Below are 44,724 nucleotides of genomic sequence, written 5' to 3'. Positions count from 1 at the left end.
ATCAGGCGGTTAGAGGTTCGACTCCTCTAGGGTGCATTAACAATTTAATTCGGGAAGTAGCTCAGCTTGGTAGAGTACTTGGTTTGGGACCAAGGTGTCGCAGGTTCGAATCCTGTCTTCCCGATTGGTCAACATTTTGATTGAGGCAGATGCCTTTTTTTATTTTTAAATAAAAAGTAATTATGTTCTTAAATCATCATTTATCTGTAAAATTACATTACATTTCCTTATATGTTTTGTTTCGTTTCCATTTCAAAAACTAATAATCTGGTGAAGAATTATCCTAATGATAGTTCTTTTTTTTTATTTTTGGTATTCTAGACATATGAAAAGAATCAGAATTGATGTTGTTGTTGTTCCTTTAAGTGGACATTTGTATCCAACAATGAATTTATTAGTACCTTTACTGAATAATCCTCAGTATGAGATTCGTTTATTCACAGGTCCTCAGAAAAAAGAAGTTGCTGAAGTTGCTGGTTTCACTGTTGTTCCTATACTAGAGAATCACATCGAAGAGTTTGAACGCGCAGCAAATAATGATCAGCAATTAGGAGTTTTGTCAGCCTATCATCAACTTTCTGAAAGTATTGATTTAATTAATTTAGTTTCGGATCAATTATTAGAAGAGTGGAGTAAAAATCGACCAGATATTGTTATTGCTGATTTTATTACTTTATCTGGTGGTTTGGTGGCTAATCAACTTGGAATTCCCTGGATAACTACTATGGCTACACAATTTGTTTTAGAAACTACTGATGGGCCTCCTTGTTTTATTGGTGGCATGGGGAGTCCAAAGAATTTTTGGCAGGCTACAATACAATTTTTGGGGAGAAAAGCAACTCGTATAGTGAAACGTATTGTATCTTTTTCATTCCGTGATCGTTTAAAGAGATATAAATTCAAAGTATATAACCAACTCGGTCAGGAGACAATTTATTCTCCTTATTCCATTCTCGCTATTGGCATGAAAGAATTAGAACTTAAAAAGGAATTTCCAGAGCATTTTCGTTGGGTGGGCCCATCAGGAGCTTCAGTTGAGGCAGGAGAGGATTATCCTTTAGATTTGTCTTCTTTTATGGAGCGAAAGAAAGTTTTGATGACTTGCGGTACACAACTAGCTTGGGCAAAAGAAAATCTTATTTATCAAGCTAAGCAACTTGCAAAAGCTCATCCTGATTGTCACTTTTTTGTAACTCGTGGTGTAGGTGGAGAGGCCTTCCAATGTGAAAAACTCATGGAGAATCTGTCCCTTGTTTCTTATCTCCCTTATAAGGAGTATATCCCTCAGATGGATTATGTCATTCATCATGGTGGAGCTGGAATTTTTTATCAATGCATTATTTATGGTAAGCCAGCTTTGATATTACCTCATGATTATGATCAATTTGATTATGCCGTTCGTGGGGTTGAGGCCGGTATTGCTTTTACAGCTAAAAGAGATAATAGCGAGGCCATTGGACAAGCCTTTGAGAAACTGTTAGCTATAGAAAATTGGCCAGAATTAGAGACTTTGCGCAAGGCAGCACAGTCTTATCATCCGACGGAAATTTTGGAGAGTGAAATTCATCGTCTGCTAGCGGATAAGGAGAAAGACAAATGAAAACAGTTTTAGTAACTGGAGCAACAGGTTTCTTGGGTAAATATGTAGTAGAAGAATTAGTAGATCATGGTTATCTAGTGCGAGCTTTTGGCAGAAATAGAAAAGTTAGTTACTCCTTAGAGAATTCTTCAGTCAGTTTTTTTAAAGGGGATTTGACCAAAGCTGAGGATGTGGCAGAAGCTTGTAAGGGAATGGATATGGTCGTTCATGCGGGAGCTCTGTCAACAGTTTGGGGCCCGTGGGAAGATTTTTATCAGGCCAATGTTTTAGGGACTAAACATGTTCTTGAAGCTTGTCGTCAAGCTGGAATTCAGCGCTTAGTCTATGTATCCTCGCCAAGTATTTATGCTGCTCCCAAGGAGCAGTTGGCTATCAAAGAAAGTGATGCTCCAGAGGAAAACAATCTCAATAACTATATCCGTAGTAAATTAGCTTCGGAGAAACTCTTTAAAGATTATCCAGATGTTCCTAGTATCATCTTGAGACCTCGTGGACTTTTTGGGATTGGGGATACCAGTATTTTGCCACGGGTGATCAACCTTAGTCAAAAAATAGGAATTCCTTTGATTGGAGATGGGCGTCAGCTCATGGACATGACTTGTGTGGAAAATGTAGCTTTGGCAATTCGTTTGGCTTTGGAAGCTCCAGAAGCAAAAGGTGATATCTATAACATCACTAATGGCGAACCAAGAGCTTTTAGGGATTTGCTGGAGGAAAGTTTGACAGGTTTGGGTTACCCAATCAAATATAGAAAAATTCCAGCAACTCTATTATCGGGAATTGCCAGTAGTTTAGAGTTTCTTTATAAGACTCTGAATCTTAAAGGGGAGCCAGCCCTGACACGCTATACCTATTACCTGCTTCGCTATAGTCAGACTCTTGATATTAGTAAGGCTGAGAAGGACTTAGGTTATCATCCGAAAATTAGTATTTCAGAAGGGATTGAACAATATGTCCAAGATTATCGAAAGCATTGAGTATTTCCCAGCGGGATATTGTACGAGTTATGCTGGTTTGCTTTTTAAGGGTGTCAAGAATAGAAAGATGACTTTCCCTGCAGGAGTGTTCCTTATCAAGCACAGGGATAAGGGCTATCTGCTCTATGATACTGGCTATCACTACGATATTAAGACGAAACTTCGTTATGCTTTTTACCGTTTGGGGACGCCAGTTCAAATGACGGAGGAGGATCAGATTTCACATTTGCTGGAAGCTAAAGGAATAAAGCCAGAAGACATTAACTATGTCTTGCTATCTCATTTACATCCAGATCATCTAGGAGGGGCTAGCTTCTTTCCGAATGTAAACTTTATCCTGACCCAGGAAGTCTATGATGTTTACAAGAAACCAAAACTAAAAGATTTAATTTTTAAAGAATTTTTGCCGAGTGACTTCGAGGAAAGATTGACAGTCATCAAGGCAAATCAGCAAAATGCTAACTTTAAGTATCGCCCTACCTATGATTTGTTTGGAGATGGTAGTATCTTAGTTGCTTCTATTGATGGGCATGCTAAGGGCCAAGCCTGTCTCTTTATTCCAGACTATGATCTCTTTATCGCAGCAGATCTTTGTTGGGGAATAGACCTCTTACCTTACACCAAACAGATGCATCTGATTCCTTCCTTGGTGCAAGATAGTAAGGCTGACTATATCAAAGGAACAGAGCTACTGGAAGAGGTATTAAAAGATGGTATAGAAGTGCTAGTCAGCCATGACCCTGTAGAAAGGATTGAGCGGATCTTGTATGAAAAAAATAACCTTTCTTAAAACTTTTTTCCAAACTCGTTGGCTTCATAACTTTAGATCTCGAGAAGCATTAGAAAACTATCAGAAAAAGCAGCTGGCTGCCTATATGGACTTTCTCAAGCGTGAGTCCCCTTATTTTAAAAATAGTGTACCTAGTGACTTTGACCATATGGATAAGGCTTTTATGATGACGCATTTCAATGATCTTAATACTCAAGGTGTAGATCGAGACGAGGCCTTGGCTTTGGCTATCGAAAGTGAAAAGACCAGGAATTTTACAGAGCTTAAGGGAGAAATAGCTGTTGGGTTGTCTTCTGGAACATCTGGACACCGGGGACTCTTTATCACAACTGAAAAAGAGAGAAGTATGTGGGCAGCAGCAATCCTAGCCAAGATGTTGCCCAAGGGCCAACTTTTTGGGCACCGCATAGCCTTTTTCCTCAGAGCGGATAATGAGCTCTATCAGACCATCAATACGGCACTTATTCGTTTAGAGTACTTTGATATTTTCAAGAATACAGATGAGCACATAGAGCGTCTCAATAGTTATCAACCGACCATTGTGGTAGCGCCTGCTTCTATGTTGATTGAATTGAGCAAGCGTCTAAAAGATGGGGAGTTAGTCATACACCCACAAAAAATCGTTTCGGTGGCTGAAATTTTGGAAGATAGTGATAAAGAGCGAATTTTGAGCGCTTTTGAGTTGCCGATTATCGACCAAGTCTACCAGGCAACCGAAGGTTTCTTAGCTTGTACGTGCTCGGATGGGAATCTTCATCTCAATGAAGACATCATTTTTGTGGAAAAACACTACTTGGATGACCGACGTTTTTATCCAGTCATTACTGATTTTAAGCGGAGCAGTCAGCCTGTTTATCGCTACCAGCTCAACGATATCTTGGTTGAGAATCCTGAACCTTGTCCATGTGGAACTCATTACACAAGGATTGACAAGGTCGAAGGGCGTTCTGACGATATCTTCTATTTTGATGGACAAGATGGAGGTCAGGTAACGATTTATCCTGACTTTATCAGACGTTGCATTCTCTTTGTGGAGAATGTTGGAGATTACCAAGTCAAGCAACACTCTGAGAAGTTAGTGGAAGTTTGTTTGAGTCGAAGGGATGAGCAAGTTGAAACAGCAATCACAGAGCAGTTCCGACTCTTGGCGCAACAAAAAGAGTTTAAAGAACCTGAAATACAATTTTCAGATTATCACTGGGATACAAGTCGTAAGCTCAAACGTATCCAACGTTTATGAAAGGACAAAAAATTATGACAGAAGTAAAAAGACATGTAGAAATTGCAGGTTATGGAGTCTGCCTTCCAAAAAATACGATTCAATTTAAAGACCAAACCCGTCATCGTGTGGTTGAAAATGAAGAAACGCAACTAGATTTGGCAGAAGCAGCTATCCAAGCTGCACTTGAAAATGCAAATTTGAGTATGAAAGACATTGATTGCCTGGTATCAGCTAGTGCGGTTGGTGTTCAGCCGATTCCTTGTACGGCAGCTTTGATTCATGAACGTGTGGCAAAAGGGCTCTCTATCCCAGCTATGGATATCAATACGACTTGTACAAGTTTTATCTCTGCTTTATCAACTATGTCACATTTGATTGAAGCTGGGGAATACCGTCGTGTTTTGATTGTATCCAGTGAAGTTGGTAGCTTGGGTCTCAATCCAAAGCAAAAAGAAAGTTATGAACTCTTTAGTGATGGAGCAGCTGCCTTTATTTTCCAATCAAGTGATAAGGATAAAGGAGTGATAGCAAGCCTTCAACGTACTTGGTCAGAGGGAGCTCACGATACAGAGATTCGTGGAGGCTTAACTTCTTATCAGCCAAAAGAGTACTCTGAAGAGACCAAGACAAATTTTATGTTTGATATGAAAGGCAAGAAAATTCTCTTGCTTTCTGCTCGTGTCATCCCAGAAATGTTCCAAGAATTCCAAGAGAAATCTGGTATTTCTAAAGATGCTGTAGACTATATTATTCCCCACCAAGCTAGTCGCGCCCTTCCTTTGGTCATGGGAAAACTGGGTGTAGACGAAGACAAGTACCTTAATCTCGTTACGGATTATGGAAATATGGTTTCCGTTGCGGTACCTTTTGGTTTGGCCTATGCACTCGATCATGGCTATGTAAAAGAAGGAGATACCATCTTCTTGATGGGAACTGCAGCTGGTATGACGGTCAATATGTTGGCTTTGAAATTGTAAAATAATAGCAGGCACAGATAAGTGACCTGCTTTTTAAATTAATTTTAAACGTAGAACTATCGGCCTATACAGAAAAAGCTTGATAAGTTTTATGAAACTAAGTATACTAGAAGGTAACAAGCGTTTTCAGACGTTGAATCATGGAGTAGACTTAGAAATTGAGAGGGAAATATGGGAATCAGAAAATTTCGCTTATTAATGTCCAAGTATGGCTTTAGTATTGCGATTATACTTATAGAATTAGTTCTTATTTTCGGAATTATTCTTTACATGAGCCAGATTGCTCCGATTATTTGGGTGACTCTTGTATTTTTGATTAGCGTAGCAACCGTTATAGCGATTGTCAATCGTTCGATGTCACCTGAAAGCAAAGTGACTTGGTTAATTGTGACCTTTGTACCCGTGTTTGGTCCACTGCTTTATCTCATGTTCGGTGAGAGAAGACTATCAAAAAAAGAACTGAAACAACTCCAGGAATTGAATTCTATTGCATTTCATGAGAATAATGGGCGCCAACTCCATTTGCAACTACAGGAGACAGACAAACCAGCTTACGGAATTATCAATGCCTTGCTACATATGGATAGTAATGCAGAGGTTTATGACCAGACAGATTCACAATTTTTCGCAAGCGGTGAGGAAATGTGGCAACAGATGCTGGAGGATCTTAAAAGAGCAGAAAAATTTATTTTTCTAGAATACTACATTGTCGACGAAGGTTTGATGTGGGATAGCATACTCGAAGTTCTGGAAGAAAAGGCAGCTCAGGGAGTCGAAGTCAAGATGCTCTATGACGACATCGGTTGTATGGTGACTTTGCCTGGGGATTATACTCTTCATTTGCGTTCTAAAGGAATTGATGCTCATAAATTTAATAAGGTGATTCCTCGTATGACAGTGGCCTATAATAACCGTGACCACCGGAAAATATTAGTGATTGATGGACAAATTTCCTATACTGGAGGAATCAACCTTGCAGATGAATACATCAATCGTATTGAACGTTTTGGACACTGGAAAGATAGTGGGATTCGGATCGATGGTCCGGCGACTAAAGCATTTACCAGACTATTTCTCATGAACTGGTACATCAACCGTGGGGAAATAAGTGACTTTGATCAGTATCATTTGGAAAATCAGACACGATTTGGTAGCGGTCTTTGTATCCCTTACGGCAGTGGACCTAAGCCAATCTATAAAACTAAGGTAGGGAAGATCGTTTATCAAAATTTGATTAACCAAGCAGAAGATTTTGTCTATATCACAACGCCTTATCTCATTATCGATTATGATTTGACAGAGGATATAAAAAATGCGGCTATGCGAGGCGTAGACGTTAGAATAGTCACGCCCCATATACCGGATAAAAAACTCATTCAACTTGTAACACGGGGAGCTTATCCAGATCTTTTATCTGCGGGTGTTCGCATTTTTGAATACACACCTGGTTTTATCCATAGTAAGCAAATGATTGTTGATGATCGATTTGCGGCTGTCGGCACTATTAACTTGGATTATCGTAGCTTGGTTCATCACTATGAAAATGCAGTACTACTCTACAAAACAGAGTCAATAGCAGATATTCGCAAAGATTTTGAAGGAATTTTTGAACAATCTCAAGAAATCTTCTCGGATACCATAAATCCTACATGGTATCAAATGATGATTAAAGAAGTAACACAGTTATTTGCACCTATGCTTTAATTGAAAGAGACGGTTTGCCGTCTCTTTTTCTGTAAGCAGTTTCCTTGACATCTTATTTTTTTTGCGTTATCATATTCCATATAATATATGGGAGTCTGTGTACAGTCTGAGAGGAAGTGTTAAACTTCGACCGCACCTGATCTGGGTAATGCCAGCGTAGGGAACGATACTTGGCCTAATTTTGCACCTTTTTCATATATGAAAGAGGTTTTTCTTTTTTTCAAAGAAAAACTGTAACTTAGAAGGAGGTTTTAATGAAAGCAAGCATTGCTTTACAAGTCCTACCCCTGTCACAAGGGATTGACCGCATAGCTGTTATTGATCAAGTCATTGCTTATCTGCAAGCTCAAGGAGTGACTATGGTAGTGACACCCTTTGAAACGGTCTTAGAGGGAGACTTTGATCAACTCATGCGCATTCTCAAAGAAGCATTAGAAGTGGCAGGTCAAGGGGCAGACAATGTTTTTGCCAATGTGAAAATAAATGTAGGAGAGATTTTAAGCATCGATGAGAAACTTGAAAAATATAATGAGACGGCACATTAGTCTGCTAGGATTTTTGGGTGTCTTATCTCTTTGGCAGGTAGCGGGTTTGTTAAAACTCCTACCAAAGTTTATCTTGCCGACACCACTTGAAATCCTTCAGTCTTTTGTTCGTGACAGAGAATTTCTCTGGTACCACAGCTGGGCAACCTTGAGAGTAGCCTTGTTAGGTTTGGTCTTGGGTGTCTTGATTGCCTGTATCATGGCTATCCTTATGGATAGTCTGAGTTGGCTCAATGACCTGATTTACCCCATGATGGTGGTTGTCCAGACCATACCGACTATTGCCATAGCCCCTATCCTAGTTTTATGGTTGGGTTATGGAATCTTGCCTAAGATTGTCTTGATTATCTTGACGACAACCTTCCCTATCATCGTCAGTATTTTAGATGGTTTTAGGCATTGTGACAAGGATATGCTGACCTTATTTAGTCTGATGCGAGCCAATCCTTGGCAAATCCTGTGGCATTTTAAAATCCCTGTCAGCCTGCCTTACTTTTATGCAGGGCTTAGGGTCAGTGTTTCCTACGCCTTTATCACAACAGTGGTATCTGAGTGGTTGGGAGGCTTTGAAGGACTAGGTGTTTACATGATTCAGTCTAAAAAATTGTTTCAGTATGATACCATGTTTGCCATTATTATTTTGGTATCGCTTATCAGCCTGCTGGGTATGAAATTAGTTGATATCAGTGAAAAATATGTGATTAAATGGAAAAGTACTTAAAATAGAGTGTTTTGAAAAAAGAAAAGAGGAAATAAAAATGAAGAAAACATGGAAGGTATTTTTAACGATTGTAACAGCTCTTCTAGCTGTCGTGCTTGTGGCTTGCGGCCAAGGAACTGCTTCTAAGGACAACCAAGAGGTAGAACTCAAAAAAATTGACTTTATCTTAGACTGGACACCAAATACAAACCACACTGGACTTTATGTAGCCAAAGAAAAAGGATATTTCAAGGAAGCTGGAGTGGATGTTGACTTGAAATTGCCACCAGAAGAAAGCTCATCAGACTTAGTGATTAATGGCAAGGCCCCGTTTGCTATCTATTTCCAAGACTACATGGCTAAGAAATTAGAAAAAGGGGCAGGCATTACTGCCGTTGCAGCTATCGTTGAACACAATACATCAGGGATCATCTCTCGTAAGTCTGACAATATCAACAGTCCAAAAGACTTGGTTGGTAAGAAATACGGAACCTGGAATGACCCAACTGAGCTTGCGATGTTGAAAACCTTGGTAGAATCTCAAGGTGGAGACTTTGAGAAGGTTGAAAAAGTACCAAACAACGATTCAAACTCGATCACACCAATTGCCAATGGTGTTTTTGACGCTGCATGGATTTACTACGGTTGGGATGGAATTCTTGCTAAATCGCAAGGTGTCGATGCTAACTTCATGTATTTGAAAGACTATGTAAAAGAGTTTGACTACTACTCACCAGTGATCATCGCAAACAACGACTATCTAAAAGACAACAAAGAAGAAGCTCGTAAAGTCATCCAAGCCATCAAAAAAGGTTACCAATACGCTATGGAGCACCCAGAAGAAGCTGCAGATATCCTGATCAAAAATGCCCCAGAACTCAAAGATAAACGTGACTTTGTCATCGAATCTCAAAAATACTTGTCAAAAGAATATGCTAGCGACAAGGATAAATGGGGACAATTTGACGCTGATCGCTGGAATGCCTTCTACAAATGGGATAAAGAAAATGGGATCCTCAAGGAAGACTTGACTGATAAAGGCTTCACTAATGAATTTGTAAAATAATGACAGAAATTAGATTAGAACACGTAAGCTATGCCTACGACAATGAAAAGATTTTAGAGGATATTAATCTGCAGGTGACTTCAGGTGAAGTGGTCTCTATCCTAGGACCTAGTGGTGTAGGTAAGACCACCCTCTTTAACTTGATTGCAGGGATTTTGGAAGTCCAGTCTGGGCGAATCATTCTTGATGGAGAGGAAAATCCCAAGGGGCGCGTGAGCTATATGCTACAAAAAGACTTGCTCTTGGAGCATAAGACGGTCCTTGGGAATATCATCCTGCCCCTCTTGATTCAAAAGGTGGATAAGGCAGAAGCTATTGCTCGCGCAGATGAAATCCTTGCGACTTTTCAGTTAACGGCTGTACGAGACAAGTATCCTCATGAGCTCAGTGGCGGGATGCGTCAGCGTGTTGCTTTACTCCGTACCTACCTTTTCGGGCACAAGCTCTTTCTTCTAGACGAGGCCTTTAGCGCTTTGGATGAGATGACTAAGATGGAACTTCATGCCTGGTATCTTGATATTCATAAACAGCTAGGCCTGACGACGCTCATCATTACGCATAGTATCGAGGAGGCCCTCAATCTCAGTAATCGCATCTATATCTTGAAAAATCGCCCTGGTCAGATTGTTTCTGAAGTCAAACTTGATTGGTCTGAAGGCGAAGACAAGGAAGTTCAAAAAATTGCCTACAAACGCCAGATTTTAGCGGAGTTGGGCTTAAATAATTAGAAATGAAGAGAGTTGGTGAAGTTTATACTTTGCCAGCTCTCTTTTGCCTTTTAAAAAAGGGAAACTAACTTGCGAGAAGGAACTAAAAGGGCTATAATGAAGAAAAATGAAACATGGTTTAAAAATGGGATTTGATAAAGATTTTATAGAAAAGGTTTTTTCTGACGGAAAAGATAGAGTGAATAGAGCTATTTTTGTAAAACCGGAAGAACTTATTGAAATATCCGATGAAGAGCTAAGTTATTTTGGCGAGGGTATTTTTTATTGTTTACCTCGTAATCAGTATGTAATGGATAATAAAGATAAAATTAGACAAAAATATAAATTATCTAAAGAAATGCCTAAAATAAATGGCATTCCTTTACCAACTTTTTTAAAAATGAGATCATGGGATAGAATTAGAAAGACCAAGCCAACCTTAAAAGAAATCATCAGGATGATTGAGAAATGATGATTCAGTGCTGGTGAAGTGTTGTCTTATAATTAGAAAGAGGAGTTGTTATGAGATACAGTCAACAAGTATTAGACATGATAAAAAGAGGTGTAAGTGGCAATGTTGATGATTACTATGACTTTTTTCTTGAGCTCACTGCTAAATTAGGCGAAGATGAGGCTTTTGCTGACGGTTTGATAACAGAGAATGAACCTCTTTTTGATGTTATTAATGATGAACCAATGTATTATTTCTATGTCGAAGAAGATACAGAGAACAGAGAATTGTGCCAAAATTTTTTAAAGACTTACTATGAAAAAGCAAAACAACTAGTAAATAACTAAATTTGGGCCTATCTTGTTCTTTGAGTTTATAAGTGGAATGGTATTGTATGAAAAAAGATGAAATTAAAAATATTTAGACACAGATTTGGAATTCAATGTTAATGGGCAAGGTACTTACTTTAAATCAAGTATTTGTGTAGTAGGTAATTATATGAGAAATAGAATCATTGCTGTTTACAGAATTGCAAATCGTTTGGTCTCTATTACAGTTGAAAATCCAGACTTTTCTGAATTAAGAGTTAATCAATTTGTAAAAATTGGAGACAAAGAGTATAGGATAAATAGTCTCCCTTTTGTGGATTCAACCCCACCAAAATCTTTTTTTGAAATGGATACATTTGCAATTGACTACACAGAGGATGAATTGATGAATAAAGTGGCAGTATTTACGCTATCGGATAGTCAATCATAGTGTGTTACACAGAAACTATAGCAATCAATCCGTTCAATGTGTCAAAATGTATTATAAATCTAAAAAATGAAGACGGTGGCTTGAAAGAATCAGGGCAAGTTGTGTGGTACTAAATGACTTGAGCGACTTTAGAATATAGGAAAAAAGCAATGCTTAAACTAATTAAAATTTTTAATTCTAGTATTTTAGGATATTGGTATATTCCTGAAAACCGTGACCCAGGTATGATTGAGATTGATGAGCAAACTGGTGAAGTTACAGTTGCTATCGAGTCAAATTATGATAAAGAACTTGGGGCACCCTATTATGCAAACAAGGCTCGTGGAGCGGTGAAGCAGATGTGGGATAGAGGAGAATTACCAAGCGAGAAATCATTTACCTGGTGGTAATTTTAAGAGATAACAAAAAGTGATTAAATAATGTTAAATAATGAATTAAATGACTACAGCAAACAAGCCCCATTCGATGAAATAGATGAAATAGATGAACCCATTTTTTCGGAATCTAATCTTGAAGGGTACAGTGATTTTTACAAAGATAGTGAAGAGTCAAAAGTTTGGTGGATTTATAGAATAGGTGTTATAGGAGAGTTTCTGTTCAGCTTTGATAAGAAAAAAATTTATAACCTTTTTCTTGATTATCCTCACAATATGACTGAAGAAGAAGTTAGAATTTTTGATAGAGAAAATCCTTACTGGAGAGATTTTTTCTCGGATAGAAAGTTGTAAACTATTTGTTTAGATTAGGGATTTTTATTTTGCTTTCAAGGCCCTTTTAGGGCTCTTTTTTGTAGACTTTTTAGGAACTTTCAAGAAAAACTAAGGCGATTTAATGCCTAATTGTTTTTAAAGAAACTCAGTATTTTCAAGGCTTGAGCCCTAAAAATTTGACTTATAGAGTCTTAAATGATAGTATAGTCAAAGATGGTCAAAGTTTAAGAAGGAGGTAGCAAGCTATGAAATTTAAAAATACATCGGATCATATTGAAGCCTATATCAAGGCAATTTTAGAACAATCTGGTATCGTAGAATTGCAACGAAGCCAGCTAGCGGATACCTTTCAAGTGGTACCTAGCCAGATTAACTATGTGATAAAAACTCGTTTTACAGAGAGTAGAGGGTATCTAGTTGAGAGTAAGCGAGGAGGTGGGGGCTATATTCGGATTGGCCGAATTGAATTCTCCAACCACCATGAAATGCTCCGCGATTTATTGTATTCAGTAGGTGAAGAAGTCAGCCAAGTCATCTTTGAAGATGTTTTAAAACTTTTACTTGAACAAGAACTCATGACTCGTCAGGAGATGAATCTGTTAGTTGCAACGGCCTCAGACCGTATTTTAGGCGAGGAAGCAAATCTAATCCGTGCTAATATGCTTAAGCAGTTACTACAAGAGGTAGATAGAAAAGGAAAATAAAATTACATGAAGTATTCAAAAGCATTGAGAGAATGTATAGACAGTGCCTTTCTAATGGCGAGTCGCTTTGGAGCAGACTACCTGGAGTCTTGGCACCTACTGATTGCTATGGCTAATCATAGCTACAGTGTTGCTGGAGCAACTTTGAACGAGTTTCCATATGAAATTGATCGTTTAGAGGAAGTGGCTGTAGAATTGACAGAAGCTAACTATAGCCACAAGGAAGATTATCAGGAACTCCCTTTTTCTTATCGTTTAAACGTCTTGATGTTGGAGGCGGAACATGTTGCCTCCGTTGTGCATGCAAAAGCATTGGGGACTGAGCACCTTCTCTACGCAATCTTGCATGACGGTAATGCTTTAGCTACTCGCATTTTGGAAAAAGCAGGATTTTCTTATGAAGACCAGAAAGACCAAGTCAAAATTGCTGGACTTCGTCGTAGCCTTGAAGCACGTGCTGGTTGGACAAAGGAAGATTTAAAGGCTCTACGTCAGCGTCATCGCTCAGTAGCAGATAAGCAAAACTCCATGGCTAATATGATGGGCATGCCTCAAACTCCAAGTGGCGGTTTGGAAGATTACACTCATGATCTTACAGAGCAAGCTCGTTCAGGCAAATTGGAGCCAGTTATCGGACGTGATCAAGAAATCTCTCGTATGATTCAAATCTTGAGCCGTAAGACCAAAAACAATCCAGTTCTAGTTGGAGATGCAGGTGTTGGTAAAACAGCTTTGGCACTTGGCCTTGCGCAGCAAATTGCTAATGGAGATGTCCCAGCTGAAATGGCTAAGATGCGTGTTCTAGAACTTGACTTGATGAATGTGGTTGCAGGAACCCGCTTCCGTGGGGACTTTGAAGAACGTATGAATAATATCATCAAAGATATCGAGGAAGATGGCAAGGTCATCCTCTTTATCGATGAGCTTCATACTATTATGGGTTCAGGAAGTGGGATTGACTCGACCTTGGATGCAGCCAACATCCTGAAACCTGCCTTGGCACGTGGAACTCTGAGAACTGTCGGAGCGACTACTCAGGAAGAGTATCAAAAACACATCGAAAAAGACGCCGCCCTTTCTCGTCGCTTTGCAAAAGTGATGATTGAAGAGCCAAGCGTGGCTGACAGTATGGCTATCTTACAAGGATTAAAAGCAACTTATGAGAAGCACCACCATGTCCAAATTACAGACGATGCTGTCGAAACAGCTGTTAAAATGGCGCATCGCTATTTGACAAGCCGTCACTTGCCAGACTCAGCCATTGATCTTTTGGATGAAGCGGCAGCAACTGTCCAAAATAAATCAAAGCACGCTAAAAAAGATGAGTCAGGTTTAACAGCAGCAGACAAGGCCTTGATGGATGGCAAATGGAAACAAGCAGCTCAGCTCATTTCAAAAGAACAGGAAGTTCCAGTCTATAAAGATCTAGTAAAAGAATCTGATATTTTGACAACCTTGAGTCGCTTATCAGGTATTCCAGTTCAAAAATTGACACAAACGGATGCCAAGAAGTATCTCAACCTTGAAGCTGAACTGCATAAACGTGTTATTGGACAGGAACAAGCTGTATCTAGTATTAGTCGTGCCATTCGCAGAAACCAATCAGGTATTCGCAATAACAAACGTCCAATTGGGTCCTTTATGTTCTTAGGGCCAACTGGTGTTGGTAAAACTGAATTGGCTAAGGCTTTGGCAGAAGTCCTCTTTGATGACGAATCTGCCCTTATCCGCTTTGACATGAGTGAGTACATGGAGAAATTTGCAGCCAGCCGTCTCAACGGAGCTCCTCCAGGTTATGTAGGCTATGAAGAAGGTGGAGAGTTGACTGAGAAGGTCCGCAATAAACCATATTCAGTCTTGCTTTTTGACGAGGTAGAAAAGGCTCACCCAGATATCTTTAATGTGCTCTTGCAGGTCTTGGATGATGGTGTCTTGACGGACAGTAAAGGCCGTAAGGTTGATTTTTCAAATACCATCATTATCATGACGTCAAACCTTGGTGCGACAGCCCTTCGTGACGACAAGACAGTCGGCTTTGGAGCTAAGGACATTCGTTTTGACCAGGAAAATATGGAAAAACGGATGTTTGAAGAGCTGAAAAAGGCTTATCGTCCAGAGTTTATCAACCGTATTGATGAGAAGGTAGTCTTCCATAGCTTGTCAAGTCAAGATATGCAGGAAGTGGTTAAGATTATGGTCAAACCATTGATTGCAAGCCTAGCAGAAAAAGGAATTGACTTGAAACTCCAAGCATCTGCCCTGAAGCTTTTAGCTCAGAAAGGGTATGATCCAGAGATGGGAGCTAGGCCACTGCGCAGAACTCTGCAAACAGAAGTAGAAGACAAACTAGCAGAACTCCTTCTTACAGGTGAACTGAAAGAAGGTAAGGCACTTAAAATTGGTGTCAAAGCTGGTCAATTGAAATTCGACATTGTATAAAACAAGAACTATTAATCTATAATTTGTAGATCCACCCTCTTTATTGCCATCAAAAGCAGAAAGGAAGTAGAAGATGATGAATCAGATAATTCCAACCGGGATGACAGAAAAAGAGTACTTTGAAGTTCACGCTAGTCAAGCTGAATTTTTAGACTGGTACCACAAGCAAGCACTCCCTCAGTATGAAAAACCAAGTGTGACTGTGGATATGGTAGCCTATTGCTTTGCAGAAGGGAAAATGAAACTCTTTCTGATTCGTCGGAAGGCACACCCTTTTCAAAATTGTTTAGCGCTAGTTGGTGGTTTTATGGATAAAGGGGAAGATGCTGCCCATGCTTGTCAACGTGAGGTAAAAGAAGAAATTAATCTTGAACTTCCACTAGAAAAGATTGAACAGTTAGTGACAGTATCTACTCCTGGTCGTGATCCCAGAGGTTGGACAGTTACCATTGCCCACTTGGTTTACCTACCTAGTCGAGCTCTTGACTTAGTCCAGGCAGGAGATGATGCAAAAGAAGTCGTTCTTGTAGATGTTGATTTTCACACAGGCAAGTGTTACTTGGATGGCAAAGAACTTGACGAGAAGGACTTTGCATTTGACCACTTATCCATTATTCAAACATCCATCAAGAAGATTCAAGAAGCTATCGACTATGACGCTCGTTTCCTTTATTTACTAGAGGATGAGTTCACAGTGGATGATGGGTTAGCCCTCATTGAGACTCTATGCCCAGGCAAATCATGTACGAGTGATAGTTTCTTATCGAAATATGGTCATAGCATAGAGGAAGTTGGATTTAAACGGATTCCTCAGAAGGAAGTTATCACTATTTATCGATTAAAATAAAAAAGTGAGGTCGGGATTTTCTCGACCTCTTTTTGTTTAAGGATGTTTATCTTTATTAGAATTGCTCATGATTCGAATGAATAAATCTTTGTATTTATATTTTAAATAATGTTCGTGTAAATACAATAAAGCCACGTAGACAATCATGAAAATGGCAGTTAGGTAGAACAAATCAAATGTTGTTTGAGCGTAATGAGTAGCACCCCCATAAGAAACGAAAGCAGCTAAAATCAACCAAGGAAGATACTTGTAATATTTGCTTAACATAAGCCCACACCTCCAATATCCTATTTCAATTTTATTATAGTCCTTTAAGAAAAAAATACAAGCGATTTCACTTTAAAATATTGCATTTTAGTAGGAAAATTTTCCTGTTTTTTAAAATCTTTTACGAATAAAAGATATAGGAGGAATAAGAAAATAAATGTACTAAAAAATAATTCTAAAAAATTTTAGATAAATAGTTGACAGATTTAAAAACAAATATTACAATATTGTTACAAAAACATTTCTAAACATTTCAAAAATATTACATAGGGAGTGTAAAATGAAAAATAAAACTTCTATCAAATTAATGGCCGCAACTGTACTAGCTTCAACTTTGCTTTTAGGAGCATGCGGAAATAAGAAAGAGAACACTGCAAGTGATAATTCTAGTAAGACAACACAAGCATCTTCTAGTTCTAAGGCAAACTCTTCCAACAAAGAAAGTAAAACTCAAGCTTCAACAAGTACTACGACTTCAGAAAAAGCAAAAGCTTCCTCTGAACAAGCATCAAGTCCAACAACTCAAGGACAAGAGTCCAATCAAGCAGCGCAAACTCCATCAAATCAACAAGGAACACAAGCAAAACCAAATCAGTCAACCTATGATCCAACAACTGATCGTAAACTTCAAGACAAACAGGCAGAGAATAACAAACGTTATAAAGGGGTCTTGACTATGGTGGATAGAGATTTCTCAGCTGCAGCTGGGAGTTGGAAGGGTGCTAATGGTGAAACTATCACTGTCTCATCAGGTGGCCAGTTTACAGTGGAATCTGCTGATGGTAAGAAAGAAAACTACTCTATCCAAAGCTATTCTTATACCCTTGATGATGGAAAATACAATGCTGAAGTAGGTGGTGGAAAAGTTATTCAAATTACAACAGGAGCGGACGGTACGGTATCTAGTGTTGTCTTGATTCAACCATAGAATTTAGTACTAAAATAATTTGTTTAAAAATAGCTCAGTTGATGAGTATCTACAGCATTCCCAGTTGATAAGACATCATAAATGAATTCCAGAGATGAGACTAACTTAAGAGTATTTGTAAACATGTCTACCTAAACTGACCGTTTTTCACTTAATTTCTCTAATAGAAGTGGTATAATAAATGCATCGAAAGGGAATGAGTGATGAATCAATCAATGCCAGATAAATTAATTTTACCTCAAAACACACGACTCATGGGAGTACTTCTTGGCTTTATAGGTGGTTCTTTGGATGTGTTCTGTCACATCCAGTACCACAGCTTGGTGGCAACACAGACAGGGAACATTCTCCTACTGATATCTGATTGGCACGACTCAAATGTTATCAATACGATGCTACGATTCTGCTCCATTATTTTTTTTTCTCTAGGATTTCTGTTTGCCCTACACATGAAAGAATACCGTAAAACGGCCTACTGGCGGGTTAAGATGTTGCTCCCCTTATTTATCGGGACCCTTATTTTGCCTTTCTTTTCAAGATTTCCTCTATTAGAAGTTCCTTTCATTGCTTTTGGAACAGGAATGATGATGCTAACATTTACGGGTAGTTTGATTGAAGATCATCCCTATGTCATTTTTATGACTTCTGGAAATTACCGAAAAATGCTGATTGCTTTGTATCGCGTCGTTAGAGGAGAAGGAGACGTTCAAGAATATCGTCGCCAAGCTTTAAACTATGGGATTGTTGTAGGGAGTTTTATAGTAGGGGCAATTAGTTTGGCTATATCTATGCATTTTCTTCATGAATGGTCTGTTTGGATTATCAGCCTCAATTTGTTTTTGATTATGTCCTACTATATAGCTAGAGTGAAGCAATTAGATTTAAGAGATGAAAATATATAAAAAGGCAAAGCTCATTTTTGAGCTTTGCCTTTTTGTGAAGTAGATAGAAGATTATACTTTCTCTAACTGCAAGAGTGCTTCAATCTCAGCCAGGGTACTGGCTTGTGAGATAGCTCCACGGAGTTTAGCGGCGCCAGATGTTCCACGGAGATAGTGAGGAGCTAGGCCACGGAATTCACGGACAGCAACCTTTTCTCCCTTGAGATCAATCAAGCGTTTCAAGTGCTCGTAGGCGATTTTCATCTTGTCTTCGAAGGTCAAATCAGGAAGGATTTCTCCTGTTTCAAAGTAGTGATTGATCTGGTTGAAGAGGTAGGGGTTTCCCATGGCTGCGCGACCAATCATGACGGCATCAGCACCGACTTCTTCGATGCGTTGTTTGGCGTCTTGAACCGTCCGGATGTCTCCGTTTGCGATGAATGGTATCTTTGTCAGAGCTTGTGCAACCTTGTGAAGAGTTTCGAGGTCAGCGTGACCAGTATACATTTGCTCACGGGTACGACCATGCATGGCAAGGGCAGAAACACCTGCAGCTTCAGCGGCAAGGGCATTTTCTACTGCTAGGGATGGGTCAGACCAGCCAGTACGCATTTTGACCGTGAGAGGAATATCAAGGACTGATTGAACTTTGTTAATAATAGAGTAGATTTTATCAGGATCCTTGAGCCACATGGCACCGGCTTCGTTCTTCACGATTTTGTTGACTGGGCAACCCATGTTGATATCCACGATATCGGTCTTGGTATTTTCTTGAATAAATTCTGCTGCGCGAGCCAGACTATCTTCGTCACTACCAAAGAGTTGGATAGAAACTGGATTCTCTCCTTCATCAATATGAAGCATATGAAGGGTTTTTTCGTTGTTGTATTGGATACCTTTGTCAGAGACCATTTCCATAACAACGAGGCCTGCGCCAAGTTCTTTTGCGATAGTACGAAAGGCTGAGTTGGTTACTCCTGCCATGGGCGCTAAAACGGTACGATTGGGAATCTCAACATTACCAATCATAAAAGGTGTATTAAGATTTGTCACGAATGAGTTCCTCCAGGTCGTTTTCATCAAAGTTATAAGTCGTTTGGCAGAATTGACAAGTGATTTCCGCCCCGTGGTCTTCCTCCTTCATTTCCTGAAGATCGGAAACTGGAAGGCTAGAAAGAGCATCCATAAAGCGTCCTTTACTACAGTCACATTGGAAACGAATTTCTTCTTCGGACAGACGTTTGTAGGGCTCATCACCATAGATTGCCTTGAGGAGGGCTTCGATATGGTCGTCGCTTTCTAGAAGAGTTGAAATGGCTGGCATCTCTTGGATTCGTTTTTCAAAACGAGCAATTTCTTCTTCCCTGGCCCCTGGTAGAACTTGGAGAAGGAAACCACCTGCGACCTTGACCTTGTCTTCGTCATCTAAAAGGACATTAAGGCCAACAGCAGAAGGCGTTTGTTGACTTTCTGTAAGATAGAAAGCTAGGTCTTCACCGATTTCTCCAGAGATAAGAGGCGTCATGGAATTGTAGGGATTTCCAGTGCCATAGTCTGTAATGACTAGAAATTGACCATTACCAACAAAAGGCCCAACCAAGACTTCGCCAGTTGCAGTTTTTTTGATGTCGACGCCAGGATTTTGTACATAGCCTTTAACGTTCCCCTTGGTATCAGCTACGGCAATGATGGCACCCAGTGAGCTAGTACCGAGAACCTTGACAGTCAGTTTGGTATTTCCTTTTTCATTGGCAGCGAGAATTTGACTGGCGATTAAAGTACGACCAAGCGCTACGGTTGAACTAGCTTGGGTTTGGTGTTTTTCTTGAGCAGTACGGACTGTTTCCGTGCTATCTAGAACAAAAGCACGAAAAGATCCACTTTCTGATATTGTTTTAATAATTTTATCCATAGCTACTATTTTAGCATAAAAATGCCCAAAGGGGGAGTGGTGTGTTTGCTAGCCTTTCAAATTGTTTCACTTATAATTGTCAATATTAGGATGGCAAAGAAATTGGGCTTTTTAGAATATTTTTATTGATATCTTAGCTTTCCTTAAAATATGCTAAAATCAACTTTTAAAAAATAGTAAACAGTTGAAAATAAACAAAGTAAAGTGGTAAAATGGGAGTAAGACAAAATAGTATTGTATGTTTGTGAAAAGATAATGAAAATTTACAGAAAAGAGTCTAATGTGAATAAAAAGAAACCATACTATGTTTTTTTGGGACAAACGGTCCTGTATTTTATTATTTTACTGGGTTTGCTTTACTTCTTTAGCTATCTAGGACAAAGTCAGGGTGGCTTTATCTACAATGAATTCTAAAAGGAGATCCCTACTGTGTCAAACCAACCAATTACTGATATGATCGAGGCGATTGAACATTACGCCCAACTGCAACCAAACTATCCTGTCTACAATGTCCTTGGAGAAGAGCATACCTATGGCCAATTGAAGGCAGACTCAGATAGTTTAGCAGCCCACATTGACCAAATGGGACTTCCGGAAAAGTCACCTGTTGTGGTCTTTGGTGGACAAGAATATGAAATGTTAGCAACTTTTGTGGCCTTGACAAAATCTGGTCATGCCTATATCCCAATTGATAGCCATTCTGCCTTGGAGCGCGTGTCTGCTATTCTTGAAGTAGCAGAGCCTAGCTTGATTATTGCCATCAATGAATTTCCATTGGAAAACCCAGCTGCTCCAATCATGTCTTTGGAGCAAGTGCATGAAGCTTATGCGGCTCAGCATGCCTATGACTTGCAACATCCGGTCAAAGGGGATGATAACTACTACATCATCTTTACCTCAGGGACAACTGGGAAACCAAAAGGGGTGCAAATTTCGCACGACAACTTGCTCAGCTTTACCAACTGGATGATTACGGACAAGGAATTTGCAACGCCAGAGCGTCCGCAAATGTTGGCGCAACCACCTTATTCCTTTGACTTGTCTGTCATGTACTGGGCACCGACCTTGGCTCTTGGTGGAACCCTTTTTGCTCTTCCATCAGCCATCACTCAAGACTTCAAACAACTCTTTGCGACGATCTTTTCTCTTCCGATTGCTATCTGGACTTCAACACCATCTTTTGCTGATATGGCCATGTTGTCTGATGATTTCAATGCTGAAAAGATGCCAGGCATCACCCATTTCTACTTTGATGGGGAAGAGTTGACCGTTAAAACCGCTCAGAAATTGCGCGAGCGTTTCCCAAATGCACGCATCATCAATGCTTATGGACCAACGGAAGCAACTGTTGCTTTGTCGGCAGTCGCTATTACAGATGAGATGTTAGCGACTCTTAAACGCTTGCCAATTGGTTACACGAAAGAAGATTCTCCAACCTTCATCATTGATGAGGCAGGAAATAAATTGCCAAATGGTGAGCAAGGTGAGATCATCGTGTCTGGACCAGCTGTTTCAAAAGGTTATATGAATAATCCTGAGAAAACAGCAGAAGCTTTCTTCGAATTTGAAGGTCTGCCAGCCTACCATACGGGAGATGTCGGAACTATGACGGATGAAGGCCTTCTTCTCTACGGTGGACGGATGGATTTCCAAATCAAGTTTAACGGCTACCGTATTGAGCTAGAGGATGTTTCTCAAAACTTGAACAAATCTCAGTACATTGACTCGGCTGTTGCTGTACCGCGCTACAATAAAGATCACAAGGTTCAAAATCTCTTGGCCTATGTTATCTTAAAAGACGGGGTCAAAGAACAATTTGAGCGCGAGATTGATATCACCAAAGCGATCAAGGAAGACTTGGAAGATATTATGATGTCTTACATGATGCCGTCTAAGTTCCTTTACAGAAAGGAATTGCCGCTAACTCCAAATGGAAAAATCGACATCAAAGGGTTGATTAGCGAGGTCAACAATAGATGATGGATTTCCTGAAACAGCTCCCTCATATTGAGCCGTATGGGAATCTTCAGTACTTTTTGTACGTGATTACTGTTACCTTACCAATCTTTATCGGTCTTTTTTTCAAAAAACGTTTTGCCTGGTATGAAATATTGGTTAGTCTGTTCTTTATCGTCACTATGTTGACGGGAGGCAAGACCAATCAATTAGTTGCCTTAGGGATTTATCTGATATGGCAAATGGTACTGGTTCTTTTTTACAAGCAGTATCGAAAAACTAAAGACGGGAAATGGACTTCCTATCTCGTTAGTCTGTTATCTTTACTTCCTATCATCTTTGTCAAGGTACAGCCAGCTATTAATGGAACACAGTCCTTGTTAGGTTTTATCGGAATTTCTTATCTGACTTTTCGTTCGGTGGGAGTCATTATCGAACTCAGAGATGGAGTTATTAAGGAATTGAAGATGAGGGAATACTTGCGTTTTCTCCTCTTTATGCCGACATTTTCAAGTGGTCCGATTGATCGTTTCAAACGTTTTAATGAAAATTACAAGACGATTCCAGAGCGCGATGAGTTGATGGATATGTTAGCTGAGTCCGTTCGGTATATCATGTGGGGATTTCTGTATAAATTTATCCTAGCCCATATTTTAGGCGAAATCTTATTACCACCGCTAAAGAATTTAGCTTTACAAACAGGTGGCGTCTTTAACTATTATGTAGTGGCCATCATGTACACATTTGGTTTGGAACTCTTCTTTGATTTTGCAGGTTACTCTATGTTTGCTATAGCTATTTCAAATCTGATGGGGATTCGTAGTCCGATCAACTTCAACAAACCTTTTTTATCAAGGGATTTGAAGGAGTTTTGGAATCGTTGGCACATGAGTTTATCCTTCTGGTTTCGTGACTTTGTCTTTATGCGCATGGTCATGGTGATGACGAGAAAGAAATTGTTTAAGAATCGAAATGTGACCTCAAGTGTCGCCTATATCCTAAACATGCTCCTTATGGGGTTCTGGCATGGAATAACGTGGTTTTACATCGCCTACGGACTCTTTCATGGGGTAGGTTTAGTGATTAATGATGCCTGGGTCAGAAAGAAAAAAACGCTCAATAAAGAACGTAAGAAAGCAGGACGACCTCCCTTGCTTGAAAATCGTTGGGCTCAGTTGCTTGGCATGGTAGTCACCTTCCATGTCGTAATGGTTTCATTCTTAATCTTTTCTGGATTTTTGAATGATTTATGGTTTAAAAAATAAAAGGAATTAAAAAATGGATATCAAATCAGAAGTTATTGAAATTATCGATGAATTGTTTATGGAAGATGTTTCTGACATGATGGATGAGGATCTCTTCGATGCAGGTGTCTTGGATAGTATGGGAACAGTTGAATTAATCGTGGAAATCGAGAATCGCTTTGATATTCGTGTCCCAGTTACAGAATTTGGTCGTGATGACTGGAATACGGCTAATAAAATCGTAGCCGGTATTGTGGAGCTACAAAATGCTTAAACGCCTGTGGCTGATTTTTGGGCCTGTTTTTATAGCGGGATTGTTGGTTCTTCTACTAATCTTTTTTTATCCAAGTACAAGAAGCCATAATCTGACGGAGGAGAAATACTCTGCGGCTTCTGTAAGTGCAGAGAGCTTTAAGGAGAGAAGCCAAAAAGTAAGAGCTCTTACAGACCCTGATATGCGTTTTGTCCCTTTCTTTGGTTCTAGTGAGTGGATGCGTTTTGATAGTATGCATCCGGCAGTACTAGCTGAAAAGTATGACCGTTCTTATCGTCCTTACTTTATGGGGCAGGCAGGAGCAGCCGCACTCAGTCAGTATTTTGGGATACAACAAATTACATCCGAGCTTGAAAATAAGCAAGCAGTCTTTGTCATTTCCCCACAGTGGTTTACAAAAGAGGATCATGACCCGACTATTTTCCAAACCTACTTTAACAATGATCAGTTGACTGCCTTTTTAGAGAATCAATCTGGGGATGCAGCCTCTAGGTATGCTGCTAATAGACTCTTGAAGCAAAATCCTGGTGTTTCTATGAAGAGCATCGTTGAGAAATTAGCTAAAGGAGAAAAATTATCAGAGTTTGACCAAAGGATGATTACTATTTCAGCTCAATTGAATGAGAAACAATCAGCACTTTTTGGACAATTCTCCATTCGTGGACGTTTAAGATACAAAGATCAGGTTGAGAAATATTTGAGCAGTCTCCCGGATCAATTTTCTTATGAAGAATTGGAAAATATCGCTCGAAAAGAGGGCGAAGAAAATACAACCAATAATGATTTGGGAGTGGAGAACCATTTTTACAATACTAAGTTAAAGAAAGATTTGAAAAAGTGGGAAGGTTCTCAAAAAAATTATAATTATCTCAAATCACCTGAATACAATGATTTGCAGCTAGTGCTTGATCAATTTGCCAAGTCCAAGGTCAATGTTCTCTTTGTTTTTCAACCTGTCAATAAAAAATGGATGGATTATACTGGACTGAGTGAGGAAATGTATCAACACGCAGTTGAAAAAATTCGTTACCAGTTGGAAAGCCAAGGTTTCACCAATATTGCTGATTTCTCAAAAAATGGAGGAGATCCATACTTTGTTAAGGATACGATTCATATTGGTTGGTTAGGCTGGTTGGCCTTTGATAAGGTTGTAAATCCTTTTTTAAGCAATCCAACAACAGCTCCTAATTACCAAACAAATGACCGATTCTTTAGCCAGGATTGGGCTAATTACGACGGTAATATCAAAGATTTTCAATAAATAACCAAAGAGCCTGAACCTTAGTTTGGGCTTTTTGTAATCACAGACTTTTTGCCGAATGCGAGTATAGTAGTGGATTCCTCAATTGAGTAAAGTCCAGTAAAAGAATACATAGAAAATGAAAACATAAAAATTGTTTTCATCTTTTTTCTTGACTCTGTACTAGGATGTGATATACTTAACTAGTAAACAAATAGACTAAAAGTCCTGTAATAATGGAAAAACTATTCGAAGAAAGGGGCAAATCATGAGACAATTAGCAACGGAAATTGATCATTTTTTAAATGAAGTAATCTTGAAAGCTGAAAATCAGCATGAAATTTTGATTGGTCATTGCACGAGTGAAGTGGCTTTGACAAACACCCAGGAGCATATCCTCATGCTCTTATCAGAGGAATCATTGACCAATTCTGAGTTGGCACGTCGCCTTAATGTCAGTCAAGCGGCTGTTACCAAGGCTATTAAATCTTTGATTAAAGAGGGGATGCTGGAAACGTCTAAGGATCCTAAGGATGCTCGAGTGATTTTTTATCAATTGACAGACCTTGCTAGACCAATTGCTGAGGAGCACCATCATCATCATGAGCATACCCTCTCGACGTATGAGCAAGTTGTCACTCAATTCTCAGCTAAGGAGCAACAAATTATCCAGCGGTTTTTAACTGCTTTAGTAGGAGAAATCAAGTAATGAGATACATCACAGTAGAGGATTTGTCCTTCTATTATGACAAGGAACCTGTGCTTGAGCACATCAATTACAGTGTTGATAGTGGGGAGTTTGTCACACTCACGGGAGAAAACGGAGCTGCCAAGACGACTCTAATCAAGGCCAGTCTAGGTATTTTACAACCAAGATTTGGCAAAGTTACCATTTCAAAGACCAACACTCGTGGGACAAAATTAAGAATTGCCTACCTTCCTCAACAGATTGCAAGTTTTAATGCAGGTTTTCCAAGTACCGTTTATGAATTTGTCAAATCAGGTCGTTATCCAAGAAAGGGCTGGTTCCGTCGTTTAAATGCTCACGATGAGGAACATATCAAGGCTAGTTTAAACTCGGTTGGCATGTGGGAACATCGGGATAAACGCATTGGTTCCCTCTCTGGTGGGCAAAAGCAAAGAGCAGTCATTGCACGTATGTTTGCGTCCGATCCAGATATCTTTATCTTGGATGAGCCGACGACAGGGATGGATGCAGGGACTAAGAATGAATTTTATGAGCTCATGCACCACAGCGCCCACCATCATGGCAAGGCTGTTTTGATGATTACTCATGACCCAGAAGAAGTCAAAGACTACGCAGATCGCAATATTCACCTTGTCCGAGACCAAGATTCACCATGGCGTTGCTTCAATGTCCATGAAAGTGACCAGGAGGTGGAGCATGCTTAATCTACTGTCTTATGATTTTATGCAGCGAGCCTTTTTGGCAGTTATTGCCATGAGTCTCTTTTCACCAGTTCTTGGGACTTTTCTCATCTTGCGCCGTCAAAGTCTCATGAGTGATACTCTCAGTCACGTCTCGCTTTCGGGTGTTGCCTTTGGTTTGGTTTTGGGGATTTCTCCGACCATCTCAACCATTGTGATCGTTTTGATTGCGGCGGTCTTTCTTGAATACTTGCGTACAGTTTATAAAAGCTTTATGGAGATTGGGACAGCCATTCTCATGTCTACAGGACTTGCAGTTTCACTTATTGTCATGAGTAAGGGTAAGAGCTCTAGTTCGATGAGTCTGGATCAGTATCTTTTTGGTTCTATTGTGACCATCAGTCAAGAGCAGGTCATTGGGCTCTTTGTCATTGCGGCGGTTGTTCTAATCCTAACCTTCCTATTTTTAAGACCTATGTATATTCTAACTTTTGACGAGGATACAGCTTTTGTAGATGGATTGCCTGTACGCACCATGTCTATTCTCTTTAACATGGTGACGGGTGTGGCTATTGCCCTCATGATACCAGCAGCGGGAGCACTTTTGGTATCGACTATTATGGTTTTGCCAGCAAGTATTGCTTTGCGTCTAGGTAAAAACTTTAGTTCTGTGATGATTCTTGCTAGCGTCATTGGTTTTCTAGGCATGGTTGCGGGACTCTATATTTCCTATTATGCAGAGACGCCTCCTAGTGCAAGTATCACCATTATCTTTGTAGTTGTCTTTTTAGTAGTCAGCATCCTCAAACGTTTTATCAAATAGGAGAAGCACATGAAAAAACTAAGCCTACTTTTGGCAAGTCTTGTGACAGTATTCTTAGTCGCTTGTTCCAATCAAAAACAAGCAGACGGAAAATTAAATATCGTCACAACTTTCTACCCTGTCTATGAATTTACCAAGCAAATAGCAGGGGATACAGCCAATGTCGAACTCTTAATCGGGGCTGGAACAGAGCCACATGACTATGAACCATCACCTAAGGCAGTCGCTAAAATCCAAGATGCTGATGCTTTTGTTTATGAAAATGAGAACATGGAAACTTGGGTTCCTAAGTTATTAGATTCCCTAGATGCGAAAAAAGTAAAAACCATTAAAGCTACTGGAGATATGCTCCTTCTTCCGGGAAGTGAAGAAGAGGAAGACCATGACCACGGCGAAGAAGGTCATCATCACGAGTATGACCCTCATGTATGGTTGTCTCCTGCGCGTGCCATCAAGCTTGTAGAACATATCCGTGATAGTCTTTCAGCTGACTATCCAGATAAGAAGGCGACTTTTGAACAAAATGCAGCAGCTTATATCGAAAAACTGCAAGCCTTGGACAAGGCCTATACTGAAGGACTTTCTAGTGCAAAACAAAAGAGTTTTGTGACTCAACACGCAGCCTTTCGTTATCTAGCCTTGGACTACGGACTCAATCAAGTCTCTATCTCTGGACTTTCGCCAGATGCGGAGCCATCAGCAAGCCGTTTGGCAGAATTGACCGAGTACATCAAGAAAAACAAAATCTCTTATATCTACTTTGAAGAAAATGCTTCTCAAGCCCTAGCGAATACTCTCTCAAAAGAAACAGGAGTGAAGTTAGATGTTCTGAATCCTCTTGAAAGCTTGACCGAAGAGGATATGAAGGCTGGAGAAAACTATATCTCTGTCATGGAGAAAAATCTCAAGGCCCTCAAGCAAACAACTGATCAGGCAGGGGAAGAGATTGAACCAGAAAAGGCAGAGGAAACTAAAACAGTTCAAAATGGTTACTTTGAGGATGCAGATGTTAAGGATCGCACCTTGAGTGACTATACTGGTAACTGGCAGTCTGTTTATCCTTTCCTTGAAAATGGTACTCTTGACCAAGTCTTTGATTACAAGGCTAAATTGACTGGTAAGATGACCAAGGATGAGTATAAGGCTTACTATCAAAAGGGTTACCAAACAGATGTAAGCAAGATTAACATTACAGATAATACGATGGAATTCATCCAAGGAGACCAAAGTAAGAAATATACTTACAAGTACGTCGGTAAGAAAATCTTGACTTATAAGAAAGGAAATCGTGGAGTCCGTTATCTCTTTGAAGCAACAGATGCGGACGCTGGACAATTCAAGTATGTTCAGTTTAGCGATCATAATATCGCTCCGGTCAAGGCAGAGCATTTCCATATCTTCTTTGGAGGTACTAGCCAAGAAGCCCTCTTTGAAGAGATGGACAACTGGCCAACCTACTATCCAGATAACCTATCTGGTCAGGAAATTGCCCAAGAAATGTTGGCTCATTAAATCTAAAAAATCCTTCCCATATCGGGGAGGATTTTTTTGTTTTTATCATCACTAAGCATCTAAATTGACATTGTCAGAAAAGGTTGTATAATAGTTGTAACAAAAAAAGTTACAACAAAGAGAGGTTTTCTATGGTTTACGAATATAATAGTCATATTTATTTGGCTGAAGTGGCTTTAAATGTAAAGGATTTAGAAAGTCAGACAGCCTTTTATCATCAGTTGCTCGGCTTGGAGATATTGAGTCAGTCGGAAGGAGAGGCGGTTTTGGGTGCTGGAGACAAAGCTCTTGTTAAACTGATCAAGACAGATGATACGAGGAATCCCAAACAGACTTACGGACTTTATCACATGGCTCTCCTTTTACCGAGTCGAGAGGACTTAGCCAATGTTTTTAAACACTTGTTAGACCTAAAGATTCCACTAGTAGGTGGAGCTGATCATGGCTATAGTGAAGCTATCTATCTAGAAGATTTAGAGGGCAATGGCATTGAACTCTACAGAGATAAGCCTGTGACCGAGTGGGATATTCGAGAGGACGGGCGAATTATTGGGGTGACAGAAGAGCTGTCTGCCCAAGACATCTATGAACTAGGCAAAGAACTGGATCCTTTTGTCATTGCAAGTGGCACTCGCATGGGCCATGTTCATCTATCTGTTAAGAAAAGTCGAGAAGCGAGCTCTTTCTATCAAGAGTCTCTAGGTCTTGAGGATAAATTCACGATTCCACATGCCAGTTGGATAGCATCAGGGGATTATCATCATCATTTGGCCGTCAATGAATGGGGTGGTAAAAACTTAGCTCCTCGTGAGCATGGAATGACAGGTCTTGCCTACTATGCGGTTGAAGTTGAGAACAAGGAGGAATTATTAAAAGTATTTGCTCAATCTCAAACTAGCAAGGCCATAACTCAGTGGCTTTCGTCTGCAGAGTTTAGTGTGACCGACAAAGATGGCATTGTTACGCGAGTTAGAGTAGGGAATTAAACAAGAGCAGTTCAGACTACCTTATCAGTAGGTTGAACAGTTCTTTTTTATTCTGGTTTTTCGATAATGAAAAATGGAGGTTATGACATTGATAGTGTTGTAAAAGATTCAAAAAGGGATAGAAGGAATAGAAGGATTATGATACAATTATCTTATTATTAGGAGGATTATAACTGTGGAAAAAGTATTAGGAAATATTTTTGAAAAACGAAAGCAATTTTTATCGTATGGTCTCGGCGCATACTTAATAGTTATTTTACTGAATTTATTGCACTATGCTCCGCGAGATCTTTTTCTAAGTCTAAATTCGGGACCTGTTTTTGACAAAATCCTAGTCTTTCTTATAGCAGCTGTATTTATCGGGGTAGTGGAAATAAAGTCATCCCTCAATATTCGTAGGATTAATATTCTTATTTCATGCCTAGCTTTATTCTTTGCTGTCTATAAAAGTATTTCATTTTTCCTGGCGCTAGGTTTACTACTTTTGGCTGTGGTTCTCTTTGTGTTTTTTAAGTTCAAAGGTGAAACCTTATCTTTTTTATATTTGTTTACGGTAGTAGGGACACTCCCCCGGTTGTTAACCCTGGTTGATTCTAATTTTAATGATACGGCGCTTGGTTTTCATGCCGTTGATTTAACGACTACAAGATTTTATATATTAATTTGGCCAGTCGTTTTAGCAGTGATTTTTTCTGCTGTACTTATTTTGCTTTTTGTACAGTTACCAGTAAAGGAGTTTTTAGAAAAGCATAAAAAAATAGTATGGTGGGCAGTCTTGTCTCTTAGCATTATTTATGTTTTGTATCTCTGTGCTGTTGTCTACTATAAAGTCAAGACAATTGAAGTAACTACCTTTGACATTGGTATTTTTTCTCAAATGTTTGAGCGTATGAATACAGATTGGACTCCGATTACAACATTGGAGAGAGACAGAGTGCTTTCCCATTTTGCGGTACACGTTTCTCCAATCTTTTATCTAATGCTTCCCTTTTATAAATTATTCCCATATGTAGAGACGTTAGACATTTTACAGGTTTTAGTTGCTTTTTCTGCAATTATTCCTCTGAAACTACTGCTTCCTAAATTCAAACTTTCTAAACTAACAAATATATTGACGGTAGCATGGTTTGTTTTATTCCCAGTTATTACAACTTCAGGAGGGACTCATCTCCATGAGAATTGTTTCCTAACTGCTTTGATTTTCTGGTTATTCTATTTCATTGTTTCCGAGCAAAAACTGGGTATTATAGGTTCGACTTTGCTGCTTTTGTTAGTAAAGGAAGATGCCTTTATCTATGTTATTAGCATTGGCGCCTACTTCCTTTTACAAAAACGTTTCACCTTATCGAAAACAACAAAAGTACGGATACTGTTAGCAGATATCGTTTTACCAATTGTTTATTTCATGTTTGCGATGTATCTCTTGAGTGCTTATGGTGAAGGAGGTATGGTCTCTCGTTTCGATACCTACCTACAGAATGGTGAGAGTGGATTGCTCATGGTCTTGAAAAATCTCTTGACCCATCCAGAATATGTGATCAGTACAATTTTCACCGCGAAAAGATTAGGCTATTTGTTCTTAATGCTTGCTCCACTTTGTTTCCTACCTCTTGTTCAACGTAGTTGGGAAAATTATTTATTGGCTCTACCACTTGTTGTCATTAATTTGTTGCCTAACTGGATTTATCAATATGATATTGGCGCTCAGTATAGCTATGGAAGTGGAGCTTTACTATTTCTAATGGCTCTACTATCTTTGGAAGAACTTCAAATCCAGAAGATTTTACAAGAAAAATTAATTGTTCTTACAGTTACGATAGGTATCGTTGTATCTGGAATACTCTTACACCAGTTGACGCATAAATGGAATTTTAATATTGGCTATTATCATCAGAATAAACAAAATTTTGAAAATATACAATACACACTAGAAAGTCTGCCGTCTGAATCTTCAGTTGTCGCTGAACATCCATACACACCAATTCTTAGAAAACATCAAAAATTATATGACATTTTCTATCACAACGGTCAGAAAGTGGACTCATCTATTGATTTTGTGGTGATTCCAAGAAAGAGTAAGGATACGAGTGAACTCTATGTCGAGCTGGTCAAACAATATGAACAGCTTGGCTACAAGGAAAGCAGTTATTCTTCGGATGAAATTTTTATCTTAGAAAAACCACAGTAAGGTTGATGTATGAAAATCACCTTTTCTGAAAACAAGCCACAACTATACTAAAGCAAGAAAAATCCTTCAAAGGACTTGAAAAATTAGAGAAAATCGGGTATAATATTAGTAATCATTTGTCGTAGGTTTTGTCTGAAATATTGTCCGGACAAGGCTCACAGCAGTTAAATCTCCTGAAAAAAGTCAGATTTAACTGCTCTTTTTGTGCTTTTTTTCGGTATTTTTTGCATCTGTAACAGAGATTTAAAGATTCTGAAAAATTAGTCAAGGGGGATAAGTTGATAGGGGTTTTAGAACCATTAAACGATATTTATTAGCTTAGGCGACTAAGCTTGGAACTTTATTTACAAAGGAGAATCATCTTGGCAGGACATGACGTTCAATACGGGAAACATCGTACCCGTCGTAGTTTTTCAAGAATCAAAGAAGTTCTTGACTTACCAAATTTGATTGAAATTCAAACTGATTCATTTAAAGATTTCCTAGACCATGGTCTGAAGGAAGTGTTTGAAGATGTATTGCCAATTTCAAACTTCACAGAAACAATGGAGTTGGAATTTGTTGGCTACGAAATCAAAGAACCTAAATATACGCTTGAAGAAGCTCGCATCCATGATGCAAGTTATTCAGCACCAATCTTTGTAACATTCCGCTTGATTAACAAAGAAACTGGCGAAATCAAAACTCAAGAAGTCTTCTTTGGAGATTTCCCAATCATGACTGAGATGGGTACTTTCATCATAAATGGTGGTGAACGTATTATCGTATCACAGTTGGTGCGTTCTCCAGGTGTTTACTTTAATGATAAAGTAGACAAAAACGGTAAAGTGGGCTACGGTTCAACTGTAATCCCTAACCGTGGAGCTTGGTTGGAACTTGAAAGTGACTCAAAAGACATCGCCTACACTCGTATCGACCGTACACGTAAAATTCCATTTACGACTTTGGTTCGTGCTCTTGGTTTCTCAGGCGATGACGAAATCTTTGATATCTTTGGTGACAGCGAGTTGGTTCGCAACACTGTTGAAAAAGATATCCATAAAAACCCAATGGACTCTCGTACAGACGAAGCTTTGAAAGAAATTTATGAGCGTCTTCGTCCAGGTGAACCAAAAACTGCTGAGAGTTCACGTACCTTACTTGTGGCTCGTTTCTTCGACCCACGTCGTTATGACTTGGCAGCTGTTGGACGCTACAAGATTAACAAGAAATTAAATATTAAAACTCGTTTGCTCAACCAAACAATAGCTGAACCATTGGTGGACCCTGAAACTGGTGAAATCTTGGTTGAAAAAGGTACTGTTATGACTCGCGATGTCATCGAAAGCATCGAAAGTCACTTGGATGGCGATTTGAATAAGATTGTCTACACTCCAAATGACTCAGCTGTTTTGACAGAACCAGTTGTTCTTCAAAAATTCAAGGTTGTGGCACCAACTGATCCAGACCGTGTTGTAACAATTATCGGTAACGCAAATCCAGATGATAAGGTTCGCACTATCACTCCGGCAGATATCCTTGCTGAGATGAGCTACTTCCTAAACTTGGCTGAAGGCATCGGTCGTATCGATGATATCGACCACCTCGGAAACCGTCGTATTCGTGCTGTTGGTGAATTGCTTGCCAACCAAGTACGTCTTGGACTTTCACGTATGGAACGTAATGTTCGTGAACGTATGTCTGTTCAAGATAACGAAGTATTGACACCTCAACAAATCATTAACATCCGTCCAGTGACTGCAGCGATCAAAGAATTCTTTGGTTCTTCACAATTGTCACAGTTCATGGACCAACACAACCCGCTTTCTGAGTTGTCTCACAAACGTCGTTTGTCTGCCTTAGGGCCTGGTGGTTTGACACGTGACCGCGCTGGATATGAAGTGCGTGACGTGCACTACACTCACTATGGTCGTATGTGTCCAATCGAAACACCTGAAGGACCAAACATCGGTTTGATCAACAACTTGTCTTCTTACGGACACCTCAACAAGTATGGTTTCATTCAAACACCATACCGTAAGGTTGACCGTGCAACTGGAAAAGTTACCAACGAAATTGTTTGGTTGACTGCCGATGAAGAAGATGAATACACAGTAGCTCAGGCTAACTCTAAATTGAACGCAGATGGAACTTTTGCTGAAAAAGTTGTCATGGGACGTCACCAAGGGGTTAACCAAGAATATCCAGCATCAAGCGTTGACTACATGGACGTTTCTCCTAAGCAGGTAGTTGCCGTTGCGACAGCATGTATTCCTTTCTTGGAAAACGATGACTCCAACCGTGCCCTCATGGGTGCCAACATGCAACGTCAGGCTGTTCCGTTGATCGATCCTAAAGCGCCTTTCGTTGGTACTGGTATGGAATACCAAGCAGCCCATGACTCAGGAGCTGCAGTTATTGCACAACATGGTGGTAAGGTTACCTATGCAGATGCGGACAAAGTAGAAGTTCGCCGTGAAGATGGTTCCCTTGATGTTTACCACATCCAAAAATTCCGTCGTTCAAACTCAGGTACTGCTTATAACCAACGTACCCTTGTTCGAGTTGGCGATGTCATCGAGAAAGGTGACTTTATCGCTGATGGACCTTCTATGGAAAAAGGTGAAATGGCGCTTGGACAAAACCCAATCGTTGCCTACATGACATGGGAAGGTTACAACTTCGAGGATGCTGTTATCATGAGCGAACGCTTGGTGAAAGACGATGTTTACACATCAGTCCACCTTGAAGAATACGAATCAGAAACTCGCGATACAAAGCTTGGACCTGAAGAAATCACTCGTGAAATTCCAAACGTTGGTGAAGATGCCCTTAAAGACCTCGACGAAATGGGTATCATCCGTATCGGTGCTGAGGTTAAAGAAGGGGATATCCTTGTAGGTAAAGTAACACCTAAGGGTGAAAAAGACCTTTCTGCTGAAGAACGTCTCTTGCACGCTATCTTCGGTGACAAATCTCGCGAAGTTCGTGATACTTCCCTTCGTGTACCACACGGTGCCGATGGTGTCGTTCGTGATGTTAAAATCTTTACACGTGCAAATGGTGATGAATTGCAATCTGGTGTCAACATGCTGGTTCGCGTATACATCGCACAAAAACGTAAGATTAAGGTCGGAGATAAGATGGCCGGACGTCACGGAAACAAAGGGGTTGTCTCTCGTATCGTTCCTGTAGAAGACATGCCTTACCTTCCGGATGGAACTCCAGTCGATATCATGTTGAACCCACTTGGGGTGCCATCACGTATGAATATCGGTCAGGTTATGGAACTTCACCTTGGTATGGCGGCTCGTACTCTTGGCATTCACATCGCAACACCAGTCTTTGACGGAGCAAGTTCTGAAGATCTTTGGGACACTGTCAAAGAAGCAGGTATGGACAGCGATGCTAAGACGATCCTATACGATGGACGTACTGGTGAACCATTTGATAACCGTGTGTCAGTTGGGGTCATGTACATGATCAAACTTCACCACATGGTTGATGATAAATTGCACGCTCGTTCAGTCGGACCATACTCAACCGTTACACAACAACCACTCGGAGGTAAAGCTCAGTTTGGTGGACAACGTTTCGGTGAGATGGAGGTTTGGGCGCTTGAAGCCTATGGTGCGTCAAATGTTCTTCAAGAAATCTTGACGTACAAGTCTGACGATATCAACGGACGTTTGAAAGCTTATGAAGCTATTACAAAAGGAAAACCAATTCCAAAACCAGGTGTTCCAGAATCATTCCGAGTTCTTGTAAAAGAATTGCAATCTCTTGGTCTTGACATGCGTGTCCTTGACGAAGACGATCAAGAAGTGGAACTTCGTGACCTTGATGAAGGAATGGACGAAGATGTCATCCACGTAGATGACCTTGAAAAAGCCCGCGAAAGAGCAGCTCAAGAGGCTAAAGCAGCCTTTGAAGCAGAAGAAAATGCAAAAGCGGAAACAACAGAAGAAGCTGCTGAACAAGAATAAGCAGTTCACTTATAATAGAAAGGGAAGAAATAGTGGTTGATGTAAATCGTTTTAAAAGTATGCAAATCACACTAGCTTCTCCAAGCAAAGTCCGTTCATGGTCTTATGGAGAAGTCAAAAAACCTGAAACAATCAATTACCGTACGTTGAAACCAGAACGTGAAGGACTCTTTGACGAAGTGATCTTTGGTCCTACAAAAGACTGGGAATGTGCTTGTGGTAAATACAAACGCATTCGTTACAGAGGGATTGTTTGTGACCGTTGTGGTGTTGAAGTAACGCGTACAAAAGTTCGTCGTGAACGTATGGGACACATCGAGTTAAAAGCTCCTGTATCTCATATCTGGTATTTCAAGGGGATTCCAAGCCGTATGGGCTTGACCCTTGACATGAGTCCTCGTGCCCTCGAGGAAGTTATCTACTTTGCAGCTTATGTGGTGATTGATCCAAAAGATACACCACTTGAGCACAAGTCTATCATGACAGAGCGTGAATACCGTGAACGCTTGCGTGAGTTTGGTCATGGTTCATTCGTTGCCAAAATGGGTGCCGAAGCGATCCAAGACCTCTTGAAACAAGTAGATCTTGAAAAAGAAATTGCTGAACTCAAAGAAGAGTTGAAAACAGCTACTGGACAAAAACGTGTGAAAGCTATCCGTCGTTTGGATGTTTTGGATGCTTTCCACAAGTCTGGAAACAAGCCTGAATGGATGGTTCTTAACATCCTTCCAGTTATTCCACCAGATCTTCGTCCAATGTTGCAGTTGGATGGTGGCCGTTTTGCCTCATCTGACTTGAACGACCTTTACCGTCGTGTTATCAACCGTAACAATCGTTTGGCTCGTTTGCTTGAGTTGAACGCGCCAGGTATCATCGTTCAAAATGAGAAGCGTATGCTTCAAGAAGCGGTTGACGCTTTGATTGACAATGGCCGTCGTGGCCGTCCAATTACAGGACCAGGTAGCCGTCCACTTAAATCATTGAGCCACATGCTCAAAGGGAAACAAGGACGCTTCCGTCAAAACTTGCTCGGTAAACGTGTTGACTTCTCAGGACGTTCTGTTATTGCCGTTGGTCCAACTCTTAAGATGTACCAATGTGGTGTGCCACGTGAAATGGCAATCGAGCTCTTTAAACCATTCGTTATGCGTGAAATCGTAGCGCGCGATATCGTGCAAAACGTTAAAGCGGCTAAACGCTTGGTAGAACGTGGAGATGAACGTATCTGGGATATCCTCGAAGAAGTTATCAAAGAACACCCAGTACTTTTGAACCGCGCACCTACTCTTCACCGTTTGGGTATCCAAGCCTTTGAACCTGTCTTGATTGACGGTAAAGCCCTTCGCTTGCATCCGCTTGTCTGTGAAGCCTACAATGCCGACTTTGACGGTGACCAAATGGCCATCCACGTACCGCTTTCAGAAGAAGCCCAAGCAGAAGCTCGTATCTTGATGCTTGCTGCTGAGCATATCTTGAACCCTAAAGATGGGAAACCAGTTGTTACTCCATCTCAGGACATGGTTTTAGGTAACTACTACTTGACTATGGAAGAAGCTGGTCGTGAAGGCGAAGGTATGGTCTTCAAGGACCGTGATGAAGCTGTCATGGCTTACCGTAATGGTTATGTTCACCTCCACTCACGTGTTGGTATCGCAACAGATAGCTTGAACAAACCATGGACAGAAGAGCAAAAACACAAAATCTTGCTTACAACTGTAGGTAAGATCCTCTTCAACGATATCATGCCAGAAGGACTACCTTACTTGCAAGAGCCAACAAACGCTAACTTGACAGAAGGTGTTCCGGCTAAGTACTTCTTGCCATTAGGTGGAAATATCAAAGAAGCTATCGATGGACTTGAACTCAACCCTCCATTCAAGAAGAAAAACCTTGGAAATATCATCGCTGAAATCTTCAAACGTTTCCGTACGACAGAAACATCTGCCCTACTTGACCGTATGAAGAACCTCGGTTACCACCATTCAACTCTTGCAGGTTTGACAGTGGGTATTGCTGATATTCCAGTCGTTGAAGACAAGGCTGAAATCATCGAAGAATCACACAAACGTGTAGAACAAATCACAAAACAATTCCGTCGTGGTATGATCACAGACGATGAGCGCTACAATGCTGTTACAGCTGAATGGCGTGCGGCCCGTGAAAAACTCGAGAAACGTTTGGTTGCCAACCAAGATCCTAAGAACCCTATCGTTATGATGATGGACTCTGGAGCCCGTGGTAACATCTCAAACTTCTCACAGCTTGCCGGTATGCGTGGTCTGATGGCTGCTCCGAACGGACGTATCATGGAATTGCCAATCCTTTCAAACTTCCGCGAAGGTTTGTCAGTACTCGAAATGTTCTTCTCAACTCACGGTGCCCGTAAAGGTATGACCGATACGGCCCTTAAGACAGCCGACTCAGGTTACTTGACTCGTCGTTTGGTTGACGTTGCCCAAGACGTTATCATTCGTGAGGATGACTGTGGAACTGACCGTGGTCTCTTGATCCGTTCTATTACTGAAGGTAAAGAGATGATTGAGTCTCTAGAAGAACGTCTCAATGGTCGTTACACTAAGAAAACTGTTAAACATCCAGAAACTGGTGCAGTTATCATCGGTCCAAATGAATTGATCACAGAAGACAAGGCTCGTGAAATTGTTAATGCTGGTGTTGAAGAAGTGACTATCCGCTCTGTATTTACATGTAACACTCGTCATGGTGTCTGCCGTCACTGTTATGGTATCAACTTGGCGACTGGGGATGCGGTTGAAGTTGGTGAAGCAGTTGGTACAATCGCTGCCCAATCTATCGGGGAACCTGGTACACAGCTTACAATGCGTACCTTCCACACGGGTGGGGTTGCCTCAAATACCGATATCACTCAGGGTCTTCCTCGTGTCCAAGAAATCTTCGAAGCCCGCAATCCTAAAGGGGAAGCGGTCATCACAGAAGTCAAAGGGGAAGTTACAGCAATCGAAGAAGATGCTTCAACTCGTACCAAGAAAGTCTTCGTTAAAGGCGAAACTGGCGAAGGCGAATACGTGGTACCATTTACAGCCCGTATGCGTGTCCAAGTTGGAGATCAAATCTCTCGCGGTGCAGCTCTGACAGAAGGTTCTATCCAACCAAAACGTCTCCTTGCTGTACGTGATGTCTTGTCAGTTGAAACTTACCTCCTCGGTGAAGTACAAAAAGTATACCGTAGCCAAGGGGTAGAAATCGGTGACAAACACATCGAGGTAATGGTTCGTCAAATGATCCGCAAAGTTCGTGTCATGGATCCAGGGGATACAGACCTTCTTATGGGTACTCTCATGGACATCAACGACTTTACAGATGCCAACAAAGATGTTCTTATCGCAGGTGGTGTTCCAGCAACTGGTCGCCCAGTCCTTATGGGAATCACCAAAGCCTCACTTGAAACCAATAGTTTCTTGTCAGCTGCTTCCTTCCAGGAAACAACTCGTGTCCTTACAGATGCGGCTATCCGTGGTAAGAAAGACCATCTCCTTGGTCTCAAGGAAAATGTTATCATCGGTAAAATCATCCCAGCTGGTACAGGTATGGCTCGCTACCGTAACCTTGAACCACAAGCAGTCAACGAAGAATCTCTCCTTGCAGATTCACAAGAGGAAGAGCAAGTGGATGTCCAAGTAGAAACTGTGGAAACAAGTGAATAATCTTATTTAGTTAAAAGAGGGGCTTACCCCTCTTTTGGCATGTTTAGGCACTGAAAATTATATGTAATTTTTCTGAAAAAATGATAATTAATTGAAATTAAGTTAACTTAATTTCATCTCTCAAAATGATGAGCATAATGCTTTGATTTTAAGTATAATAGTGCTAAAATAAGACGTTGCATGTTTAGGGTTTTTGAAAAACAATGCATAAAATATAACAATACATACACTCGCTAAAGGGTATTGGAGGTAAAAATCATGAAAAATGATCTGTTTAACGACCGAATTAGTCGATTTTCGATTCGTAAACTTCATGTAGGAGTTTGCTCGGTCTTACTCGGAACGTTAGTGATGCTCGGAACGGCTACAGGTGTTGGAGCTGATGAAGTAACACAAGAAAAACAAGTTGATGGAGTTGCAACTACAACAGAAGCAGACAAAACAGAGGCTCCTGTAACTACAGAAGCAGCAGAAGCAGCACCTGCTAAAGAAGTAACTTATAAAGCAGAAGCAGCACCTGCAGTTTCTACTGAAGTAAAACCTGAGCTAAATAGCGACAAATTGGCAGCTTACGTTGCTGAAATTGAAGCAAACGTGGCAAATGGTAAATACAGCAACAAGACAGACGAGAGCGTTGAAGTTCTTAAGGTAGGTCTTGCCAATGCTAAAAATGCACTTACTTCTGCTACAAGCCAAGCTGAATTGGATGCAGCTTACCAATCACTTGTAACAATTGTCAATTCTAAGCTAAAAAACAAAGAAAAAGCTGTAGCCGAAGAAAAAGTAGCAACTACTGAAAAGACAGAAACTACAGGGAAACCTGCAGAAAACACAAAACCAGCTGAAGGTACAAACGCAATCGCGAATACAGGTAAAAACGACCCTCGTAATGGTAAAGAGATTGATAAAAATACAGCCTTCCGAGCTGATACAGCAACAGCTACTGGAATTGGTGCAGACGTTGTAGATGCAACTTCAACTCCAAAAGAAGCAAAACCAGGATTTACGACAAATATTAATGCTGCTGACCTAGCCAGCCAAATTTCATGGCTAGACTTTGGTGATGTAGCCAACTGGACAGGAACAACGACGACATCGAGTGGGAATCTTGCCCTTCAAGTTGGTGCTACCTATACTAAGGAAATTATGCCGGGTTATGTGGTTACCATCAAAGTAAAATCTTTGAAACCCTTCCAAGCGACTGAAATCTACAAAAAGCGTTTAGAAGACCGAGGAGCGACGGCTGCTGAAAAAGCAACCTATGATCCAAATGCAAAAAATGGTTATGTGAATGGAAATGGAAATCAGTCGTATACTCTGCCAGCATTTAATGCCGGTGAAGAAGCTAAAGTTATAGCAGATGCTCAAACCCGTTGGACAGAAATAAGAGGTGAAGGCATCAATACTGGGACTAAAAAAACAACCATCAGTTCCGAGTTTGACGGTGGGAATATCGGTGTTCAGTTTGAAGTTTCTGCAACCTTCCGTGGGAAAGTGGTCAAACCTGCCATTGTCATGGCAGATGGTGAGTCCGCTAACCCTGGTGAATTGGTTATGTTTACCACAAACGGTTCAGGTTGGCAACACATTGGTGAGTGGTATAAATATGGAAATAAATCTACTAAAACTTATATTCCACAAGATACAGACAATTTATTTGGTCCAAACCCTACCACTAAAATAGATGGCTTGAATTTCTATGCGGTGAACCTTAATCAACTTCGTAATAGTACTCAAGTCGGACCAGACAAAAAAGCAGTTGCTTGGAAATATTATGGAAGTGCCGATTTAACAACTGCAGGTCTCGGAACAGGAGTCTTCGGACCAAATATTTCTTCAAGTAGTGTTGCTGTTCCCCTTGTTATGACACGTGGGGCTTCTGAAGTTGGTTTATATATCGCTTCAGGTGGGAAACAGGCAGCTATGCTTGGTTTCTTCCCACTTGATGAAGGAGATGCTCCTGAATCATACGGCAAGGCAGTTCATTCAATTGCAACTGTTGATGGGATTACCGGTAAGAAAGTAAACCAACCTTATCTCGGCCACTTGAGTCCTGATATGGATGAAAACAATACTCTTGATTGGACGGGTGATGACAAGGCGACCACTGCGGATGAAGGCATCGACCAATTGCTTCCAGGTGATCTTAAAGGGAAAACCAATGAGCTGATCAAGATGGACCGGACCAAACCAGGGAATTATACGATTTCTGTTGAAGCACATACTGGAGGAGCTGCGCAGGCAAATATCTATGGTTGGGTTGACTTTAATCAAAATGGAACCTTCGATGAAGATGAACGGTCTGATTTAACAACCATTACCCAAGATGGAACGGCTACGTTAAGATTTACAAAGAGTAAAACCTATATTGATCCTAGTGTCAATGAATTGGGTGTTCGGATCCGTATCGCTAAGAATGCTAAAGAAATTGAAAGCCCAACCGGTATGGCCTTCTCAGGGGAAGTTGAGGACTTCAAGACTCAAATCACCCACCCACCAAAAGGAGAATTCAAAGAAACAAGTGGTCTTCAAGGGGCGAAGCAAACTGCAACTGTAGCCTTTACTGCTCGAGGTTTGCAAGGCTATAGCTTAACTGAATCAGCAAAAATTGATGAAACAGTAGCACCATACATTGTCGATGCAAATGGGAACAAGGCTACTTTGGATGCTGAAGGCTACTATGTCGTACCAGGTCAAGGTAAATATAAGATTACCGCAAATGGTAAAGACGTAGATGTGGAGTTCATCCCAGAAGATCACTTCCTTGGAACAGCTGATGGAATTTCAATCCGTCGTACAGATAGTAATGGCTACGATACTGGTTGGTCAACAAAATTCCCAGCTGATGAAGCCAACGTTGATACAGTATTAAACACAATGGATGGTCTTTACATCCCAACTGTTACACCAACGGAAATTGAAGGGGTAGATAAGACTTCAACAGATGTCCAAGGTGCGACTCAAACTGGTACACCAACCTTTAATACAACTACAACTAATGCTAATGGTGAAAAGATCTCTGTCACTCCAAGCTTGGAATACCCTGCTAAATTGGTGGACCCAGCAACTGGACAAGTCACCAACGCAACCTCTGTAACAGTAGCAGGCGAAGGGACATACTCAATCAATGATGCTACAGGAGAAGTTACCTTTGTTCCAGAACCAGGATTTACTGGTACTGCAAAAGGTATTACTGTATCATTGACTGCACCTGTCGGAAGAGATAAAGATGGAACAGTTCGTGATGAATACCTCAAGACTGCTACGGCTAAGTACACACCAACTGTAACTCCAATTACGATCACACCAACAGATAAAGTGTCTGAGGACGTCCAAAACGTTCCACAAACTCAAACTCCTACATTTGAGTTGAGCAACGACAAGACTGCGAAAATCACAAGCAAGAAATTGGTAGATCCAGCAACTGGTCAACCTACTGATGAAACTACTGTGACTGTTCCAGGAGAAGGAACTTACACTATTGATCCTACTACAGGAGCGGTAACATTTACGCCAGAAAAAGACTTTGTCGGAACAGCTAAAGGCGTTAAGGTTCAAGCAACTGCAACTATTACAAATGCTAAAGGTGAAACTTCAACAATCACTGCTGAAGCAAGCTACACACCAACTGTGAAATCAGCTGCGCCAACAGCAAAACCAGCTACATCTAAAGATATTCAAGGTGCAACTCAAACAGGAACACCAACCTTTGCAGGTTCAACTGTTACTGTAAACGGTGAAGAAAAAGCTATCACTATTAAAGATAATAGCTACACACTTTTGGATAAAGATGGTAATGAAGTTACAACTACAACAGCTTACGCTGAAGATGGAACAACACCAATCGGTACATTCACAATCGACCCAGCAACTGGTACTGTAACATTCACACCAACTGATAAGTCTTATACAGGTAAAGTAACGCCTGTTAAGGTTCAAGCTGAAAGCTCAAACGGAATCAAGGTTGATACAACTTACACACCTGAGATTGTTCCAGTAACACCAACTGCAACACCAGCTGAAACAACAGACATCCAAGGCGCAACTCAAAAAGGTAAGCCTGAATTCAAGGGTGGAACTGTTACAGTTGATGGAGTAGAAAAAACTGTTCCAATCAACGAAGATGACCCAGCAACATTTGAAGATGGTTCAACAACTAAGACAGTTGAAGGTGTTGGTACTTACACAGTAGCACCAGATGGAACAGTAACATTTGTTCCTGAAAAATCATTTGTTGGTACAGCTCCATCAGTTACAGTTGTTCGTGAAGATATGAACGGAACAAAAGCTTCTTCAACTTACACACCAACTGTAACTCCGGTAACACCAACAGCTGAAGATGCTACTTCAACTGATAAACAAGGTCAAACACAATCAGGTAAACCAACATTCACACCAGGTAACTCAAACGTACCAATGGATGATGATGTTCCAGCAACCTTCGAAGATGGTTCAACAACTAAGACTATCCCAGGAGAAGGAACTTACACAGTAGCACCAGACGGAACAGTAACCTTCGTACCAGAAAAATCATTCACAGGAACAGGAACAGGCGTGACTGTTAAACGTGTAGATAAGAATGGTACACCAGCAACCGCTAAGTACACACCAACCGTGACACCTGTAACACCAACAGCAACTCCAGCTGAATCTGTTGCACCTCAAGGTGTGGTTCAAACTGGTACTGTTACATTCACAGAAGGTGACCCAGTTGCACCAATCAACAAGGATACCATTACTCTTCTTGACGAAAATGGTCAACCAGCTGCATCAGTAGATGCTAAATCACCAGAAGGCAAGGTTATCGGTACCTTCACAGTTGATAAAGAAACAGGTGTTGTAACATTTACACCAACTGACAAGTCATACTCAGGTGATGTTGTTCCAGTTAAGGTTCAAGCTAAAGACGCTAACGGTACTGCTGTAGAAACAACATACACACCTAAGATTACTCCAGTAGTTCCAACTGCAGAACCAGCAACATCAACAGATATCCAAGGTAAGACACAAACAGGTAAACCTAAGTTTACAGAAGGTGATCCAAGTGTACCAATGGATGACGATGTTCCAGCAACATTCGAAGATGGTTCAACAACTAAGACTATCCCAGGAGAAGGAACATACACAGTAGCACCAGACGGAACAGTTACATTCGTACCAGAAAAATCATTCACAGGAACAGGAACAGGCGTGACTGTTAAACGTGTAGATAAGAATGGTACACCAGCAACCGCTAAGTACACACCAACCGTGACACCTGTAACACCAACAGCAACTC

37 protein-coding genes, 1 tRNA gene and 1 riboswitch are annotated in these 44,724 nt (G+C 40.5%); of the genes, 35 read left to right on the top strand and 3 right to left on the bottom strand.

From position 1 onward, the window contains the following. Positions 1-50 precede the first annotated feature (50 nt). The 19 genes from QM382_RS08735 (at position 51) to QM382_RS08645 (ending at position 16,198) form a co-directional block, all read left to right on the top strand. Positions 51-124, top strand: a tRNA-Pro gene (locus QM382_RS08735). A gap of 201 nt (positions 125-325) precedes the next feature. Further along, positions 326-1,600, top strand: coding sequence for a glycosyltransferase (locus tag QM382_RS08730; RefSeq protein WP_414273016.1), 1,275 nt, complete (start codon positions 326-328; stop codon positions 1,598-1,600). Then, on the top strand, positions 1,597-2,577 hold the full coding sequence (locus QM382_RS08725) for an NAD-dependent epimerase/dehydratase family protein (RefSeq protein WP_414273017.1): 981 nt from the start codon (positions 1,597-1,599) through the stop codon (positions 2,575-2,577). The genes QM382_RS08730 and QM382_RS08725 overlap by 4 nt, the downstream gene beginning before the upstream one ends. Further along, the gene (locus QM382_RS08720; RefSeq protein ID WP_414273018.1) at positions 2,552-3,367 is read left to right on the top strand and encodes an MBL fold metallo-hydrolase; all 816 of its coding nucleotides are present in this window, start codon (positions 2,552-2,554) and stop codon (positions 3,365-3,367) included. The genes QM382_RS08725 and QM382_RS08720 overlap by 26 nt, the downstream gene beginning before the upstream one ends. Then, on the top strand, positions 3,345-4,607 hold the full coding sequence (locus QM382_RS08715) for a F390 synthetase-related protein (protein ID WP_414273019.1): 1,263 nt from the start codon (positions 3,345-3,347) through the stop codon (positions 4,605-4,607). The genes QM382_RS08720 and QM382_RS08715 overlap by 23 nt, the downstream gene beginning before the upstream one ends. A gap of 14 nt (positions 4,608-4,621) precedes the next feature. Next, on the top strand, positions 4,622-5,566 hold the full coding sequence (locus tag QM382_RS08710) for a 3-oxoacyl-[acyl-carrier-protein] synthase III C-terminal domain-containing protein (protein ID WP_414273020.1): 945 nt from the start codon (positions 4,622-4,624) through the stop codon (positions 5,564-5,566). Positions 5,567-5,737: 171 nt separating this feature from the next. Continuing rightward, the gene (gene cls, locus QM382_RS08705; protein WP_414273021.1) at positions 5,738-7,270 is read left to right on the top strand and encodes a cardiolipin synthase; all 1,533 of its coding nucleotides are present in this window, start codon (positions 5,738-5,740) and stop codon (positions 7,268-7,270) included. Positions 7,271-7,347: 77 nt separating this feature from the next. Then, positions 7,348-7,450: riboswitch (TPP riboswitch) on the top strand. 74 nt (positions 7,451-7,524) lie between these two features. Continuing rightward, on the top strand, positions 7,525-7,815 hold the full coding sequence (locus tag QM382_RS08700) for an MTH1187 family thiamine-binding protein (protein WP_178895554.1): 291 nt from the start codon (positions 7,525-7,527) through the stop codon (positions 7,813-7,815). Beyond that, complete coding sequence (locus QM382_RS08695; protein ID WP_414273022.1) at positions 7,778-8,536, top strand: ABC transporter permease; 759 nt, start codon at positions 7,778-7,780, stop codon at positions 8,534-8,536. The genes QM382_RS08700 and QM382_RS08695 overlap by 38 nt, the downstream gene beginning before the upstream one ends. 37 nt (positions 8,537-8,573) lie before the next feature. Further along, positions 8,574-9,581 (top strand): ABC transporter substrate-binding protein, encoded by a 1,008-nt coding sequence (locus tag QM382_RS08690; RefSeq protein WP_414273023.1) that lies wholly within the window; start codon positions 8,574-8,576, stop codon positions 9,579-9,581. Further along, positions 9,581-10,309, top strand: a complete 729-nt coding sequence (locus QM382_RS08685; protein ID WP_414273024.1) for an ABC transporter ATP-binding protein — start codon at positions 9,581-9,583, stop codon at positions 10,307-10,309. The genes QM382_RS08690 and QM382_RS08685 overlap by 1 nt, the downstream gene beginning before the upstream one ends. Positions 10,310-10,415: 106 nt before the next feature. Next, on the top strand, positions 10,416-10,760 hold the full coding sequence (locus QM382_RS08680; protein ID WP_263394122.1) for a hypothetical protein: 345 nt from the start codon (positions 10,416-10,418) through the stop codon (positions 10,758-10,760). A 50-nt stretch (positions 10,761-10,810) separates the two neighbouring features. Next, positions 10,811-11,086, top strand: coding sequence for a hypothetical protein (locus tag QM382_RS08675; protein WP_414273025.1), 276 nt, complete (start codon positions 10,811-10,813; stop codon positions 11,084-11,086). Between the two features lie 151 nt (positions 11,087-11,237). Beyond that, entirely contained in the window at positions 11,238-11,498 is a 261-nt protein-coding gene (locus QM382_RS08670) for a hypothetical protein (protein WP_263394120.1), read from the top strand. 149 nt (positions 11,499-11,647) lie between these two features. After that, entirely contained in the window at positions 11,648-11,887 is a 240-nt protein-coding gene (locus tag QM382_RS08665; protein WP_263394119.1) for a hypothetical protein, read from the top strand. Positions 11,888-11,914: 27 nt separating this feature from the next. Then, on the top strand, positions 11,915-12,226 hold the full coding sequence (locus tag QM382_RS08660) for a hypothetical protein (RefSeq protein ID WP_414273041.1): 312 nt from the start codon (positions 11,915-11,917) through the stop codon (positions 12,224-12,226). Between the two features lie 227 nt (positions 12,227-12,453). Continuing rightward, positions 12,454-12,912, top strand: a complete 459-nt coding sequence (locus tag QM382_RS08655; RefSeq protein WP_414273026.1) for a CtsR family transcriptional regulator — start codon at positions 12,454-12,456, stop codon at positions 12,910-12,912. Between the two features lie 6 nt (positions 12,913-12,918). Then, positions 12,919-15,351 (top strand): ATP-dependent Clp protease ATP-binding subunit, encoded by a 2,433-nt coding sequence (locus QM382_RS08650; RefSeq protein WP_414273027.1) that lies wholly within the window; start codon positions 12,919-12,921, stop codon positions 15,349-15,351. A gap of 73 nt (positions 15,352-15,424) precedes the next feature. Then, entirely contained in the window at positions 15,425-16,198 is a 774-nt protein-coding gene (locus QM382_RS08645) for an NUDIX domain-containing protein (protein ID WP_004254048.1), read from the top strand. A 36-nt stretch (positions 16,199-16,234) separates the two neighbouring features. On the opposite strand, the gene QM382_RS08640 is transcribed toward QM382_RS08645, so the two are convergent. Then, the gene (locus QM382_RS08640; RefSeq protein WP_414273028.1) at positions 16,235-16,465 is read right to left on the bottom strand and encodes a hypothetical protein; all 231 of its coding nucleotides are present in this window, start codon (positions 16,463-16,465) and stop codon (positions 16,235-16,237) included. A gap of 280 nt (positions 16,466-16,745) precedes the next feature. Between QM382_RS08640 and QM382_RS08635 the strand changes: the two genes are divergently transcribed. Further along, complete coding sequence (locus QM382_RS08635; protein ID WP_414273029.1) at positions 16,746-17,393, top strand: hypothetical protein; 648 nt, start codon at positions 16,746-16,748, stop codon at positions 17,391-17,393. 215 nt (positions 17,394-17,608) lie between these two features. Continuing rightward, positions 17,609-18,295, top strand: coding sequence for a YoaK family protein (locus tag QM382_RS08630; protein WP_214262927.1), 687 nt, complete (start codon positions 17,609-17,611; stop codon positions 18,293-18,295). Positions 18,296-18,346: 51 nt separating this feature from the next. Here the strand turns inward: QM382_RS08630 and dusB are convergent, their stop codons facing one another. Continuing rightward, complete coding sequence (gene dusB, locus QM382_RS08625) at positions 18,347-19,327, bottom strand: tRNA dihydrouridine synthase DusB (protein ID WP_414273030.1); 981 nt, start codon at positions 19,325-19,327, stop codon at positions 18,347-18,349. Continuing rightward, entirely contained in the window at positions 19,314-20,186 is an 873-nt protein-coding gene (hslO, locus tag QM382_RS08620) for an Hsp33 family molecular chaperone HslO (RefSeq protein WP_414273031.1), read from the bottom strand. Before hslO ends, dusB begins: the two co-directional genes overlap by 14 nt. 255 nt (positions 20,187-20,441) lie before the next feature. Between hslO and QM382_RS08615 the strand changes: the two genes are divergently transcribed. The 14 genes from QM382_RS08615 to QM382_RS08550 all read left to right on the top strand — a co-directional run. After that, positions 20,442-20,600: a teichoic acid D-Ala incorporation-associated protein DltX gene (locus tag QM382_RS08615; protein WP_414273032.1), complete on the top strand. Its 159-nt coding sequence runs from the start codon at positions 20,442-20,444 to the stop codon at positions 20,598-20,600. A 15-nt stretch (positions 20,601-20,615) separates the two neighbouring features. After that, positions 20,616-22,166 (top strand): D-alanine--poly(phosphoribitol) ligase subunit DltA, encoded by a 1,551-nt coding sequence (gene dltA, locus QM382_RS08610; RefSeq protein WP_414273033.1) that lies wholly within the window; start codon positions 20,616-20,618, stop codon positions 22,164-22,166. Then, a complete protein-coding gene (gene dltB, locus QM382_RS08605) occupies positions 22,163-23,407 on the top strand; it encodes a D-alanyl-lipoteichoic acid biosynthesis protein DltB (RefSeq protein WP_414273034.1) in 1,245 nt (414 codons plus the stop codon). The genes dltA and dltB overlap by 4 nt, the downstream gene beginning before the upstream one ends. Before the next feature lie 13 nt (positions 23,408-23,420). Beyond that, positions 23,421-23,660, top strand: a complete 240-nt coding sequence (gene dltC / locus QM382_RS08600) for a D-alanine--poly(phosphoribitol) ligase subunit DltC (RefSeq protein WP_049495407.1) — start codon at positions 23,421-23,423, stop codon at positions 23,658-23,660. Continuing rightward, the gene (dltD, locus tag QM382_RS08595; protein WP_414273035.1) at positions 23,653-24,921 is read left to right on the top strand and encodes a D-alanyl-lipoteichoic acid biosynthesis protein DltD; all 1,269 of its coding nucleotides are present in this window, start codon (positions 23,653-23,655) and stop codon (positions 24,919-24,921) included. Before dltC ends, dltD begins: the two co-directional genes overlap by 8 nt. 247 nt (positions 24,922-25,168) lie before the next feature. Continuing rightward, positions 25,169-25,609, top strand: a complete 441-nt coding sequence (gene adcR, locus QM382_RS08590; RefSeq protein ID WP_214262903.1) for a zinc-dependent transcriptional regulator AdcR — start codon at positions 25,169-25,171, stop codon at positions 25,607-25,609. Beyond that, positions 25,609-26,313 carry a metal ABC transporter ATP-binding protein gene (locus QM382_RS08585; protein ID WP_214262902.1) on the top strand — a complete coding sequence of 235 codons (705 nt, stop codon included), beginning with the start codon at positions 25,609-25,611 and terminating at the stop codon, positions 26,311-26,313. The genes adcR and QM382_RS08585 overlap by 1 nt, the downstream gene beginning before the upstream one ends. Next, positions 26,306-27,112, top strand: a complete 807-nt coding sequence (locus tag QM382_RS08580) for a metal ABC transporter permease (RefSeq protein WP_263394108.1) — start codon at positions 26,306-26,308, stop codon at positions 27,110-27,112. Before QM382_RS08585 ends, QM382_RS08580 begins: the two co-directional genes overlap by 8 nt. Before the next feature lie 9 nt (positions 27,113-27,121). Continuing rightward, positions 27,122-28,624, top strand: a complete 1,503-nt coding sequence (locus tag QM382_RS08575; RefSeq protein WP_414273036.1) for a zinc ABC transporter substrate-binding protein AdcA — start codon at positions 27,122-27,124, stop codon at positions 28,622-28,624. A 131-nt stretch (positions 28,625-28,755) separates the two neighbouring features. Then, a complete protein-coding gene (locus QM382_RS08570; protein WP_414273037.1) occupies positions 28,756-29,610 on the top strand; it encodes a VOC family protein in 855 nt (284 codons plus the stop codon). A 175-nt stretch (positions 29,611-29,785) separates the two neighbouring features. Further along, the gene (locus QM382_RS08565) at positions 29,786-31,798 is read left to right on the top strand and encodes a DUF2079 domain-containing protein (RefSeq protein WP_414273038.1); all 2,013 of its coding nucleotides are present in this window, start codon (positions 29,786-29,788) and stop codon (positions 31,796-31,798) included. A 362-nt stretch (positions 31,799-32,160) separates the two neighbouring features. Beyond that, positions 32,161-35,763, top strand: coding sequence for a DNA-directed RNA polymerase subunit beta (locus QM382_RS08560; RefSeq protein WP_195184051.1), 3,603 nt, complete (start codon positions 32,161-32,163; stop codon positions 35,761-35,763). A gap of 32 nt (positions 35,764-35,795) precedes the next feature. Continuing rightward, entirely contained in the window at positions 35,796-39,446 is a 3,651-nt protein-coding gene (rpoC, locus tag QM382_RS08555; RefSeq protein ID WP_414273039.1) for a DNA-directed RNA polymerase subunit beta', read from the top strand. A 258-nt stretch (positions 39,447-39,704) separates the two neighbouring features. Then, the coding region (locus QM382_RS08550; RefSeq protein WP_414280779.1) for a CshA/CshB family fibrillar adhesin-related protein at positions 39,705-44,724 on the top strand (5,020 nt) is incomplete at its 3' end.

The sequence above is a fragment of the Streptococcus infantis genome (genome assembly GCF_047465185.1).
GTDB lineage: Bacteria > Bacillota > Bacilli > Lactobacillales > Streptococcaceae > Streptococcus > Streptococcus infantis_O.
Note: the sequence above shows the minus strand (reverse complement) of the source record. Positions and strands in the feature narration are given on the sequence as shown.

What these genes read in the sequence shown, in the direction of transcription:
- QM382_RS08630 (WP_214262927.1), top strand. Translation starts at nt 17,609, where the DNA reads ATGCCAGATAAATTAATTTTACCTCAAAACACACGACTCATGGGAGTA.
- hslO (WP_414273031.1), bottom strand. Translation starts at nt 20,186, where the DNA reads ATGGATAAAATTATTAAAACAATATCAGAAAGTGGATCTTTTCGTGCT.
- QM382_RS08665 (WP_263394119.1), top strand. Translation starts at nt 11,648, where the DNA reads ATGCTTAAACTAATTAAAATTTTTAATTCTAGTATTTTAGGATATTGG.
- QM382_RS08655 (WP_414273026.1), top strand. Translation starts at nt 12,454, where the DNA reads ATGAAATTTAAAAATACATCGGATCATATTGAAGCCTATATCAAGGCA.
- dltD (WP_414273035.1), top strand. Translation starts at nt 23,653, where the DNA reads ATGCTTAAACGCCTGTGGCTGATTTTTGGGCCTGTTTTTATAGCGGGA.
- QM382_RS08715 (WP_414273019.1), top strand. Translation starts at nt 3,345, where the DNA reads ATGAAAAAAATAACCTTTCTTAAAACTTTTTTCCAAACTCGTTGGCTT.
- QM382_RS08570 (WP_414273037.1), top strand. Translation starts at nt 28,756, where the DNA reads ATGGTTTACGAATATAATAGTCATATTTATTTGGCTGAAGTGGCTTTA.
- QM382_RS08725 (WP_414273017.1), top strand. Translation starts at nt 1,597, where the DNA reads ATGAAAACAGTTTTAGTAACTGGAGCAACAGGTTTCTTGGGTAAATAT.
- QM382_RS08635 (WP_414273029.1), top strand. Translation starts at nt 16,746, where the DNA reads ATGAAAAATAAAACTTCTATCAAATTAATGGCCGCAACTGTACTAGCT.
- QM382_RS08645 (WP_004254048.1), top strand. Translation starts at nt 15,425, where the DNA reads ATGATGAATCAGATAATTCCAACCGGGATGACAGAAAAAGAGTACTTT.
- adcR (WP_214262903.1), top strand. Translation starts at nt 25,169, where the DNA reads ATGAGACAATTAGCAACGGAAATTGATCATTTTTTAAATGAAGTAATC.
- QM382_RS08700 (WP_178895554.1), top strand. Translation starts at nt 7,525, where the DNA reads ATGAAAGCAAGCATTGCTTTACAAGTCCTACCCCTGTCACAAGGGATT.
- QM382_RS08670 (WP_263394120.1), top strand. Translation starts at nt 11,238, where the DNA reads ATGAGAAATAGAATCATTGCTGTTTACAGAATTGCAAATCGTTTGGTC.
- cls (WP_414273021.1), top strand. Translation starts at nt 5,738, where the DNA reads ATGGGAATCAGAAAATTTCGCTTATTAATGTCCAAGTATGGCTTTAGT.
- QM382_RS08730 (WP_414273016.1), top strand. Translation starts at nt 326, where the DNA reads ATGAAAAGAATCAGAATTGATGTTGTTGTTGTTCCTTTAAGTGGACAT.
- QM382_RS08695 (WP_414273022.1), top strand. Translation starts at nt 7,778, where the DNA reads ATGAGAAACTTGAAAAATATAATGAGACGGCACATTAGTCTGCTAGGA.
- QM382_RS08675 (WP_414273025.1), top strand. Translation starts at nt 10,811, where the DNA reads ATGAGATACAGTCAACAAGTATTAGACATGATAAAAAGAGGTGTAAGT.
- QM382_RS08680 (WP_263394122.1), top strand. Translation starts at nt 10,416, where the DNA reads ATGAAACATGGTTTAAAAATGGGATTTGATAAAGATTTTATAGAAAAG.
- QM382_RS08710 (WP_414273020.1), top strand. Translation starts at nt 4,622, where the DNA reads ATGACAGAAGTAAAAAGACATGTAGAAATTGCAGGTTATGGAGTCTGC.
- QM382_RS08615 (WP_414273032.1), top strand. Translation starts at nt 20,442, where the DNA reads ATGAAAATTTACAGAAAAGAGTCTAATGTGAATAAAAAGAAACCATAC.
- QM382_RS08720 (WP_414273018.1), top strand. Translation starts at nt 2,552, where the DNA reads ATGTCCAAGATTATCGAAAGCATTGAGTATTTCCCAGCGGGATATTGT.
- QM382_RS08580 (WP_263394108.1), top strand. Translation starts at nt 26,306, where the DNA reads ATGCTTAATCTACTGTCTTATGATTTTATGCAGCGAGCCTTTTTGGCA.
- QM382_RS08585 (WP_214262902.1), top strand. Translation starts at nt 25,609, where the DNA reads ATGAGATACATCACAGTAGAGGATTTGTCCTTCTATTATGACAAGGAA.
- QM382_RS08640 (WP_414273028.1), bottom strand. Translation starts at nt 16,465, where the DNA reads ATGTTAAGCAAATATTACAAGTATCTTCCTTGGTTGATTTTAGCTGCT.
- QM382_RS08685 (WP_414273024.1), top strand. Translation starts at nt 9,581, where the DNA reads ATGACAGAAATTAGATTAGAACACGTAAGCTATGCCTACGACAATGAA.
- QM382_RS08690 (WP_414273023.1), top strand. Translation starts at nt 8,574, where the DNA reads ATGAAGAAAACATGGAAGGTATTTTTAACGATTGTAACAGCTCTTCTA.
- QM382_RS08575 (WP_414273036.1), top strand. Translation starts at nt 27,122, where the DNA reads ATGAAAAAACTAAGCCTACTTTTGGCAAGTCTTGTGACAGTATTCTTA.
- QM382_RS08650 (WP_414273027.1), top strand. Translation starts at nt 12,919, where the DNA reads ATGAAGTATTCAAAAGCATTGAGAGAATGTATAGACAGTGCCTTTCTA.
- dltC (WP_049495407.1), top strand. Translation starts at nt 23,421, where the DNA reads ATGGATATCAAATCAGAAGTTATTGAAATTATCGATGAATTGTTTATG.
- dltB (WP_414273034.1), top strand. Translation starts at nt 22,163, where the DNA reads ATGATGGATTTCCTGAAACAGCTCCCTCATATTGAGCCGTATGGGAAT.